The organism is Aquisalimonas asiatica (assembly GCF_900110585.1).
Classification (GTDB): domain Bacteria; phylum Pseudomonadota; class Gammaproteobacteria; order Nitrococcales; family Aquisalimonadaceae; genus Aquisalimonas; species Aquisalimonas asiatica.
The window spans coordinates 57,672-100,630 of record NZ_FOEG01000011.1; the positions used below are offsets into that span (position 1 = coordinate 57,672).

At 67.7% G+C, this 42,959-nt stretch carries 44 protein-coding genes (1 of these 44 only partly in view); 26 read left to right on the plus strand and 18 right to left on the minus strand.

The window, feature by feature from the left end:
- Positions 1-977 carry the 3' portion of a peptide chain release factor 1 gene (gene prfA, locus BMZ02_RS16560; protein WP_091645898.1) on the plus strand. It extends 118 nt beyond the left edge of the window, so only the last 977 of its 1,095 coding nucleotides appear in the window; its start codon lies beyond the left edge, outside the window; the stop codon is at positions 975-977.
- A gap of 3 nt (positions 978-980) precedes the next feature.
- Here the strand turns inward: prfA and BMZ02_RS16565 are convergent, their stop codons facing one another.
- From BMZ02_RS16565 to BMZ02_RS16590, 6 genes are all read right to left on the minus strand, one after another.
- Entirely contained in the window at positions 981-1,820 is an 840-nt protein-coding gene (locus BMZ02_RS16565; protein ID WP_216110892.1) for a metal ABC transporter permease, read from the minus strand.
- The gene (locus BMZ02_RS16570; protein ID WP_091645900.1) at positions 1,817-2,593 is read right to left on the minus strand and encodes a metal ABC transporter ATP-binding protein; all 777 of its coding nucleotides are present in this window, start codon (positions 2,591-2,593) and stop codon (positions 1,817-1,819) included. The genes BMZ02_RS16565 and BMZ02_RS16570 overlap by 4 nt, the downstream gene beginning before the upstream one ends.
- Positions 2,593-3,390, minus strand: coding sequence for a metal ABC transporter solute-binding protein, Zn/Mn family (locus BMZ02_RS16575; RefSeq protein ID WP_171909966.1), 798 nt, complete (start codon positions 3,388-3,390; stop codon positions 2,593-2,595). Before BMZ02_RS16575 ends, BMZ02_RS16570 begins: the two co-directional genes overlap by 1 nt.
- Positions 3,391-3,644: 254 nt before the next feature.
- Positions 3,645-4,076, minus strand: a complete 432-nt coding sequence (dksA, locus tag BMZ02_RS16580) for an RNA polymerase-binding protein DksA (RefSeq protein ID WP_091645903.1) — start codon at positions 4,074-4,076, stop codon at positions 3,645-3,647.
- Positions 4,077-4,267: 191 nt separating this feature from the next.
- The gene (locus BMZ02_RS16585; protein WP_091645905.1) at positions 4,268-5,356 is read right to left on the minus strand and encodes a 3-deoxy-7-phosphoheptulonate synthase; all 1,089 of its coding nucleotides are present in this window, start codon (positions 5,354-5,356) and stop codon (positions 4,268-4,270) included.
- 87 nt (positions 5,357-5,443) lie between these two features.
- Complete coding sequence (locus BMZ02_RS16590) at positions 5,444-6,625, minus strand: AAA family ATPase (RefSeq protein ID WP_171909967.1); 1,182 nt, start codon at positions 6,623-6,625, stop codon at positions 5,444-5,446.
- Between the two features lie 200 nt (positions 6,626-6,825).
- Between BMZ02_RS16590 and BMZ02_RS16595 the strand changes: the two genes are divergently transcribed.
- The 3 genes from BMZ02_RS16595 to BMZ02_RS16605 are packed head-to-tail and all read left to right on the plus strand — an operon-like array spanning position 6,826 to position 8,680.
- Entirely contained in the window at positions 6,826-7,092 is a 267-nt protein-coding gene (locus BMZ02_RS16595) for a Trm112 family protein (RefSeq protein WP_091645909.1), read from the plus strand.
- A gap of 3 nt (positions 7,093-7,095) precedes the next feature.
- Entirely contained in the window at positions 7,096-7,935 is an 840-nt protein-coding gene (gene prmC / locus BMZ02_RS16600; RefSeq protein WP_091645911.1) for a peptide chain release factor N(5)-glutamine methyltransferase, read from the plus strand.
- On the plus strand, positions 7,928-8,680 hold the full coding sequence (locus tag BMZ02_RS16605; RefSeq protein WP_091645913.1) for a HesA/MoeB/ThiF family protein: 753 nt from the start codon (positions 7,928-7,930) through the stop codon (positions 8,678-8,680). Before prmC ends, BMZ02_RS16605 begins: the two co-directional genes overlap by 8 nt.
- A 4-nt stretch (positions 8,681-8,684) precedes the next feature.
- On the opposite strand, the gene hslO is transcribed toward BMZ02_RS16605, so the two are convergent.
- The 4 genes from hslO to gatC are packed head-to-tail and all read right to left on the minus strand — an operon-like array spanning position 8,685 to position 12,806.
- On the minus strand, positions 8,685-9,575 hold the full coding sequence (hslO, locus tag BMZ02_RS16610; RefSeq protein ID WP_091645915.1) for an Hsp33 family molecular chaperone HslO: 891 nt from the start codon (positions 9,573-9,575) through the stop codon (positions 8,685-8,687).
- Positions 9,576-9,578: 3 nt separating this feature from the next.
- Positions 9,579-11,015 (minus strand): Asp-tRNA(Asn)/Glu-tRNA(Gln) amidotransferase subunit GatB, encoded by a 1,437-nt coding sequence (gene gatB / locus BMZ02_RS16615; protein ID WP_091645916.1) that lies wholly within the window; start codon positions 11,013-11,015, stop codon positions 9,579-9,581.
- Between the two features lie 15 nt (positions 11,016-11,030).
- Positions 11,031-12,491, minus strand: a complete 1,461-nt coding sequence (gene gatA / locus BMZ02_RS16620; protein WP_091645918.1) for an Asp-tRNA(Asn)/Glu-tRNA(Gln) amidotransferase subunit GatA — start codon at positions 12,489-12,491, stop codon at positions 11,031-11,033.
- 27 nt (positions 12,492-12,518) lie between these two features.
- Entirely contained in the window at positions 12,519-12,806 is a 288-nt protein-coding gene (gene gatC / locus BMZ02_RS16625) for an Asp-tRNA(Asn)/Glu-tRNA(Gln) amidotransferase subunit GatC (RefSeq protein ID WP_091645966.1), read from the minus strand.
- 268 nt (positions 12,807-13,074) lie between these two features.
- On the opposite strand from gatC, the gene BMZ02_RS16630 reads away from it, so the two are divergent.
- From BMZ02_RS16630 to BMZ02_RS16680, 11 genes are all read left to right on the plus strand, one after another.
- A complete protein-coding gene (locus BMZ02_RS16630; RefSeq protein ID WP_091645919.1) occupies positions 13,075-14,118 on the plus strand; it encodes a rod shape-determining protein in 1,044 nt (347 codons plus the stop codon).
- A gap of 179 nt (positions 14,119-14,297) precedes the next feature.
- Positions 14,298-15,215 carry a rod shape-determining protein MreC gene (gene mreC, locus BMZ02_RS16635; protein ID WP_091645921.1) on the plus strand — a complete coding sequence of 306 codons (918 nt, stop codon included), beginning with the start codon at positions 14,298-14,300 and terminating at the stop codon, positions 15,213-15,215.
- Positions 15,215-15,703, plus strand: coding sequence for a rod shape-determining protein MreD (gene mreD, locus BMZ02_RS16640; protein ID WP_091645923.1), 489 nt, complete (start codon positions 15,215-15,217; stop codon positions 15,701-15,703). The genes mreC and mreD overlap by 1 nt, the downstream gene beginning before the upstream one ends.
- Positions 15,704-15,705: 2 nt before the next feature.
- Positions 15,706-17,589: a penicillin-binding protein 2 gene (gene mrdA / locus BMZ02_RS16645; protein WP_091645925.1), complete on the plus strand. Its 1,884-nt coding sequence runs from the start codon at positions 15,706-15,708 to the stop codon at positions 17,587-17,589.
- Entirely contained in the window at positions 17,582-18,709 is a 1,128-nt protein-coding gene (gene rodA, locus BMZ02_RS16650) for a rod shape-determining protein RodA (RefSeq protein WP_091645927.1), read from the plus strand. Before mrdA ends, rodA begins: the two co-directional genes overlap by 8 nt.
- Before the next feature lie 80 nt (positions 18,710-18,789).
- Entirely contained in the window at positions 18,790-19,788 is a 999-nt protein-coding gene (mltB, locus tag BMZ02_RS16655; RefSeq protein ID WP_091645968.1) for a lytic murein transglycosylase B, read from the plus strand.
- Positions 19,788-20,723, plus strand: coding sequence for a septal ring lytic transglycosylase RlpA family protein (locus BMZ02_RS16660; RefSeq protein ID WP_091645928.1), 936 nt, complete (start codon positions 19,788-19,790; stop codon positions 20,721-20,723). The genes mltB and BMZ02_RS16660 overlap by 1 nt, the downstream gene beginning before the upstream one ends.
- Before the next feature lie 119 nt (positions 20,724-20,842).
- Entirely contained in the window at positions 20,843-21,991 is a 1,149-nt protein-coding gene (locus tag BMZ02_RS16665) for a D-alanyl-D-alanine carboxypeptidase family protein (protein WP_091645970.1), read from the plus strand.
- Positions 21,992-22,069: 78 nt separating this feature from the next.
- Positions 22,070-22,342, plus strand: coding sequence for a YbeD family protein (locus BMZ02_RS16670; RefSeq protein ID WP_091645930.1), 273 nt, complete (start codon positions 22,070-22,072; stop codon positions 22,340-22,342).
- Positions 22,343-22,413: 71 nt separating this feature from the next.
- A complete protein-coding gene (gene lipB / locus BMZ02_RS16675) occupies positions 22,414-22,980 on the plus strand; it encodes a lipoyl(octanoyl) transferase LipB (protein ID WP_245754060.1) in 567 nt (188 codons plus the stop codon).
- A gap of 92 nt (positions 22,981-23,072) precedes the next feature.
- A complete protein-coding gene (locus BMZ02_RS16680) occupies positions 23,073-23,504 on the plus strand; it encodes a PaaI family thioesterase (protein ID WP_091645934.1) in 432 nt (143 codons plus the stop codon).
- On the opposite strand, the gene murU is transcribed toward BMZ02_RS16680, so the two are convergent.
- Positions 23,501-24,169 carry an N-acetylmuramate alpha-1-phosphate uridylyltransferase MurU gene (gene murU / locus BMZ02_RS16685; protein WP_091645936.1) on the minus strand — a complete coding sequence of 223 codons (669 nt, stop codon included), beginning with the start codon at positions 24,167-24,169 and terminating at the stop codon, positions 23,501-23,503. The genes BMZ02_RS16680 and murU overlap by 4 nt on opposite strands.
- Positions 24,169-25,170 carry an aminoglycoside phosphotransferase family protein gene (locus tag BMZ02_RS16690; protein WP_091645937.1) on the minus strand — a complete coding sequence of 334 codons (1,002 nt, stop codon included), beginning with the start codon at positions 25,168-25,170 and terminating at the stop codon, positions 24,169-24,171. Before BMZ02_RS16690 ends, murU begins: the two co-directional genes overlap by 1 nt.
- Before the next feature lie 165 nt (positions 25,171-25,335).
- On the opposite strand from BMZ02_RS16690, the gene BMZ02_RS16695 reads away from it, so the two are divergent.
- From BMZ02_RS16695 to BMZ02_RS16730, 8 genes are all read left to right on the plus strand, one after another.
- Positions 25,336-27,654 carry an LPS-assembly protein LptD gene (locus tag BMZ02_RS16695; RefSeq protein WP_091645939.1) on the plus strand — a complete coding sequence of 773 codons (2,319 nt, stop codon included), beginning with the start codon at positions 25,336-25,338 and terminating at the stop codon, positions 27,652-27,654.
- An 8-nt stretch (positions 27,655-27,662) separates the two neighbouring features.
- Positions 27,663-28,976: a peptidylprolyl isomerase gene (locus BMZ02_RS16700; protein WP_091645940.1), complete on the plus strand. Its 1,314-nt coding sequence runs from the start codon at positions 27,663-27,665 to the stop codon at positions 28,974-28,976.
- Positions 28,977-28,979: 3 nt separating this feature from the next.
- Entirely contained in the window at positions 28,980-29,993 is a 1,014-nt protein-coding gene (gene pdxA, locus BMZ02_RS16705; protein ID WP_091645942.1) for a 4-hydroxythreonine-4-phosphate dehydrogenase PdxA, read from the plus strand.
- Positions 29,990-30,775 carry a 16S rRNA (adenine(1518)-N(6)/adenine(1519)-N(6))-dimethyltransferase RsmA gene (gene rsmA / locus BMZ02_RS16710; protein ID WP_091645944.1) on the plus strand — a complete coding sequence of 262 codons (786 nt, stop codon included), beginning with the start codon at positions 29,990-29,992 and terminating at the stop codon, positions 30,773-30,775. The genes pdxA and rsmA overlap by 4 nt, the downstream gene beginning before the upstream one ends.
- A 47-nt stretch (positions 30,776-30,822) precedes the next feature.
- Positions 30,823-31,254, plus strand: a complete 432-nt coding sequence (locus BMZ02_RS16715) for a universal stress protein (protein ID WP_091645946.1) — start codon at positions 30,823-30,825, stop codon at positions 31,252-31,254.
- Positions 31,255-31,657: 403 nt separating this feature from the next.
- Positions 31,658-32,761, plus strand: a complete 1,104-nt coding sequence (gene tal, locus BMZ02_RS16720; protein ID WP_091645948.1) for a transaldolase — start codon at positions 31,658-31,660, stop codon at positions 32,759-32,761.
- Positions 32,758-33,150 (plus strand): Co2+/Mg2+ efflux protein ApaG, encoded by a 393-nt coding sequence (gene apaG, locus BMZ02_RS16725; protein WP_216110896.1) that lies wholly within the window; start codon positions 32,758-32,760, stop codon positions 33,148-33,150. Before tal ends, apaG begins: the two co-directional genes overlap by 4 nt.
- Positions 33,151-33,166: 16 nt before the next feature.
- The gene (locus tag BMZ02_RS16730) at positions 33,167-34,009 is read left to right on the plus strand and encodes a symmetrical bis(5'-nucleosyl)-tetraphosphatase (protein ID WP_091645949.1); all 843 of its coding nucleotides are present in this window, start codon (positions 33,167-33,169) and stop codon (positions 34,007-34,009) included.
- A gap of 34 nt (positions 34,010-34,043) precedes the next feature.
- Here BMZ02_RS16730 and ampE read toward each other — a convergent pair whose 3' ends face one another.
- Both ampE and ampD read right to left on the minus strand, forming a co-directional pair.
- Positions 34,044-34,919, minus strand: coding sequence for a regulatory signaling modulator protein AmpE (ampE, locus tag BMZ02_RS16735; RefSeq protein WP_091645951.1), 876 nt, complete (start codon positions 34,917-34,919; stop codon positions 34,044-34,046).
- A 24-nt stretch (positions 34,920-34,943) separates the two neighbouring features.
- Entirely contained in the window at positions 34,944-35,537 is a 594-nt protein-coding gene (ampD, locus tag BMZ02_RS16740) for a 1,6-anhydro-N-acetylmuramyl-L-alanine amidase AmpD (RefSeq protein WP_091645954.1), read from the minus strand.
- Between the two features lie 92 nt (positions 35,538-35,629).
- On the opposite strand from ampD, the gene BMZ02_RS16745 reads away from it, so the two are divergent.
- Complete coding sequence (locus BMZ02_RS16745) at positions 35,630-37,675, plus strand: thioredoxin domain-containing protein (RefSeq protein ID WP_091645956.1); 2,046 nt, start codon at positions 35,630-35,632, stop codon at positions 37,673-37,675.
- 64 nt (positions 37,676-37,739) lie between these two features.
- On the plus strand, positions 37,740-38,594 hold the full coding sequence (locus BMZ02_RS16750; RefSeq protein WP_091645957.1) for an HDOD domain-containing protein: 855 nt from the start codon (positions 37,740-37,742) through the stop codon (positions 38,592-38,594).
- On the opposite strand, the gene purD is transcribed toward BMZ02_RS16750, so the two are convergent.
- The 4 genes from purD to BMZ02_RS19050 all read right to left on the minus strand — a co-directional run bounded on the left by purD (position 38,591) and on the right by BMZ02_RS19050 (position 42,603).
- On the minus strand, positions 38,591-39,880 hold the full coding sequence (gene purD, locus BMZ02_RS16755) for a phosphoribosylamine--glycine ligase (protein WP_091645959.1): 1,290 nt from the start codon (positions 39,878-39,880) through the stop codon (positions 38,591-38,593). The genes BMZ02_RS16750 and purD overlap by 4 nt on opposite strands.
- 52 nt (positions 39,881-39,932) lie before the next feature.
- Positions 39,933-41,510: a bifunctional phosphoribosylaminoimidazolecarboxamide formyltransferase/IMP cyclohydrolase gene (gene purH, locus BMZ02_RS16760; RefSeq protein WP_091645960.1), complete on the minus strand. Its 1,578-nt coding sequence runs from the start codon at positions 41,508-41,510 to the stop codon at positions 39,933-39,935.
- A 69-nt stretch (positions 41,511-41,579) separates the two neighbouring features.
- Entirely contained in the window at positions 41,580-41,870 is a 291-nt protein-coding gene (gene fis, locus BMZ02_RS16765; protein ID WP_171909968.1) for a DNA-binding transcriptional regulator Fis, read from the minus strand.
- 118 nt (positions 41,871-41,988) lie between these two features.
- Complete coding sequence (locus tag BMZ02_RS19050) at positions 41,989-42,603, minus strand: DUF3426 domain-containing protein (RefSeq protein WP_171909969.1); 615 nt, start codon at positions 42,601-42,603, stop codon at positions 41,989-41,991.
- Between the two features lie 48 nt (positions 42,604-42,651).
- Here BMZ02_RS19050 and BMZ02_RS19055 point away from each other — a divergent pair.
- On the plus strand, positions 42,652-42,959 hold a 308-nt coding region (locus BMZ02_RS19055; RefSeq protein ID WP_216110898.1), incomplete at its 3' end, for a hypothetical protein.

Here is a 42,959-nt window from a genome sequence, read left to right on the forward strand (position 1 = left end):
GGGAGTATGCGCGGCTCGAGGTGCTGGTGGAGACGTTCCGGCGATTCCACGCGGCGGAGGAGCAGCTGGCTTCCGCCGAATCCATGCGCCAGGACAGCGACGAAGACATCCGCGCCATGGCCGAAGACGAGGCGGAGGCCGCCCGTGCCGCTCTGGAGGCGCTGGAGCGCGAGCTGGAGATCCTGCTGCTGCCGCGCGACCCGAACGATGACGCCAACATCTTTCTCGAGATCCGCGCGGGCACCGGCGGCGACGAAGCGGCGCTGTTCGCCGGCGATCTCTACCGCATGTACGCGCGCTATGCCGAGGCCCAGGGATGGCGCATGGAGGTGATCAATGAAAGCCACGGCGAGCAGGGTGGCTACAAGGAGATCATCGTACGGCTCATCGGCGACGGGGCTTATTCGCGCCTGAAGTTCGAGTCCGGCGCCCACCGCGTCCAGCGGGTGCCGCAGACGGAGTCCCAGGGGCGGATCCATACCTCGGCGTGCACGGTGGCGGTGCTCCCGGAGGCGGATGAGCTGGAGGACGTGGCCATCAACAGCAACGACCTCAAGGTGGACACGTTCCGGGCCTCCGGCGCCGGTGGCCAGCACGTGAACAAGACCGACTCCGCCATCCGCATCACCCACCTGCCCACGGGCATCGTTGTGGAATGCCAGGAGGAGCGGTCACAGCACAAGAACCGCGCCAAGGCCATGTCGTTCCTGCAGGCGCGGCTCACGGATGCGCAGCGCTCCCAGCAGGAGGCGGAACAATCGGAGCAGCGACGGTCACTGGTGGGCAGCGGCGACCGCTCGGAACGGATCCGCACCTACAACTTCCCCCAGGGTCGGGTCACCGACCACCGGATCAACCTGACGCTGTACAAGCTGGAAGCAGTGATGCAGGGCGATCTGGACCCGGTGATCGGGCCGCTGATCCAGGAGCATCAGGCGGATCAGCTTGCGGCGCTGGCCCGGGGCGACAGTGCCTGAGGCTCAGCCTGCGCCACTGGCTCGCCGGCCGGCGGCCGTCACGGCCGTCCAGCCACGAACCAGAACCAGCGCGATGATGCCGAACAGCACGATTGCCGGCCCCGAGGGCAGGTCCAGCCAGTAGGACCCGGCCAACCCCCCGGTGGAGGTGATCAGCCCCGCCGCCACGGCGATGCCCAGAACCACGATGAACCGCTGCGCCAGCATCAGGGCGATCATGGGGGGGATGGTGAACAGGGCGATCAGCAGCACGATGCCCACGACCTGGATCAGCATGATCACCGACAGCGCCACCAGGACCAGCAACAGGGTCGTCATCCACTTCACCGGCGCGCCCTGAACGGCGGCAAAGGTCTCGTCGAAAGCCACCGCCACCAGCGTCCGGTAGAACAGGGCCATGACCACGATCACACCGACGGTGAGCGCCGCCAGCAGATACACGTCGGCGCGGCTGACGGTGAGGATGTCGCCGAACAGGTAGGTCATGAGGTCCGGCGTATAGCCGGGCGTGAGGTGGATGAACACGATGCCCGTGGCCATGCCACCGGCCCAGAGCACACCGATCAGCGCATCCTGGGAGCGCGCCCGGTGCTCGCCCAGCCAGCCCAGCAGCAATGCGGCCAGCACGGCCACCACCACCGCACCGGTCAGCGGGTTGCCCCCCAGCCAGTAGAAGAACCCCAGCCCAGCAAACGCCGCGTGGCTGATGCCACCGGCAATGAACACCAGGCGCTTGACCACCACGAAGGTGCCGACAGTGCCGGCGAGAACACTGGCCAGCACCGCGGCCATGAGGGCATTACGCGCAAACTCGTAATTCAGCAGCGCCAGCAGCTCGCTCATGATCCCACCGCATCCCGCGCGTGATCGTGCAGCACCCGATGGGGAACGCCGTGGGCGATCAGCTCCACCGGGCAGCCATAAGCCTCGGCCAGGTCGGCGTGGCTGAGCTGCCCGTCACCGTGGTAGAACAACTCCCGGTTGACGCAGGCGATCTGCTTGACCTGCGCGGCGAATGCCGTGATGTCGTGGGTGATCACCACCACGGGGATGTCGCGGTTGAGCTCCTCGAGCACCTGCCCGAGCACCTGCCGGGTTTCGGCGTCCACGGAGGCCGTGGGCTCGTCCAGCAGGAGAATGCGGGGCTCCCCCACCAGCGCCCGGGCAATCAGGGCGCGCTGGAGCTGGCCGCCGGAGAGGTCGGCGATGGGCGCGAAGGCCAGATGACCCAGGTGCAGCCGCTCGAGGATCGCATCCACCGCCCGATGGTCGGCACGGCCATAGCGCGCGAGCAACCCGCCCCGCCCGAGACGCCCCATGAGCACGGCGTCCCGCAGGCGCAGGGGAAAATTCTTGTCGAACGTGGAGAACTGGGGCACGAACCCGATATGACCGGGGCGGACGCCGGTCGGCCAGGTCACCTCCCCGCGCCAGGGCGTCTCCAGCCCGAGCATCAGCCGCAGCAGCGTCGTCTTGCCGCCACCGTTCGGCCCGATGATGGCGAGGAAGTCGTTGCGGCCGATGCGCAGGTCCACGTCGCGCAGCACGGGCTCACGATCGTAGCCGAACGTCAGCCCCCGGACATCGACAACAGCCTCGCTCCCGCCGGCACGCATCACGACTCAACCGCCTCGTGAATGGCGGCACCGATGGCCCGCAGATTCTCGAGCCAGTCCGCGGCCAGGGGATCGGCCACCTTGACCACCGCTCCGATCTCCCGGGCGATGGTGTTGGCGCTGCGCTCGGAGAAGCCGCGCTGGACGAAGATCACGTCCACACCCTCGCTTTGGGCGTCGCTGATGAAGCGCGCCAGTTCAGCCGGGGACGGATCCCTGCCACCGGACTCGATGGCCACCTGCTCCAGCCCGTAATCGCGCGCGAAGTAACCCCAGGCCGGGTGATTGACCACGAATCGCCTGCGCTCGAGATCGGCGAACAGGCCATTGAGCTCGTCGTCCAGGGCGTCCACGTCCTCCCGGAACCGCTCCAGCCCCTGACGGTAGTGCTCGGCGCCATCCGGATCGATCTCGATCAACGCCTCCGCCACACGCCCCGCGGCTTCGCGCATGATGCGCGGTGACACCCAGAGATGGGGGTCGGTCTCACCATGGTCATGACCGTCGTGATGGTGACCGCCCCCGTCGATGTCTAGGAAATCCTCGCCCTCGGCCAGGTCCACGACCCGTGCCCCACGCCCCTCGTCCTCCACGTGCTGGAGAAAACGCCGCTCGAAGGTGAGATCGGGATGCCCCACCTTGAAGTACAGGCGGGCGCTGTCCAGCGCCATCATCCGGCGCGGTGACAGCGAAAAGGTGTGCGGCGACTGCCCGGGCTCGATCATCACCGAGACATCCACCCGGTCGCCACCGATGGTCTCCACCAGGTAGGCCTGGGGCGGCACACTGACCGTCACGGGCACGGCTCCGAGCAGGGTAGCCGGGAAGCACAGCAGGACGGCGGCGATAACTCGTCGAATCACGGGCGGATACATGGCTGGTTGTTTCACGTCACTCTGATGGGTTAATGCAACATGATAACATTAACAAGCCACCGTGTCCCTTCCGTGCATTCCTCCCGACACCGGCGCGCGACGGGAGACGCTGAAACGGCAACGGGCCGCCACTGCCGTGACGGCCCGTTGCCGGTGTACCGACGCAGCCGCGCCGGTCAGGCGACGCGCTGTTTCTCGCGAATCTCCTCGAGGGTCTTGCAGTCGATGCACAGCGTCGCCGTGGGCCGCGCCTCCAGTCGACGCAGCCCGATCTCGACGCCGCACTGCTCGCAGAAGCCGTAGTCATCCTTGCGGATCGCTTCCAGGGTCTGGTCGATCTTGCGGATGAGTTTACGCTCCCGGTCCCGGGTGCGGAGTTCCAGCGCGAACTCTTCTTCCTGAGTCGCACGGTCGGCCGGATCCGCATAGTTGGTGGCATCATCGCGCATGTGGTGCACGGTCCGCTCCACCTCTTCCTGGAGCTGCCGCTTCCACGCCAGGAGCAGTTGCCGGAAGTGCTCCAGCTGCCCGGTGCTCATGTACTCCTCACCGTCCTGCTCCTGGTACGGCGCAATGTCCTCAACCGGCATTCTGTTCTTGTCGTTCATCGCTGACTACCTCCATCGTTCATGCCCCGCCCGGGGCATCCCGATCTACTCATCCCTGCCAGGACATCGGGACCGGGGCTGCGATCACGCACACCCCATCATCATTTCCGACCGGGATTCCCGGCCGCCCGCGCCGACCGGCCTTGCTGTCTTTATATCAGCGCGGCTGGAACGGCGCAAAACCCGTTCACTCATTCCGTACGCTCCGGGAGAGCGCCCTGCAGACGCTCCGCCATGTCACGGACCGCCTGCTCGGTGGTTTCCCAGTCGATGCATGCATCGGTGATGGAAACACCGTACTGCAGGTCGGAGACATCATCGGTGAGCTTCTGGTTCCCCCAGTTGATGTTGCTCTCGACCATCATGCCAACGAGAGACCGGTTGCCTTCCGTGATCTGATTCACGAGATTATCAAGAACCAGCGTCTGCAGCGCAGGGTCCTTGTTGCTGTTGGCATGACTGCAGTCCACGACGATGTTCGGGGGCAGCCCGGCATCCGCAAGCGCTTTCTCGCACAGCGCAACGCTGACGGAGTCGTAATTGGGCTTGCCGCCACCGCCACGCAGCACCAGGTGGCCGTAGCGGTTGCCACGGGTGCGCACGATGGAGCACTGCCCCTGGTAGTTGATCCCCAGGAAACTGTGCGGGTTGGCAACGGAGTGCAGGGCATTGATGGCCGTGGTGAGATTGCCGTCGGTGCCGTTCTTGAACCCGACCGGCGTCGACAGGCCGCTGGCCATTTCCCGGTGGGTCTGCGACTCGGTGGTGCGTGCGCCGATGGCGGTCCAGGTGATCAGATCCGAGATGTACTGCGGCGTAATGGGGTCCAGCGCTTCCGTGGCGGTCGGCAACCCCATCTCGGCGAACTCCAGCAGCAGCGCACGGGCGTTGTGCAGGCCTTCATCAATGCGGAACGAGTCGTCCATGTGCGGGTCGTTGATGAACCCCTTCCAGCCGACGGTGGTGCGCGGCTTCTCGAAGTAGACCCGCATGACGATGAAGATGGTGTCCTTGACCTCGTCGGCCAGGGCTTTCAGGCGACGGGCGTAGTCCCGCGCGGCCTCGACGTCGTGGATGGAGCACGGCCCGATCACCATGAAGATGCGCGGGTCCTTGCGATCGAGGATCTCCTCCACGCACTTGCGCCCGACGATGACCGTATCCCGGGCGGATTCGGTCAGAGGCAGGTGGCGGTGCACCTCTTCGGGGGTGGGCAGAAGCTCCTGAGAGACGACGTTGACGTCGTCGACGGAGCCATTGACGGCAACTGGATCGACCATAGGGGTTCACCTGAATTCCAAAGGCGTTACGGAACCCGGTATGGTAGCGAGCCGTGACGGGATTGGCTACGTGTCGCCATGATTCGATCAACACGCCGCCCGCTGGGCGACCTGGAGCTCGGCCCGGACCTCGCCGTCGACCACATCCACGACCACGCCCCGCGCATCCGCCCGCCCGGGCAGCTCGAACAGCACGTCCAGCATCACCCGCTCCACTTCACCGCGCAGCCCCCGCGCACCGGTCGCCCTGGCAATCGCGTTCGATGCCAGCTGGTCCTGTGCCCGCGCCGTGACCTCCAGCGCGCAGCCCTCGTCGGCCACCAGTGCCGCCATCTGCCGCAGCGGCGCATCCGGCGGCTCCACAAGCAGGCGGCGCATGGCCGGGATGTCCACTGCATCCAGCGCCGCATGAATGGGAAACCGCCCGACGAGCTCGGGAATCAGCCCCTGCCGCAACAGCCACTGCGCCGGGTCGTCGGCCACGCCAGGCGCCGACGGCCTGACGAACCCCGGCGCCGGAGCGGCCGTTTCCACCGCCTGGGTGAATGCGCCTCCGGCGACGAACAGTACGTCCCGGGTATGCATGCTGAGGCGCCCTCCGCGCGGCCCGGTCACCGGAATCCGGCGCCCCTCGAGCAACTGCAGCAGCGCCTGCTGCACGGCCACACCGTTGCCGTCCGCATCGGCCCCGCCAAGCTTGTCCACCTCGTCGATGTAGACGATACCGCGCGCGGCACAGGCCGGGTCCCAGTCGCAGTCGCGCAGCAGCCCCTGTGCGATGGCCTCGACCCCTTCCCCGACATGGCCCGCGGGCGTGAGCGTGGTGGCGTCCACCACCGTGAACGGCACATCCAGGCGATGGGCCAGGGTTCGCAGCAAGTGGGTCTTGCCGCTGCCGGTCGGCCCCGACAGCAGCACGTTGGCCTTGCCCGGAACCACCCCGGCGTCGTGCATGCCGCGCAGGGCCAGCCGCTTGTAATGATTGTGGACCTGGACCGCAAGCACACGCTTTGCCTGCTCCTGGCCCACCACGCGCTCGTCCAGCCACCCGTGGATCCGGGCCGGTGTGGGCAGATTGCGGATCCGGTCGCGTAACCAGGCCTGCCGCTGCTCCTGCACCTCATCGTGCAGCACCGCCGCACAGTCGCCGCACATTGCCGCGTCATGGCCCGCCACCAGCTCATCGACCTGCTCGGCCCCGCGCCGGCAGAATGCGCAGATCGCGTAACTGGACTCCCCCTCGACGGGGTGAAATGCGGACAGATCCATGGACCCGGCTCCCTGTTGCCTTACCCTCTTGAACGGCACCAGGCGCCGATTCTTGAGCCCATCCGCCGCGCGCGCCCGCCTGCCGCGCTTCATGCTCGTGTTGCCACCCGCCCCCGCGCTATCATGCCCCATGGCGCCGCCGGCACAGGCGCGGGGGCAACCGCACAACCGACACACGCTGATCGCTGCGAGGCAAGACCATGGCCGTCGACCGTAAACTGCTGGACATTCTCTGCTGTCCGGTCACCAAGATCCCGCTCGAGCCGCTCTCCCGCGACCGGCTTGACGCCCTGAACGCCGCCATCGAGGACGGGCGGGCGCAATACCAGGACGGCACGGCCGTGAACGGTCCGGTGACCGAGGCACTGATCACCGAGAACGGCGAGCGGATCTACCTGGTGGAGGACGGCATCCCCGTGCTGCTGGAGGAACGGGCGCTCACCGCGCGCGGGCTCGGCTGGATCTGACCCGTGGACCGCACGCCGGCCAGCCTGCTCCGCGCGGCACGCCAGCAACTGGACGGCCGCGAGGCCGACTGGTTGCTCATGCATGTCACGGGCCTGTCCGGCGCCCGGCTCCAGCTCGCCGCCGACGAACCGCTGGACGCGAGCACGGCCACCGCCTTCCGGGACCTCGTCTCGCAGCGCCGCGGCGGCACCCCCCTCGCTTACCTCATCGGCACACAACCGTTCCGGTCGCTGGAGCTGACCGTCGATCCCCGCGTACTGATCCCGCGCCCCGAGACGGAGGAGCTGGTCGAGCGCGCCCTGACGCTGGTTCCGGCCAACGGCCCGGCCTCCGTGGCTGATCTGGGGACCGGCAGCGGCGCCATCGCCCTGGCCCTGAAATCGGAACGGCCCGGGTGGCGCGTCACCGCGGTGGAGGCGAGCGCCGACGCCCTGGCCGTCGCACGGGCGAATGCCGACCGGCTCGGCCTGGACGTGGACTGGCGCCACGGATGCTGGTTCACGCCGCTGTCCGGGCAGACGTTTGATCTGATCGTGAGCAACCCGCCCTACGTCGCCGACGACGATCCGGACCTGGAGGCGGACGTCGCCACCCATGAACCGGCGGGCGCGCTGCTTGCGGGGGCCGACGGACTGGATGCGATCCGCTGCATCGTCGCGGCGGCGCCGGCCCACCTGACCGACACGGGCTGGCTGTTGCTGGAACATGGCCACCGCCAGGGCGAGGCCGTCCGCGCGATCCTGTCGGCAGCCGGCTTCAGCGCCGTTCGCACCCATCGCGACCAGCAGGGCCTGGAGCGCTGCACCGAAGGCTGTCTGCGAGGAGACGAGGACCATGGATGACGCGGGCCTGCTGCGTTACAGCCGCCAGATCATGCTGCCCGACGTGGACATGGCGGGCCAGGAGGCGCTGTCCCGGTCCAGGGTCCTGATCGTCGGGCTGGGCGGCCTCGGCTCCCCCGCCGCACTCTACCTCGCCGCTGCCGGCATCGGCACGCTGGTCCTTGCAGACGACGATCATGTGGATCTCACCAACCTGCAGCGGCAGATCCTCCACGGCACGGCGGATGTCGACCGCCCGAAGACGGCGTCGGCGCGGGACCGGCTGCACGCCCTGAACCCCGAGCCGCGAATCGAGCTGATCAATGATCGCCTGCAAGGCGACCTGTTGCATGAGGCGGCGGCCGCCGCCGATGTGGTGCTCGACGGCACCGACAACTTCGACACCCGGTTCGCGGTCAATGCCGCGTGCGTGGCCACGGGCACACCGCTGATCTCCGGCGCGGCAATCCGCCTGGAGGGGCAGCTCGGGGTATTCCGGCCGGACCTGGACGACGGCCCGTGCTACGCCTGCCTGTTCCCGCCGGACGCCGACACGCCGCACGAGACCTGCAGCGAGACGGGGGTGCTCGGGCCGGTGGTCGGTGTTGTCGGCAGCCTGCAGGCCACCGAAGCGATCCGGCTCATTACCGGTTTCGGCACTCCGGCCACGGGCCGGTTCACGCTCTGGGACGCGCGCTCGGGCGAATGGCGGAGTTTTACGGTGGCGCGGGACCCCGCGTGCCAGGTCTGCGGCACACGGGGGTGATCGCTCAGTGCTGGGTGTCGTCGGGCGGTGCGATACCGCCATCGCTGAACAACTGCTCCACGTCCACCGAATCAAAGCGGTAGGTGTGGCCGCAGAATTCGCAGGTGGCCTCGATCTCCCCCTGCTCGGCGACGATGCTCCGGGCCTCGTCGTAGCCGAACCCCTGAAGCAGCCCCGCCAGCCGTTCCCGGGAGCAATGGCAGTTGAAGCGCACGCGGCCGGGCTCGAACAGCCGGATATCCTCCTCGTGGAACAGCCGGCCGATAATCTCCCGCGGCCCCAGCTCCAGCAGCTCCTGCTCGGTGATGGTGGCGGCCAGGTGCTCGGCGCGGTTCCAGGCGTCCGCATCCTCACCGGCATCATCGGGCAGGCGCTGCATGAGCAGGCCGGCGGCCTGACTCCCGTCACAGGCGAGCCACACCCGCGTGGGTAGCTGCTCCGACTGCGAGAAGTAGCTCTCCACCGCCTCGCTCAGGCGCTCCGTCTCCAGGGGCACAATGCCCTGATAACGGTCGTCGGTGTCGTCCGGGTCAATGGTGATGGCCAGGTAACCCTGCTCACACAGGGCATTCAGCGGGGTGTCGCGCCCGGGGGCATCCACCCCCTCCGCCAGCCGCGCGATGCCGCGCAGGTCCTGCTCGTGGGAGGCGCTGGCCACCAGCATGGGCAGTGCGCCCTGTCCCTGCAGCTGCAGGATCAGCGAGCCCTTGAACTTGAGAATGGACGACAGCAGCCCCGACGCCGCCAGCGCCTCGCCCAGCAGACGGGTCACCGCATCGGGATACTGCCGCCGCGCCAGCACGTCCTGGAACGTCCGATCCAGGTGGATGAGCTCGCCACGCACGTTGGCGTGCTCGAACACGAACCGGTGTAACTGATCCGGGGTAGCGCTCATGCCTCAGCCATCCAGCTTCTTCTTGAGCAGGTCATTGACCTGTCCCGGGTTGGCCTTGCCCTTGGAGGCCTTCATCACCTGGCCCACGAAGAACCCGAGCAGCTTGTCCTTGCCGCCCTTGTACTGCGCCACCTGATCCGGGTTGGCGGCGATCACCTCGTCGATCATGGCCTCGATGGCACCGGTGTCGGTGACCTGCTTCAGACCATGCGCCTCGATGACCGTATCGGCGTCGCCCTCGCCGTTCCACATGGCCTCGAAGACCTGCTTGGCGATCTTGCCGGAGATGGTTTCGTCGGTGATGCGCTGAAGCATGCCGCCAAGCATGGCGGGCGACACGGGGCTCTCGGTGATGTCCAGGCCGGCCTTGTTGAGCGCGCCCGAGAGCTCGCCCATGACCCAGTTCGCCGCCAGCTTGCCCTCGCCGCCCGCGGCATCGGCCACGGCCTCGAAATAGTCGGCCAGCTCGCGGCTGGCGGTGAGCACGGAGGCATCGTAGGCGGTCAGCCCGTACTGCTCCATGAACCGCTGCTTCTTGGCGTCGGGCAGCTCCGGCAACTCGCTGCGGGCCTCGTCCACCAGGGCATCGTCCACCTCCAGCGGCAGCAGGTCCGGGTCGGGGAAGTAGCGATAATCGTTGGCCTCTTCCTTGGTGCGCATGGAGCGCGTCTCACCCTTGACCGCGTCGAACAGGCGCGTCTCCTGCACCACTTCGCCGCCGGACTCGATCAGGTCGATCTGGCGCTCGACCTCGTGGTCGATGGCCTGCTGCACGAAGCGGAAGGAGTTGACGTTCTTGATCTCGGCGCGGGTACCGAATGCGCTGCTGCCCCTGGGCCGCACGGAGACATTGGCGTCACAACGGAACGAGCCTTCCTGCATGTTGCCGTCGCAGATGCCCAGGTAGCGCACCAGCGAGTGCAGCTTCTTCATGTAGGCCACGGCTTCTTCCGAGGAGCGGATATCCGGCTCGGAGACGATCTCCAGCAGCGGCGTGCCGGCGCGGTTCAGGTCGATGCCGGTCACCCCCTCGAAGCCCTCGTGCAGGGACTTGCCGGCGTCTTCCTCCAGGTGCGCACGGGTGACGCCGATACGCTTGGTGGTGCCGTCTTCCAGCTCGATGTGGAGCTCGCCGTCATGGACGATCGGCAGCTCGTACTGGCTGATCTGGTAGCCCTTGGGCAGATCGGGGTAGAAGTAGTTCTTGCGCGCGAACACCGACCGCGGCGCAACGGTGCAGCCGGTGGCCAGCCCCAGCTTCACCGCCATTTTCACCGCGCCCTTGTTCAGCACCGGCAGCACCCCCGGCAGCCCCAGGTCCACGGCGCAGGCCTGGGTGTTGGGCTCGGCGCCGTAGGCGGTGGAGGCGCCGGAGAAGATCTTGCTGCGGGTAGCGAGCTGGGCATGGATCTCCAGCCCGATGACCGTTTCCCATTCCATCGTCGTCAAACCCTCTTACGCGAACGCCTCGGGAGCGCGGGTGTGCCAGTCGGTGACCTGCTGGTACCGATGGGCGGCGTTCAGCAGCCGGCCCTCGTCGAAGTAGTTGCCGATGAGCTGCAGCCCCACGGGCCGGCCATGGCTGAAGCCGGCCGGCACGGAAATGCCCGGCAGCCCGGCCAGGTTCACCGCGATGGTGTAGATGTCCGACAGGTACATCTTCACCGGGTCGTCGGCGCGCTCGCCGATGTTGAACGCCACCGTGGGCGAGGTGGGCCCCAGGATCAGGTCCACCTCGTCGAAGGCGCGCATGAAATCGTCCTTGATCAGCCGGCGCATCTTCTGCGCCTTGAGGTAGTAGGCGTCAAAGTAGCCGGCGGACAGGGCGTAGGTGCCGACCATGATGCGGCGCTTCACCTCGGGGCCGAAGCCCTCACCGCGGGAGCGCTTGTAGAGGTCTTCCAGGTCCTGTGGTGCTTCGCAGCGGTACCCGAAGCGCACGCCGTCGAAGCGCGACAGGTTCGAGGAACACTCGGCCGGCGCGATCACGTAATAGGCCGGCACCGCCAGCTCGGTGTTGGCCAGGCTGATCTCGCGGAACTCGACGCCCAGCTTGCGGTACTCGGCGATGGCTTCGTCGATGACGCGGGCCACGTCGCCGTCCAGGCCGTCACCGAAATACTCCTTCGGCAGGCCGACCTTCAGGCCGGTCAGATCCCCGTTCAACGCCTCACTGTATCGCGGCACCGGGCTTTCCACGGACGTGGAGTCGCGTGTATCGAAACCGGCCATGGCCTCCAGCAGCAGGGCGCAGTCCTCGGCGGTGCGCGCCATGGGCCCGCCCTGATCCAGGCTGGAGGCGAAGGCGATCATGCCGTAGCGGGACACCCGCCCGTAGGTGGGCTTGAGGCCGGTAATGCCACACAGGGCTGCCGGCTGGCGGATGGAGCCACCGGTGTCGGTACCGGTGGCCGCCGGCACCAGCCCCGCGGCCACGGCGGCGGCGGACCCGCCCGAGGAGCCGCCGGGCACGGCCGCCGTATCCCAGGGATTCTTCACCGGGCCGTAGAAGCTGGTCTCGTTGGACGACCCCATGGCGAATTCGTCCATGTTGGTCTTGCCCAGGCAGACCAGCCCGGCGTCGTTGAACCGCTCCACCACGTGGGCGTCGTACGGCGCCTCGAAGTTGTCCAGCATGCGCGAGCCGCAACTGGTGCGCACGCCGCGGGTGCAGAAGATGTCCTTGTGCGCCATGGGCACGCCGGTCAGTGGCCCGGCGTCACCGGCCTGGCGGCGCTGGTCGGCGGCACGGGCGGCAGCCAGCGCCTGCTCGTCGGTCACGGTGACGAAGGCGTTGAGCTCGGCACCGGCGCCGCGGATACGCGCCAGGCGGTCACGGGTCAGCTCTTCGCTGGAGTAGTCGCCGGCCTTCAGGCCGGCTGCCAGTTCGGCAACAGTCTTGCTCGTTTCGGACACGATGACGGCCCCGTAGTCGGTGGGAGATTATTCGATCACGCGCGGCACCAGATACAGGCCTGCTTCCACCTGCGGTGCAACGGCCTGGAACTGCTCGCGCTGATTCTCTTCCGTGACCGCATCCTCGCGGAGGCGCTGCGGCATCTCCAGCGGGTGGGCCAGCGGCTCCACGCTGTCGGTCTCCATGGCGTTCATGGCTTCCACGAAAGAGAGAATGTCGGAGAGATTGCGCGCATACTCCGGCAGATCGGCCTCATCGACCTGCAGCCGGGCCAGATGCGCGATCTCGTTGACCTGCTCATTGCTCAGGGACATGGCTTCCTCGAAGCGGTTTTCGGGAAAACCGGAATTGTCGGCCAATCGCCGCCCGATCGCAAACGTGAACACGTCCACAAACGCCGAAATCCGCGGGTTTCGGGCCACCTGTCGGCTTGCCGCCGCCTGGGCACACTGATAGATTAGCGGCCTTCTTGCGCTTGACATCGCGGGGATTTCGCGGCCTGTGAAGAAACACGGCCGGACAGCAACGAAATTCCGACGCGAATCGGGCGTTTTCATCGGGACAGGATACCGGGACCCAGCAATGTTCAAGGGCGTTCGTGGACTCTTCTCTAATGACCTCTCCATCGACCTCGGCACGGCGAACACGCTGATTTACCTGCGTGGCCAGGGCATCGTGCTCAACGAGCCGTCGGTGGTTGCCATCCGTCAGGATCGTGACGGCGGCCCCAAGAGCATCGCCGCCGTGGGCATCGAGGCGAAGCACATGCTCGGGCGCACGCCGGGCAACATCCGCGCCATCCGGCCCCTGAAGGACGGTGTCATCGCCGATTTCACGGTGACCGAGAAGATGCTCCAGCACTTCATCAAGAAGGTGCATGAGGCGCGCTTCTTCAAGCCCAGCCCGCGGGTGCTGGTCTGCGTGCCCTGCGGCTCGACCCAGGTTGAGCGCCGCGCCATCAAGGAATCGGCCGTGGGTGCCGGCGCCCGGGAGACCTATCTCATCGAGGAACCGCGGGCGGCCGCCATCGGCGCCAACATGCCGGTGGACGAAGCGCGCGGCTCCATGGTGCTCGACATCGGTGGCGGCACATCCGAAGTGGCGGTGCTGTCCCTGAACGGCATCGTGTACTCCGCATCCGTGCGGATCGGTGGTGACCGCTTCGACGAGGCGATCATCAACTACGTGCGCCGCAACTACGGCATTCTCATCGGTGAATCCACCGCCGAGCGGATCAAGCACGAGATCGGTACCGCCTTCCCCGGCACCGAAGTGCGCGAGATCGACGTCAAGGGCCGCAACCTGGCCCAGGGCGTGCCGCGCAGCTTCACCATGAACAGCAACGAGATCCTGGAAGCCCTGCAGGAGCCCCTGTCCGGCATCGTCGGCGCCGTGAAGACGGCGCTGGAACAGACGCCCCCGGAGCTGGGGGCGGACGTCGCCGATCGCGGCATCGTGATCACCGGTGGCGGGGCATTGCTGCGTAACCTGGATCGGCTCATTATGGAAGAAACCGGGCTGCCGGTCGTGGTCGCGGACGATCCGCTGACCTGTGTGGCCCGGGGCGGCGGCCGTGCGCTGGAACTCATGGATGAACAGGGCCTGGACCTGTTCACCGTCGAGTAACCGGCTGCCGCGCCAACGGCCCGAGAGACGACTGCCGGAGCGCTCGACCTCGTACTAGTGAACTGATTCACGGACGATTTCCTCGTGACAGTGCGAATCTGTTGGCACTGGCCGGTCGGCGGCAGAAGCCGTCTCGGGTGCGGGTGTATGACAGCTTCTACTGACGGACGGGCAGCACCATCAAACCACTATTCGCTCAGGGCCCATCGGCGACGACGCGACTGATCCTGCTGGTATTGCTCTCAGCCGGATTGATGTCGCTCGACCACCGTCAGCACCTGACGGAACCCGTCCGTTCGGCCATCCAGACCACGGTCCACCCCTTCCACTACGCCGTCAATGTGCCATTCGACCTGTTCAGCTTCGCGTCAGAGCGGCTTGCAAGCCGCTCCGCGCTGATCGAGGAGAACGCCCGACTGCGTGACCAGCAACTGCTCAACGAAGCGCGCCTGCAGCGGCTGGACCAGCTCGAGCGCGAGAACATCCGGCTGCAGGGGCTGCTCGGTTCGGCTTACGAGGTGGAGGAGTCGGTTCTCATTGCCGAACTCATGCGGGTGGATCTCGACCCCTACCGGCACCTGCTCCGGGTGGACAAGGGCACCCGGAGCGGCGCCCGTACCGGGCAGGCAGTCATCGATGCCAACGGCATCATGGGCCAGGTGGACAGTGTCAGCCGCTCCAGCGCCGTCGTGCGCCTGATTACCGATCCGAGCCATGCCATTCCGGTGGAGGTGAACCGGAACGGCCTGCGGTCCATCGCCGTGGGCAGCGGCAACCTCCAGGAGCTGGATCTGCCCCATTTGCCCAACAACGCCGACATCGAGGAAGGCGATCTGCTGATCACCTCCGGCCTTGCCGGGCGGTTCCCGCGCGGCTACCCGGTGGCCGAGGTCACGGAAGTGGAGCGGCAGCCCGGCGAAGCCTTCGCCCGGGTGACCGCCCGCCCGCTGGCCCAGCTGGACCGCAGCCGTGAGATGCTGCTGGTGCGCACGCGTGAGCGCCAGGACCCGGACGAGGACCTGGATCCGCTGGATGACCTGGACCAACTGGAGGAACTCCAGGAACTCGAGGATCTGGCTCGGGAGGAGGCGCGCTGATGGCGTTCGCAGGCCGGCAGGGCGGTGGCGTGATTTTCGTCAGCATCATCGTGGCCTATGCGCTCACGATCATGCCGCTGCCGGAATGGGCACAGCCCGCCCGGCCGGCGTGGGCGGCCCTGGTGCTGATCTACTGGTGCATGGCAGTGCCACACCGGGTGGGCGTGGTGTTCGCCTGGCTGGTCGGCCTGGGACAGGATGCCCTGCAGGCCACCCTGCTGGGTCAGCACGCCCTCGCCTATGCCCTGATGGCGTACCTGGTCCTGCATCTGCACCAGCGCATCCGCGTCTACCCGCTGCCGCAGCAGGCCGCCATCGTGCTCCTTCTGCTGCTGCTGGTGCACGTGGTGCAGGCCTGGATCAGCGGCCTGGTCGACCGCCCCGCGCCGGGGCTCGTGTACTGGCTGCCGCCGCTGGTGGGCACGCTGCTGTGGCCCTGGGTGTTTGTCGTCATGCGCGGCGTGCGGCGCCGCTTCAGTGTGCAGTAATCATGGCCAGCAACGGAAACGGCGACCAGAACCAGCTTCACGACAAGGGTCAGGAGAAGCGCCAGTTCACCCGGCGGTCGTTCATCGCCGGCGCCGGGGTGCTCATCCTCATGGGCCTGATCGGTGGACGCATGGGGCAGCTGCAGGTCGCAGGCCACCAGCGCTACGCGACCCTCTCCCAGGCCAATCGCGTCAAGCTCGTCCCCATTCCGCCCAACCGGGGGCTCATCTACGACCGCAATGGCGTACTGCTGGCGGAGAACCGCCCCAACTTCCAGCTGCTGGTCACCCCGGAACAGGTCCAGGACATGGAGGAGATGCTCGGGCGCCTGCGCCAGACCATCGACGTCTCCGACACGGAAATCGACCGCTTCCGCCAGCTCCGCGGGCGATCCCGCAACTTCGAGGCGCTGCCGCTCAAGGTCCGCCTCACGGAAAGGGAGGTGGCAGCCTTCGCTGCCAACCGGCACCGCTTCCCCGGCGTCGAGGTGGAGGCGCGACTCAGCCGGCATTACCCGCACGGTGAGCACGCCGCTCACGCCATCGGCTATGTCGGCCGCATCAACGAGCGCGAGCTGGCGCGTGTCGATTCCAGACGCTACGGGGGCAGCAGCCACATCGGCAAGAGTGGCACCGAGCTTCAGTTCGAGGAGCGGCTGCACGGCCACGCCGGCCTGGAGCGCGTGGAGACCAACGCCCTGGGCCGCGTCATCAAGCCCCTGGGCAGGCGCGCGCCCGACCCGGGCGACGACATGGTCCTGACACTGGACTCGCACCTGCAGCGCGCCGCCGAAGAGGCCCTGGGCGAGGAGTCCGGCTCGGTGGTGGTGATGGACGTGCGCAACAGCGACGTTCTGGCCCTGGTCAGCCAGCCATCGTTCGACCCCAACATCTTCGTCAACGGTGTGGACCGTGCGACCTATGCCGCGCTGCAGGAAGACCCGGACCGGCCGCTGTTCAACCGCGCCGTGCGCGGTCAGTATCCGCCCGGCTCCACGATCAAGCCGTTCGTCGGCCTTGCCGGTCTGGAAGCCGGGATCTTCGACCCCGACGACACGATATTCTGCCCCGGCCATTACTCCATCGACGCTGTCGACCACCGCTGGCGCTGCTGGCGCCGGCAGGGTCACGGCGAGATGGACTTCGCCGATGCCATGAGCCAGTCCTGCGACGTGTACTACTACAAGCTGGGCTATGACCTCGGCATCGACAGGATGTCCGCGTTCCTGGAGCGGTTCGGCTTCGGCAAGCGCACCGGCGCAGGCATCCCGGGCGAGCGCACGGGCATTCTGCCGTCACGGGAGTGGAAGCGCGCCGCCCGCGGAGAGGGCTGGTTCCACGGGGAGACCATCATCACCTCCATCGGTCAGGGCTACTTCCTGAGCACACCACTGCAACTCGCCCACGCCATGACCGTTCTCGCCAACCGGGGTCATGCCGCACCGCCACGGGTTCTGCGCGCGGTCCACAGCGCGAGCACCGGCGAGACCTACGAGACCGAGATCCCGGAGCGGGAGCAGTTCATCGCGCTGGCGCGGGAAGAGCTCTGGGATGTGGTGCACGAGTCGCTGGTGGACGTGGTGCATTCCAGCCGCGGCACCGGACGCGGCATCGGCACCAACATCAACTACCGGATTGCCGGCAAGACGGGTACGTCCCAGGTCTTCAGCCTCGGCCAGGATCAGGAGTACGACGAAGAGGAGGTTCAGCGGCGGCTGCGCAACCACGCCCTGTTCACTGCCTATGCCCCGGCTGATGATCCGCGCATCGCCGTCAGCGTGCTGGTGGAGCACGGCGGTGGCGGCGGCGCAGTAGCGGCTCCCGTGGCGCGCAGGGTCATCGACGCCTACCTTCGCAACGCAGCATCGGAGGCCGACGATGTCTGAACTGGCGAGCCAGGTCAGTACACGGGGCAGGCAGTCCATCATGCAGCGCTTCCTGCATCTCGATGTGCCGCTGGTCACCGCGCTGCTGCTGCTGTCCCTCGCCGGCCTGGCAACGCTGTACAGCGCCACGAACCAGTCCATGGATGCGGTGCATAACCAGCTCATCCGCATGACCCTGGCGTTCACCGCCATGGTGGTGATGGCCCAGGTCCCGCTGAACACCCTGCGGCGCTGGACGCCCTGGGTGTTTCTCGGTGGCCTGGTGATGCTGGTACTCGTGCTACTGATCGGCACAACCGGCCAGGGCGCTCAGCGCTGGCTGAACCTCGGCCTGTTCCGCTTCCAGCCTGCGGAGCTCATGAAACTGGCGATCCCCATGGCGGTGGCCTGGTACCTGAGCATGCGGGCGCTACCGCCGACGCTGCCGCAGGTGCTGCTGGCCACCGTTGCCATTGTTGTGCCGACCGCGCTGATCGTGCTGCAGCCCGACCTGGGGACGTCGCTGCTGGTGAGCGCCTCGGGGTTCTTCGTCCTGTTTCTCGCCGGACTGCGCTGGCGGCTCATGCTCACAGTGCTCGTGGCCATCGTGGCACTGGTGCCAGTGTTCTGGATGTTCCTGATGCGGGAGTACCAGAAACAGCGGGTGCTGACCCTCTTCGACCCGGAGCGCGACCCCCTGGGCACCGGCTACCACATCATCCAGTCCACCATTGCCATCGGTTCCGGGGGAATCTATGGGCGCGGCTGGCTCAACGGCACCCAGTCCCAGCTCGAGTTTCTGCCCGAGCGCCATACCGACTTCATCTTTGCGGTGTTCGCCGAGGAGTTCGGCCTGCTGGGCGTGGCGCTGCTGCTGGCGCTGTACCTGTTCATCATCGGCCGCGGCATGTACATCGCCATCAATGCCCAGGACACCTTCAGTCGGTTGGTGGCGGGGAGCCTGACCCTGACCTTCTTCGTCTACGTGTTCGTCAACATGGGCATGGTCTCCGGCCTGATGCCCGTGGTGGGCCTGCCCCTGCCGCTGGTATCCTACGGCGGCACATCCATGGTGACGATGATGGCCGGCTTCGGTATTCTCATGTCGATACACACCCACCGGAAGATGTGGGCGTCCTGAGCGGGGGCATTCCGTCGCCGCAGAACGACGGTCACCCGGTGGTCTGCGCCACCGATCACACTGGAAGTCACGTGGACCTCATGCACAGACTCGCTACCCGCGTCACCCTGATGCTGGCCGCCCTGGCCGTCAGCCCCGTCACCGCAAGCGACACACCCAACACGGTCGATCCCACCGCCGTTCAGGCGTTCGTGGACGACATCACCAGCGAACACGGGCTGGAGCGGACGGACGTGGAGTCCCTTCTCGGGGATGCCCGCCACCAGCAGGACATCATCGACGCCATCCGCTCGCCGGCGGAGGCGCTGCCCTGGTATCGCTACCAGCGGATCTTCCTGCAGGACGACCGGATCGAGGAAGGGGTCGCGTTCTGGAACGAGAACAGCGCCATACTCGACCGCGTCCACGACGAATTCGGTGTCGACCCGGCCGTGGTTGTTGCCATCGTCGGCGTGGAGACGCGCTACGGCGAGCACCCCGGCCAGCACCGGGTGCTGGACGCCCTGTACACCCTGGCGTTCGACTACCCGCCCCGTTCCAGCTTTTTCCGCAGCGAACTGGCGCACTTCCTGCTTCTGGTCGAGGAGGAAGGGCTGGACCCGCACGAGATCCGCGGCTCCTACGCGGGCGCCATGGGCATGCCCCAGTTCATCTCCAGCAGCTACCGCCATTACGCGGTGGATGGCAGCGGCAGCGGGCAACGCGACCTGATGAACGATACCGAGGACGCCCTGGCCAGCGTCGGCAACTATTTCCGGGAGCATCGCTGGAGGCCGGGCGAGCCGGTTGCCTCACCGGCCCACGTGGCAGATGGCGTGGATACGGAGCCCTTCCTGGGTGACGGTCAGCGTCCGACCACGACCATCGGCGAGCTGCGTGCCGCTGGCGTCACGCCGGAAGCCGACTACGCTGATGATGCAGAGGCGGTGCTGCTGGAGCTTGACGGCCCGGAGGGCACTGAACACTGGGTGGGGCTCTACAACTTCTACGTCATCACCCGCTATAACCACAGCCCGCTCTACGCCCTGGCCGCATTCCAGCTCGCCGAGGCCATCCGTGACCAACGAGGGACCGACTGATGCCACGCCTGCTTGTGATCGCCGCACTCGGCCTGTTCCTCACCGCGTGTGCCACCGCTCCCAGGGACGAGCCCGATGACGATGCAGACTACGGCCCGGACACACCGCCCGACCTGAGCGGCCTCGAAGAGCCCGAGCCCCAGGATGAACCGCTCAGCCGCTACGGCAATCCGGCGACGTACGAGGTGTTCGGCAAACAGTATCAGGTGATGACCTCCGAGGACGCCCGGGGCTTTACCGAGGAGGGTGTCGCGTCCTGGTACGGGAAGAAATTCCACGGCCGGCGTACGTCAAGCGGCGAGCCGTACGACATGTACACGCTGACCGCGGCCCACACGCAGCTGCCTTTGCCGACGTATGTGCGCGTCACCAACCAGAACAACGGCAAGTCGGTGATCGTTCGGGTCAACGACCGGGGTCCGTTCGCCGACAACCGGATCATCGATCTCTCCTACGCGGCCGCCGACAGGATCGACATGGTCGACGACGGCACCGCGCCCGTGCGGATCGAGACGCTCAGCAATACCTTCGACCCGGACAATCCGCCCGCTACCGCAGAGGACGACGGCGGTGACCAGCAACAGGCGGAATCCGAGCCCCCGGAACCTTCCTCCGAATCGGTTGTCACTGCTTCGACACGAAACGTCCCCGATCGCCCGACGGCGGAGGACGACGACCCCGAGTCCGGTGCGCAGGCCAACGGCGCCACCGACGCCGGCTACCTGCTCCAGGTGGGCGCCTTTTCCGAGCGGGGGAACGCGGAGGCGCTGAAGGAACGCTTGACGGCGGACGGCATCAGTCCGGTGGCGGTCTCGGAAAGCGGTGGCGTTCACCGGGTGCGCGTCGGCCCGATGAACAGTCGCGAGGCGCTGGACGACACGGCCAATGCATTAGAGAATGCCGGCTTCGGTGACAGCCACGTCATCACCGACTGATTCTTGCGTCGTCATCGGGTTACACTGCGGCGGAGACAGCCTGTCGTGCTACCCTGCCGCGCCTTGTTAGCTGCCGCCTCCGGCGGATGGCCAGATATTCTCAATCGGATGAAATGAACATGCGCCAGCGCCTGTTAGCCCTGTTGCTGCTCCTGCCTTTCCTGGCGGCCTCCTCTGCCCTGGCCGACCGCCCCTCCGTGCCGACGCCGGCGCCGCCGTCCATCGACGCGCCAAGCTACATCCTGATGGACAAGGACAGCGGGCACATCCTGTCAGAACGCGACCCGGACGAGCAGCGCGAGCCGGCCAGCCTGGTCAAGCTCATGACCGCCTACGTGGTGTTCAGCGAGATCAGTGAGGGGCAGCTCGACCTGGAAGAAGAAGTCCAGATCAGCGAACAGGCCTGGCGCATGGGCGGCTCGCGGATGTTCGTGGAAGTTGGCCGCCGCGTGGCCGTGGAAGACCTCCTCCGGGGCATGATCATCCAGTCCGGGAACGATGCCAGCGTGGCCCTCGCAGAACACGTCGCCGGCAACGAGGACACCTTCGCCCAGCTCATGAACCAGTACGCCGAGCAACTGGGCATGGAGAACACCAACTTCACCAACGCCACCGGCTGGCCCGACCCGGACCAGCTCACCACGGCCAGGGATATTGCGCTCCTGGCGCGGGCGATGATCGACGACTTCCCCGAGTTCTACCAGTTCTACTCGGAGCGCGAGTTCACGTACAACGACATCACCCAGAGCAACCGCAACTCCCTCCTGTGGCGGGATGACAGCGTCGATGGCCTGAAGACGGGCCACACGCAACGCGCCGGCTACAACCTGGTGAGCTCAGCGGAGCGCGACGGCATGCGGCTGATTTCGGTGGTCATGGGAACCGACAGCGCGCGGGATCGCATGCAACAGACGCAATCCCTGTTCGGCTACGGGTTCCGGTTCTTCGGCACCTACCGCCTCTACGATCACGACACCGCACTGGCCGAACCGAAGCTCTGGCGCGGCGCCAACGACACCATTGCCGTGGGCCTGCTCGAGCCGCTGTACGTGACCATTCCCCGGCGGGAGTACGACAACATGGAAGCCACCATGCACCTGCGCTCCAACGTTATCGCGCCGGTGGCCCAGGGTGACGACATGGGCACCCTGGAAGTCAGGGTCGGCGATGCCATCATCGCCGAGGTCCCGCTGGTCGCGCTTGAGGACGGTGAGGAAGGCGGCTTCTTCGGCCGGATCATCGACGACATCATGCTGCGCTTCCAGTAGATCCAGCCGACCCCGGTCTGCCAGCGCCCACCGGCGCTGGTAGACTGAGGGGCAGCACACGCAAGACAGGCCCTTCCCATGCACACCCAGGACGACGACACCCTGCTCGAATTCCCGTGCGAGTTCCCCATCAAGGCCATGGGTCCCGCGGACCCGGAGTTTGTACTGCACGTGCTGGAACTGGTGCGGGCGCACGTCCCCGACGTGGACGACAACCAGGTCACCACGGCCTCCAGCAGCCGTGGCACGTATGTCTCGGTGACCGTGACGGTCACCGCCACCAGCAAGAGCCAGCTGGACGCCGTCTACCAGAGCCTGAACGCCGATGAACAGGTGGTCATGACGCTGTGAGACCGCCGCCGCCAGTCCAGATCCACCGGCGGGAGCTTGGCCGGGTCCCCTATGAGCCGACCTGGCGGGCCATGCAGCAGTTCACGGAGGAGCGCACGCCGTCGACGGCGGACGAGCTGTGGCTACTGGAGCATCCCCCGGTATTCACCCAGGGCCTGAACGGGCGCGCGGAACACCTCATCAACCCCGGAGACATCCCCGTGGTCCCGGTGGACCGCGGTGGCCAGGTCACCTATCACGGGCCGGGCCAGGCCGTGGTCTACGTGCTCGTGGACGTGCGGCGGCGCGGGCTGGGCATTCGCCGCCTGGTCTCCGTCCTGGAGAGCGCCGTGGTGGCAGTGCTCGGCGGCCATGACGTCGACGCCTATCCGCGCGCCGATGCGCCCGGTGTCTACGTCGACGGCGCCAAGATCGCTTCCGTGGGATTACGGGTTCGCCGCGGGGCGAGCTATCACGGCCTGGCCCTGAACGTGGACATGGACCTCGCCCCCTTCTCGCTGATCAACCCGTGCGGGTACGCCGATCTGCCGGTGACCTGCATGCGCGATCTCGGCATCGACCGCTCGCCCACCGACGCGGCCCGGGCGGTGGCGGACGAGCTGGAAGGCGCGCTCTCCGCCTACCCGTGCACCCGCTGAACAAGTGATTGGCAATCCGGTGGCGGATCGGGCTAACCTGTGTCCGGAACAACCAATAACACTGTCATGGGCAACATGGAAGGGCGGGCCTGATGCCGAAACTCAATGCCACGGAACTGGAACAGCTGCTGCACGAGTCGTTTCCCGAAATGCGCCAGGACACCTGGCGGGTGGAGCACGTGGAGGACGGCTTCGTACGCATTCGCATGCCGTTTCACAAGTCGAACCTGCGGCCGGGCAATACCATCTCCGGGCCGGCCCTCATGACCCTGGCGGACACCACCATGTACGTGGCCATCCTGGCGGTGATCGGGCCGGTCATGATGGCGGTGACCACCGCACTGAACATCAATTTCATGCGCAAGCCCGGCGCGGGCGACATCATCGCCGAATGCCGGTTGCTCAAGCTCGGTAGCCGGCTTGCCGTGGGCGACGTGGCCATGTATGCCGACGGCGACGACGAAATGGCGGCCCACGCCACCTGCACCTATTCCATTCCGCCCCGCGATCAGCGTCCCGACTAGATTGAGCCACTCAGCCGCGCATTGAGGGCCTCCAGGCGCTCGGGTGTGCCCACGTCACACCACAGCCCATCGTGGCGGGTCCCCGAGACCCGCCCCTGCTCTGCCGCTTCGCGGAGCAGGGGGGCGAGCCGGAATGCGCCGCCGGGATGGCCATCGAACAGCGCCGGGGCGTAGACGCCGATACCACTGAAGGTGAGCCGTTCCCCGCCGCCAGTGACCACGCGGCCCCGGACCAGACCAAAGTCGCCCTCGGGGTTGTGCGCCGGATTCGGCACCAGCACCAGGTGCGCCAATCCGTCCATGGGCTGCAGCAACGGCGCGGGATCGTAATCGCACCAGACATCCCCGTTGACCACCAGGAAGGGGGCGTTGCCCAGCCAGGGCAGGGCCCGCGCAATCCCGCCGCCGGTCTCCAGCGCCGCGTCACCCTCGCGGGAGTAGCGCACGCGCAGCCCCCAGCGACTGCCGTCGCCCACGTGCTCCGCGATCTGCTCACCCAGCCAGGCCAGGTTGATCACCACCTCGCTGACACCGGCGTCCGCGAGCCGCTGCAGGTGCCAGTCGATCAGCGGCCGGCCCGCCACGGGGAGCAGCGGTTTGGGTGTGTGGTCCGTCAGGGGCCGCATCCGCTCACCGCGACCGGCCGCCAGAATCATCGCTCGCATCACCCACCCTCCGGGGCACGCGCGTGCCAGGCGTCGATCAGGTCCACCAGCTCCATCAGCGCCGGCTCGTCAGCCGCCGCCCGGTGCAGGTAGTCGCGGAAACGGGGTGCGTCCTCCAGGTAGCGCGGCTTGCCGTCGCGATACCGGATACGGGCGAAGATCCCCATGACTTTCAGGTGCCGCTGCACGCCCATCCAGGTGCAGTCGGACCAGAACGCCGCGAGGGACCGCGGCACCGGCACGCCCGCGGCCAGGGCCTGCTCGTGGTAGTAGGCCAGCCACGCCTGCTCCCGCTCCGGCGGCCAGGACAGAAACGCGTCCCTGAACAGACAGATGACGTCGTAGCTCACCGGCCCCTCCACCGCATCCTGGAAATCCAGAATGCCGGGCGACGGCTCCCCGGGCATGAGATTGCGCGGCATGTAGTCCCGGTGGACCCACACGCGGGTCTGCGCCAGGGCGCGATCCACCAGCGCCTGGAAGCATCGCTCCATGGACCGGCGCTCGGCGCCCGTGGGCACCACCTGGAGGTGTTCTGCCAGATACCAATCCGGAAACAGGCGCAGCTCGCGCTCCAGCAACGCGGCGTCATAGGCTGGCAGCACCCCGGTCCGACTCGCGGACTGCCACGCCACCAGCGCGTCCAGTGCCGCCCGCATGAGCGCATCGGCATTGTCGGGGTTCAACACATCCAGATAGGTCCGCGTGCCGAGATCAGAGAGCAGCAGGAACCCCTGCTCCAGATCCTGGGCCAGCACGCGCGGCGCGTTGAGGCCGGCTTCGTGCAGCAGCGCCGCCACCTTCACGAACGGCCGGCAGTCCTCGTGCCGGGGCGGCGCGTCCATGACCACCCGGGACAGGCCGTCGGCCTGCAGCCGGAAGTAGCGGCGGAAGCTGGCGTCGGATGATGCCGACTCAAGCGGCCCTGCGGGCAGCCCCTGGGACCGGAGCCACTGCTGCAGTTGCGGCAGCCTCGTATCCGCGTCGGCGGTGTTGTCCATGGCGGGGTATCCTTGCTGAGATAGTGAGCGGGAATTGTGCCCCAGCACGCCCCCGGGTGCGAACAGGTTTGCCGCGACGGCACTTGTGTGCGAGCTTATACGGCCCCGGTCGGGCAGAGCAGGCGCCCCGACCCGAGAAGACGCCGACCCAGGGATACCGCACGCGTGCCACTCGCGACACCTGCCATCAGGAACGGCCTCGTTGCCGCAGCGCTGGTCACGGCGCTCGGCATTCACCCCCTGGGCGCCGATTCCGGGGACGACGACACCCAGTGGCCGCTGCTCAGCGGTGACAACGGGCGCTGGGCCGGCTGCATCGCGCCCATGGACGGCGCCCGGATCGATACAGCGCGATCCGCCCCCTCCCGCGAGGGAGCGGAAGCGACCGTCGACGCGGACACCCTGGACTACGACGGCGGCATCTACAGCCTGCGCGGCGACGTGGAGCTGGAGCGGGCCGATCAGCAACTGCGGGCCGACGCCATGCGCTTCGACGAGCGCGAACAGCGGGCCGACGCCCTGGGCGACCTCCGCTATCGCGAGACCGGACTGCTCCTCGGCGCCTCGCAGGGCTTTCTCCTGCTGGATGAGGATACCGGCGAGATGGATCAGGTCCGATACCTGCTGCCGGAGACCCTGACCCAGGGCGAAGCGGGCCGCATCCAGTTGCTGGACGCCGGCGTCTCCATGGCCCATGACACCACCTACTCCACCTGCGAGCCCGGCAACGAAGCGTGGATGCTGCGTGCCGATCGCGTGCGCCTGGACCGCGACAGCGGCACCGGCGAGGCGTGGCACGCCCGGCTCACGGTGCGCGATTTCCCGGTTGCCTACTCGCCCTACGTCAACTTCCCCATCGACGACCGGCGCAAGAGCGGCCTGCTTCCCGCGACACTGCGGCAGTCGGACCGCAGCGGCACGGACATCACCGTGCCCTACTACTGGAACATCGCCCCGAACTACGACGCCACCCTGGCCCCGCGCTACCTGAGCCGGCGCGGGTTCATGCTGGGTGGCGAGTTCCGTTACCTGCAACCGTCGTTCTCAGGGGAAGTGGACGGCAGCTACCTGCCGGAGGACGACCGCACCGGGGAGGACCGCTGGCAGCTCGGGCTGGACCACCGCCACCGATTCAGCCCCAACGTCCGCGGTGACCTGCAACTGGCCAGGGTCAGTGACGACCAGTACTTCCGGGACTTCGGCGACAGCCTGCGCACCTCGACCACGCGGCACCTGCGCTCCCGCGGCCGCCTGCGCTACGACACCTACAGCCTCTCCGGCGTGGCCTCGGCGGAAATCTACCAGACCGTGGACCCGACCCTCGGCCGCAGCGACCGCCCCTACGAGCGCCTGCCCCGGCTGCAGCTGGATCACCGCCCGGGCGACGGCCCCCTCGGGCTGCGCCTGGAGACCGACAGCGAACTGGTCCGCTTCGACCATCCGACGCCGGACGAGCGCATTACCGGCGTACGGGCCGACATCGCGCCGCGGCTGTCGCGCCCCTTCGTCGGGCTGGCCGGGTTCTTCACGCCGGCGGTGACGCTGCGCCATACCCAGTACGACCTGGACAGCGCCACGAACCCGGCGACCCCCGACATCGATGCCACCGACAACGAGAACCCGAGCCGCACGGTGCCCATTGCCAGCCTGGACACCGGGCTGGTGTTCGAGCGCCACTTCAACGCCTTCGACCGCTCCCTGCGGCAGACGCTGGAGCCACGGCTGTTCTACCTGTACGTGCCCGAGCGCGACCAGTCGGACCTGCCGCTGTTCGACACCGGCGAGGCCGTTCCGGGACTGTTCCAGTTCTTCTCCGAGAACCGCTTCAGCGGCCGTGACCGCGTCGGCGACGCCAACCAGGTCACCGGCGGCCTGACCAGTCGTTTCCTGAGCCGCGAGACCGGCCAGGAATTCCTGCGCCTGGGCGTCGCCCAGGTACGCTACTTCGACGACCGCCAGGTCATGCTGGAAGGCGATCCCGGCGCGGCGGAGGAGCGGGACTACTCCGACGTCATCGCCGAGGCCCGGGCCACGCTGCCGAACAACCTGCGCGCCAGCACCGAGATCCAGTGGAACCCGGACACCGAGCGCACCTCCCTGAGCGGGGTGCGGCTCAGCTACCAGCCGCGGCCGGACAGCATCATCACCACCAGCTACCGGGCACGCCGGGACGTCAACGATGACCTGGAACTGGAGCAGCGCGACATCAACATCGCCTGGCCGGTGCATCCGCGCTGGCACGTGCTGGGCGGATGGCGTTACTCGATGCTTGAGGATCGAACACTGGAGAGCTTTGGCGGTCTACAATATCGCGATTGTTGCTGGAGTGTCAGACTGCTCGGCCGCTACTACCGCGAGGAGCCGACAGAAGAACCGGAGCGCTCGATCATGCTGCAGTTCGAGCTGCGCGGCCTCGGCTCGGTGGGTGACGACATCCAGGGCTTTCTGGAAGACTCCATGTTCGGATACGGCAGGCGGAGGTAAGAGTTTTGATGGACCGGCACAACACGCTTCGACCAACGGGCCTGGGGCTGGCGGCCCTGCTGCTGGCCGCGTGGCTCTTCACCGGAACCACACCGGTCGTGGCGCAGACCCTGGACCGGATCGTGGCAGTGGTGAACGAGGACGTCATCCTGCAATCCGAGCTGGAGGCCGAAATCGCCACCGTACATCAGCGCATGCAGGCCCAGAACCAGCAGCCCCCCCCGCAGGATGCCCTGATCGACCAGGTCATGGAGCAGCTGATCATGGAGCGCCTGCAGCTCGCCCAGGCGAACCGCATGGGCATCGGTGTCGACGACAACACGCTGAATGCCGCCGTGCAGCGGATCGCCCAGCAGAACAACATGAACCTGCAGCAGTTCCGCCAGGCCGTGGCCCGGGAAGGCATGGACTTCGCCCAGTTCCGGGAAGATCTGCGCACGGACATCAAACTGCAGCGCCTGCACCAGCAGCAGGTCCAGCGCCAGATCGAAGTCACCTCCCGGGACATCGAGGAGTTCCTGGAGAGCAGCGCGGGCGGCGCCGACGACATGGAATTCCGCGTCGCTCACATTCTCCTGAGCGTACCTGAAGGGGCCGACCCGGAGGCCGCCGAGGAGGCGGAAGCACGGGCGGAAGAGTTGCTGACGCGCCTGCGCGATGACGGGGAGGACTTCGCCACCGTCGCTGCCGAAGCCTCGGATGCCCAGGACGCCCTCGAGGGCGGTGACCTGGGCTGGCGCCAGGCCGGCGAATTGCCGAGCATGTTCCAGGATGAAGTCATGAGCCTGAGCAACGGCGAGATCGCCGGCCCGATTCGTAGCTCCAGCGGCGTACACATCGTCAAACTGGTGGACAGCCGGTCCTCGGACCAGGAAATCGTCGAGCAGACCCGCGCCCGGCATATCCTCATCCAGCCCAGCGAAGTGGTGAGCCGCGAGGACGCGCGCACGCGCCTGGAGAGCCTGCGGGACCGCATCGAGCAGGGTGAGTCGTTCGGCGACCTCGCCCGCGCCCACTCCGATGACCAGGGCTCGGCATCCCGGGGCGGTGACCTCGACTGGGTCAGCCCCGGACAATTGGTGCCGGAGTTTGAAGAGACCATGGACAGCCTGGAGCCGGGCGAAATCAGTGAACCGTTCGAAACCCAGTTCGGCTGGCACATCGTGCAGGTGGCGGAGCGACGGGAGCACGACAGCACCCAGGAGCGTCGGCGTGCGCAGGCCGTGCAGCAGATCCGTGAGCGCCGCAGCGAGGAGACCCTGGAGAACTGGCTCCGGGAACTGCGTGACGACGCTTACGTGGAAGTCCGCCTGGACAACTGAGCCATGACCCAGCGCCCCCCGGTCATCGCACTGACGGTCGGCGAACCGGCCGGCATCGGCCCCGACCTGGTCGTCACACTGGCGGCCCGGGGCGAGCTGGGGGACGTGGTGGCGGTTGGCGACCCGGATGTGCTCCGGGAGCGGGCCGGGTCGCTCGGCATCGGCCCGATCGACATCCACCTCCTGCCGACACCCGACACCCCCCTGCGACCGGGGGCACTGAACGTCCTGCCGGTGCCGGTCGCCAACCCGGTAACACCCGGCACCCTTGACCCGGCCAACGGCGCAAGCGTTGTGGAGATGCTGAGACTGGCCGGAACCGGCGCGCATCGGGGCGACTTTGCCGCGGTGGTGACGGCGCCGGTGCAGAAGAGCGTCATCAACGCCGCCGGCCTTCCCTTCTCCGGACACACGGAGTATTTCGCCGAGCTGACCGGCGCACCGATGCCGGTCATGATGCTCGCCGCCGGCGATCTGCGCGTCGCCCTGGTCACCACCCACCTGCCCCTGCGCGATGTGGCCGACGCGATCACGGCCGACCGCCTGCGCACGATCTGCACGATTCTGGACCACGACCTGCGCCAGGTGTTCGGGCTGTCCACCCCGCGCATCCTGGTCTGCGGCCTGAACCCGCACGCCGGCGAGGATGGCCATCTTGGCCGCGAGGAGATCGAGATCATCACCCCGACGCTGGACGCACTGCGCCACCAGGGCATCGATCTGCACGGACCACTGCCCGCGGATACCCTGTTCACGCCCGAGCACCTGACCGGGGCGGACGCCGTGCTCGCCATGTACCACGATCAGGGGTTGCCGGTCCTCAAGCACGCCGGCTTTGGCGAAGCGGTCAACATCACCCTGGGCCTGCCCATTATCCGCACCTCCGTGGACCACGGCACGGCACTGCCCCTGGCAGGCTCCGGGCGCGCGCGCACCGGCAGTCTCAGCGCCGCGCTGGACAGCGCCCGCGACATGGTTCGCCGCGCGCGGCACGCCGCCGACCGGACACTGGCATGAGCGCCGGCCACCGTCCACGGAAGCGCTTCGGCCAGAACTTCCTCCACGATCGCCACACGATTGATCGCATCGTCGCCGCCATCGCCCCCAGGCCCGGTGACGCCATGGTCGAGATCGGGCCGGGTCGCGGCGCCCTCACAGTGCCACTACTGCGCGCCTGCGGCGAGCTCGAGGCGGTGGAGATGGATCGGGACCTGATCGCCACGCTGCAGGAGACCTGCGCCCCGCACGGCACGCTGCGGCTGCATCAGGCGGACGCCCTGACCTTCGACGTGACCAGCTGCCACCACGGCGCCGATCTGCGCCTGGTGGGCAACCTGCCCTACAACATCTCGACCCCGCTGATCTTCCACCTGCTCGACACGGCCCACGCGATCCGGGACATGCACTTCATGCTGCAACGGGAAGTCGTGGACCGCATGACCGCCGGGCCGGGCAGCCGGATCTACGGGCGCCTGTCGGTCATGACCCAGTACCATTGCCGGGTGGAGCGCCTGTTCACCGTGGCCCCGGGCGCCTTTCACCCGGTACCGGCGGTGGAATCGGCCATTGTTCGCCTCACGCCCCATCCGCCCGGAGAAACCTCCGCCGAGGAGGCGGAGCAGCTCGCCCGCGTGGTCGCCACCGCGTTTGCCCAGCGGCGCAAGACGGTCCGCAAGACGCTGCGCGGCCTCCTGGACGAGGCCGCGCTGGAGCGCTGCGGCGTAAATCCCGGCAGTCGGCCGGAAGCGCTGGGGCTGGAGGCGTTCCGGCGTCTGGCGGCGGAAGCCTCGCATCCATAGCCCCACGGCCCCTATACTGACGGCGTACCCCAGGCAGGGAGACCACGGTGACGCCGTACAACACCATTCTTCTGGCCGTCGATTTCACGCCGGACGCCAGCCGCATTGCCGCCAGGGCGCGTCAGCTGGCCTACGCCAGCGAGGCCTCTCTCCACCTGATTCACGTCGTGGAGCACATCCCCATCGATGCGGCCGGGGAATTTCTCGGGCCGCCGCAGGCGGAACTGCACCAGGAAATGGTCACCACCGCGGAGGAGCGCCTGCTGGAATATGCACGCGCCGAAGGCCTGGAGACAGCGCAGCGGACCGTTGCCGCAGGCTATACCAAGCAGGAAATCCTCGAGCATGCGGAAACCATTGCCGCCGACCTGATCGTGGTCGGCAGCCATGGCCGGCATGGCCTCGCGTTGCTACTGGGGTCAACGGCAAACGCCGTGCTGCACGGCGCCCCCTGCGACGTGCTCGCGGTACGCCTGTAGGCCGCCGCGCGATGGCCCGTCAGAGCACCACCAGGAGCACACCCACGGCGACGGCAACGGCCAGCATCAGCAACGGATCGGGTTTTCTGAATTGATTGTTTTTCATCGGCTTGACTTGCTTTCTCGTCTGCCCTGTCCGGAGCCTGTTCCGGTCACGGGTTCTATTCTTGTATCGGCAACGAACCGCCCGGCTTGAGCCCCCTGTCCGGCGACCGGGTCTGTCCATTGCGGATTCACTGCCTGTGAACAGCGTTTCAGTCTCCCAGATCCGCGTGGGCGTGACCACCCCCGTCGCAACCACCCTTTTTGGGGCGCACTCAAACCGTTAGACTACACAGTCCAGGTTACCGGTGGCGCTCGCCGCCGGTCCGTCACGACACGCAGGTTGAGGCCTTTTCGCCCCATGAGCACGAATCCCCTGAAACAGCTGGGCACGCTGGGACAGAGCGTCTGGTACGACAACATCCACCGGGACATGCTGACCTCGGGCGAGCTCGCCCGCCTGGTCGAAACCGATGATCTCCGCGGGGTGACGTCCAATCCGACCATCTTCGACAAGGCCATCTCCGGTGGCGACACCTACGACGACGCCATTGCGGGCGCGCTGCGCGACGAGCCGGAGCTGTCGGCCGGCGAGCTGTTCAATCACGTGGCCGTCGCCGACATCCGCGATGCAGCCGATGTGCTGCGGCCGGTCCACGACCGCACGGGCGGGACGGACGGCATGGTCAGCATGGAAGTCTCGCCGGCGCTGGCCCATGACACCGATGGCACCGTGGCAGAGGCGCGCCGCCTGTGGGCCTGGCTCGACCGCCCCAACGTCATGGTCAAGGTGCCCGCAACCGCGGCCGGCGTCCCGGCCATCGAGACCCTGATCAACGACGGCATCAACGTCAACGTGACGCTGCTGTTCTCGCTGCAGCGCTACGCCGAAGTGGTGGATGCCTACCTGGCCGGTCTGCAGCAGCGGGCCCGCCGGGGCGAGCCCGTGGCTCACGTGCGCTCCGTGGCGAGCTTCTTCGTCAGCCGCGTGGACACCGCGGTGGATCCGCAGCTCGGCGGCGACAACACCGCGCTCCAGGGCAAGGCGGCCATCGCCAATGCCCAGTGCGCCTACGCGCACTTCGAGTCGGTTTTCGACGGTGACCGGTTCGCCGACCTGCGCGCACTTGGCGCGCAGGAACAGCGACTGCTGTGGGCAAGCACCGGCACCAAGAACCCGGACTACAGCGACATCAAGTACGTGGAGGCACTGATCGGCGACCGCACCGTGAACACGCTGCCGCCGGCCACCTACGACGCCTACAAGGATCATGGCGCCCCCCGGGCGCGCATCCACGACGGCATTGACGAGGCGCCGGATACGCTGGCGCAGCTCGAGGCCGCCGGCATCGACCTGCGGGCCGTGACCGACGCCCTGGAAGTGGATGGGGTCCAGGCGTTTCTGGACTCCTACAACAACCTCCTGCGCACCCTGAACGACAAAGCGGGGACGCTGGCCGCATGACCATGGACATGAGCGAACAGCGCTATCATATCGAGGTCGACGTGGAGCCCGCCTACCTGGACGACGAATCGGAACCCGAAGAGGACCGGTTCGTGTTCAGCTACACGGTGACGATCCGCAACATGGGCGACATCCCGGCACGGCTTATAAGCCGCCACTGGATCATCACCGACGCCAATGGCGAAGAGCGGGAGGTCCGCGGCGAGGGCGTGGTCGGCGAGCAGCCCCACCTGGAACCGGGCCGCGGATTCCGCTATACCAGCGGCGCCATGCTGGAGACGCCCGTGGGCAGCATGCACGGCACCTACGAACTTCTTGCGGACGACGGCGTTACGTTCACGGCGGAGATTCCGCCGTTCACCCTCGCCGGCCCGCGCACGTTGCACTAGGGGCCTGATCACAACCGTGGCCGTTTACTGTATCGGGGACATCCAGGGCTGTAACAGCGAGCTGCAACGGCTACTGGAACAACTGCAGTTCGATCCGCAGCGGGATCTGATCTGGTTCGTGGGCGACATCGTCAACCGCGGCCCGGAGTCCCTTGAGGCCCTGCGCTTCGTCCACTCCCTGGGTAACAGCGCGGTCACCATTCTCGGCAACCATGACATCCACCTGCTCGCCGCCTGGCGGGGCCATGCCAGCCTGAAGCCAGCCGACACCCTGCAGGACGTGCTGGATGCACCGGACGCGGACGAGCTGCTGCACTGGCTCCGGCGCCAGCCGCTGATGGTCGAGGACAGCCGACTGGGCTACGCCATGCTGCACGCCGGCCTGTACCCGCGGTGGACGCTCACCGAAGCGCGCGAATACGCCCGCGAGGCGGAAGCCGCACTGGCCGCCCCGGAGCCGGAGTTCGACGCCTTCATGGCCAACCTCTACGGGGACCGCCCCGATCGCTGGTCGCCCACGCTGACGGGCTGGGATCGGCTGCGCTTCATCATCAACGCGTTCACCAGAATGCGCTACTGTGATGCCGAGGGCCGCCTGCTCATGGACTACAAGGGCGCACCGGAGACCCGGCCGCACGGCTACGTCCCCTGGTTCGAGGTGCCCGGACGCCGCCCCGTCGGTGAACCACTGACGGTGGTCAGCGGCCACTGGTCCACCCTGGGGTTCGAGGAAGGCACCGGATTCGTCGCCATCGACACCGGCTGCCTCTGGGGCGGCACACTCACCGCCATCCGCCTGGACGGCACCCGCGAGCGGACCGCTTACCAGTGCCCCGGGGCACGGCGTCCCGGCGGTTGATGGCGACGCAGGGCCGTCTTCTCAGCCCGCCCCCTCAGCCAACCCAGCCTGCCAGGCTGAGCAGGGCAACCACCGCCAGCCAGATGACCAGCGTGCGGAACAGCAGGCTTCGCCCTTCACGAAGCCAGTAAGCCGGATCGTCCAGCGCCGGCTCGCGCTCGGGAAACCGCAACGCGCCGAACCCGGCCCCCTGCAGTGCGGCGCGGTGGCCGTCACCGTCGCCGGAACGGGCCAGTTGCCAGCCCCGCCAGGCGTCTCCCAGGCTACCCGCCAGCCCCAGGGACAGGGCGGTCAGCCGCGAAGGCAGCCACGCCAGCAACAGGAACAGCCCCTCGGCACTGCGGCGGAAGCGCGGCCCCGGGTTCGCCGACCGGGCACAATACCGCCAGGCAAGATAACTGACGCGGAACAGTACAACCCCCACCGGCCCCAGCACCAGAAACCAGAAGATCGGCGCGAACACGGTGTCTCCGGCGCGCTGAAAGGCGCCAGCCAGGGCGTTGCGCGTCTGCGGCGTGGGATCGTCGGCCACCACCGTTCCGGGCGCGAGCTGCCCCGCCTCCCTGGCCGCGTCTTCATGCTGCCCCGCCGCCAGCGCCCGCGCCATCCGTTTCAACGCGGCGTCGATACGCCCCTCGCCAAAGGCCCAGAGGAGCAACCCCAACCCCAGCACGAGCTCCACCAGACCAAGAAGCGCACCGCCCAGCCACAGCTGGACCGCACCAACGATCAGCACCGGCGGCAGCACCACGATGGCGAGCCCGACGGCGCCGTCCCAGACGCGCCACTCCTCGATCCGCTCCTGCATGCCCCCGAGCGCACGCAGTTGGCGTTGTTCGTCCCGCCAGGGCAGATGGCCGTCAACACGCCCATGCAGCCACAGCGCGACAATGATGGCGATCAGGTGCATAGCCTGTGATCCCTTATCGTTGTGTCATGTCGGTTGCCCCCGCTCTCCGGCGACACGATCGATCTCCCGCGCGAGCCGGCGCCAGTCGAATGCCGCCCCCGGGTCCGTCTTGCGCCCCGGGGCGATGTCGCTGTGCCCCACGATCCGCTCCCGGGTCATCGCCGGGCAGGCACGCAGGATGGCGCCACACAACGGCCCGAGCACGGCGTACTGGGCGTCGTCGTATGGCACGTCATCACAGCCCTCGACCTCGATGCCGACGGAGTAGTCGTTGCATTCGTCACGGCCACACCAGCTCGACCGTCCCGCGTGCCAGGCGCGGCGGTGGAGCGGGACGTACTGGTACAGGGTGCCATCACGCCGCAGAAACAAATGGGCACTGACTCGCAGATCGGCGATCCCGGCGTAGTACGGATGCGCGGCGGGATCCAGCGCATTGGTAAAGAGCTGATGAACCCCGTCACCGCCGAACTCGCCGGGAGGCAGACTGATTCCGTGGATCACGAGCAGATCCGGGGTTACGCCGGCGGGCCGCGCGTTGTGATTGGGCGACCAGGCCTGCACGGCCCCCGTGACCAGCCCCGTTTCCGGGTTCACCACCGGATCATGCAACGCCATCCACAGCCTCCAGGGGTCGGGTGCTTCTGCCCGCGATGGTATCATTCCCCTGGCAGCCTTGATGCAGCCACCCCCATACTGCCGGAGACTCCATGGAGACCACGCAACGCAACCGGCTTGAGGGCGCCACCAGCCCGTACCTGCAACAGCACGCCACCAACCCGGTGGCCTGGTACCCGTGGTGTGACGAAGCCCTGGAGCTGGCTCGGCGCGAAGACCGCCCGATCCTGTTGTCCATCGGTTACGCGGCCTGTCACTGGTGCCACGTGATGGCGCACGAGTCCTTCGAGGACCCCGACACCGCGGCCGTGATGAACCGGCTGTTCGTCAACATCAAGGTGGACCGGGAGCAGCGCCCGGACCTGGACCGCATCCATCAGATCGCCCATCAGCTGCTGACGCGGCGTCCGGGCGGCTGGCCGCTGACGGTCTTTCTCACCCCCGACGGCCGTGTTCCGTTCTTCGCCGGCACCTATTTCCCCCGCGAGCCCCGGCACGGCATGCCCGGTTTTACGGAGCTGCTGGAACGGGTCGCCGCCCTGTACCGTGATCGCCGCGACGCGCTGGAGGAGCAGAGTGCCGAGGTGGTGGCGGCATTCACGACCATCAATGCTGCGCCCGGCGATGCCGATACCCCGCTGGACCCGTCGCTTCCGGATCAGGCCCGGGACGCGCTGACACGGGAATTCGACACGACCCACGGCGGGTTCGGCAAGGCGCCGAAATTCCCCCAGGCGCCCCTCATCGACCGGCTGCTGCGGGATTATGCCGCGGCGCCGGAGCGCCGCCGCGACTCGCTGCACATGGCGTGCACCACCCTGCGCCGCATGGCGCTGGGCGGCATCAATGACCAGATCGGCGGCGGCTTCGCCCGCTACGCGGTGGACGATTACTGGATGATCCCCCACTTCGAGAAGATGCTCAGCGACAACGGCCTGCTGCTCGCTCTCTATACCGATGCCTGGCAGGCAACCGGGGACCACCTGTTCAGCCGGATCGCCGAGGAGACGGCGCAGTGGATGCTGGGCGAGATGCAGGCCCCGGAAGGAGGCTTCTACTCCGCCCTGGATGCGGACTCCGAGGGCGAAGAGGGTCGCTTCTACCTGTGGACGCCGAAGGCAGTACAGGCGCTGCTCGCCGACGCGGACTACCCGCTGTTCGCGGCGCGGTTCGGCCTCGACGATCCGCCCAATTTCGAGGGGCGCTGGCACCTGCACGTGCAGGCCTCCCTCTCCGAGCTGGCCAAGCGCTTCCACCGGCCAACGGAGCAGATCCGGGAGCAGCTCGATGCCGCGCGCGCCCTGCTCTACCAGGAACGCAGCCGCCGCGTGTGGCCCATGCGTGACGAGAAGATCCTGACCAGCTGGAACGCGCTGGCCATTCGCGGGCTCGCTCGGGCCGGCCGCCTGCTTGAGCGGCCGGACTTCATCGACGCCGCAGAACAGGCGATGGACTTCGTGCGTCAATCGCTCTGGCGGGACGGCCGCCTCCTGGCCAGCTGGCGGCGCGGCACCGCGGAACTCCCCGCCTACCTGGACGACCACGCCTTTCTCCTGGATGCCGTCCTGGAACTGCTGCAGTGCCGCTGGGACGATGCCACCGCCGGCTTCGGCGATACACTGGCCGAGCGGCTGCTGGCCGGCTTCGAGGACACGGAGCATGGCGGCTTCCTCTTCACCGCGCACGACCATGAAGCGCTCATCACACGCAGCCGGCCGTTGACCGATGACGCCCTGCCGTCGGGCAATGGCGTGGCAGCCCGCGCCCTGATGGAGTTCGGCACCCTGCGTGGCGAGCCGCGGTATCTTGCCGCGGGCGAACGCGCCGTGCGCAGTGCCGCCCCGGCGATGGCCAGGGCGCCGCATGCACACGCCACGCTACTGGGCGCAATGGACCGGGTCCTGCAACCCCCGCGCGTGGTCACACTGTCCGGCGACGCCGCGGATGCGACTACATGGCAGCGTGACGTGGAACGCTACTACGCCCCGGGCAGGCTGGTGTTCCTGCCGGCCCATGAGCCCGGGGCGCCGGTGCGGGCGACGGTGTGCGAGGGAACGGTCTGCCGGGCGGCGCCCGGGTCCGTGCATGACCTGCGAGCCTGGCTGCACGCACCGCGCCAGCAGGCGGTGAACAACTGATCGACCGCACCCCGCCGATCTATACTGGCAGGCTACGGTCGCCACCCGACGCGAGGACGCCCCCATGACGCCGGACACCATGATCTCCAGGCTACGGAGCCTGGACTCACTGCCCGACGCCTATTACCGGGTCGAGACCCTGATTGCCGACCCCTACGCCACGGTCACCGCCATTGCCGATACACTGCGTGGCGACCCGGCCATGGCCAGTCGCGTCCTCGGCGTGGTCAACAGCGCCTTCTACGGCTTTCCGACGCGGGTGGATACCATCCCCATGGCGATCACCATCATCGGCACGCGCGGGCTGCGCGACCTCATGCTCGGCATGTCGGTGACCCGCGCGTTCCGGGGCATTGGCACCCAGCTGGTCAGCATGGAGCGCTTCTGGGAGCACGCGATCTACTGCGGCCTGATGGCACGGGCCCTGGGCAGGGAAAACGGCCAGCGGGATGCGGAGCAACTGTTTCTCGCCGGTCTGTTCCACGACCTTGGCAAGCTGGTGATCTATCACGTCATGCCGAACGAGGCTGCAGCGCTGTTGCGCGAGTTCGCCACCAGCGACCGCCCTCTGCCAGAGCTGGAGCAACGCCACCTGGGCTGCGATCACGGCGAAGTGGGGCAGGCGCTGTTACGCCGGTGGTACCTGCCGGAGCTGTTCCAGGAAGCTGCCGCCTGTCACCACAACCCGGAGCAGGCCACCCTCCACCCGGACACCACGGCCCTGGTCCATGCGGCCGATGCCCTGACCCGGAAGGTGGAACCGGGCTACGGCTTTCAGCCGGTGGACCGTGAGCCGCCCATCCATCCGGACGTGCGCCCCCTGATCCCGCAGGACCCGGAAACCATCCAGCGCCTGCGGCTGACCGTGGACACGGAAACGGTGGAACTCTACGAGCTGCTGTTCACGGAACCCTACTAACCACCATCGCGACCGATGGCACGGTGACCGATATCGCGGCGGCAGTAGACGCCGTCCCAGTGGATGGTATCGGCCAGCGCGTAGGCGCGGGCCTGGGCATCGGCGGTGGTGTCACCCAGGGCGCAGGCGCACAGCACACGCCCGCCGCTGGTGACCACGTTGCCGAGGTCGTCGCGGGACGTGCCGGCGTGGAACACCTTCGCGCCCGGCGTGTCCTGCTCCGGCAGACCGCCGATGATATCGCCCTTGCGGTAGCTCCCGGGATAGCCGCCTGCCGCGAGCACCACGCCCAGCCCCACCTGCGGCGACCACTCAGGTGTTACCTGATTCAGCCGCCCGTCGATGGCCGCATCGCACAGGTCGGTCAGGTCCGATTCCAGCCGCAGCAGCAGCGGCTGCGCTTCAGGATCACCGAGCCGGCAGTTGAACTCCAGTACCCGCGGCTCGCCGTCGGGCGAGACCATCAGCCCCGCGTAGAGAAAACCGGTGTAGGGCATCCCCTCCGCCGCCATGCCGCGCACGGTGGGCTCGATGACCTGCCGCATGACCCGGTCATGGACGCTGGCGGTCACCACGGGCGCCGGCGAATAGGCCCCCATACCACCGGTATTGGGGCCGGTGTCGCCATCGTCGCGCGCCTTGTGGTCCTGGGATGTGGCCAGCGGCAGGATGTGTTCGCCGTCCACCATGACAATGAAGCTCGCTTCCTCGCCTTCCAGGAAGTCCTCCACCACCACACGGGCACCCGCATCCCCGAAGGCATTGGCCTCCAGCATGTCGTTGGCCGCCGCCAGCGCTTCATCCACGGTCTGCGCCACGACCACCCCCTTGCCCGCGGCCAGGCCGTCCGCCTTCACCACCAGCGGCGCACCGCGCTCGGTGATGTAATGGTAGGCCTCGGTGCTGTCGGTGAAGGTGGCGAAACCGGCCGTGGGAATACCGTGCCGGTCCAGGAACGCCTTGCTGAACGCCTTCGACCCTTCCAGCTGCGCCGCGTCGGCGGTGGGGCCGAAGCAGCGCAGACCGGCATCGCGGAATGCGTCCACGACACCCATCACCAGCGGGGCCTCCGGACCGACGATGGTCAGGCCGATGTCGTAGTCGCGCGCCAGCGATACCAGCGCCGGCACGTCGCCCGCGCCCACCTGCACGTTGGTGCACTTCGGCTCCAGCGCCGTGCCCGCATTGCCCGGCGCCACGTAGACGCGCTCGACACGATCGGACCGCGCCGCCGCCCACGCCAGGGCGTGCTCACGACCGCCGCCGCCAATGATGAGTACGTTCATGGTGTCAATGCGCTCCGCGTTGTGTGGGTTCGCTGTCAGTGGCCCCTGCCGGTCAGTGCCGGAAGTGGCGCATGCCGGTGAAGACCATGGCAATGCCGTGCTCGTCCGCAGCGGCGATCACTTCGTCGTCACGCACGGAACCGCCAGGCTGGATCACCGCCCGGATACCGGCTTCCGCGGCCTGATCGATTCCGTCACGGAACGGAAAGAACGCGTCGGAGGCCATGACCGCACCCTGCACCTCCAGCCCCGCGTCCAGCGCCTTGTCCCGCGCCAGGCGGGCACTCCAGACCCGCGACATCTGGCCGGCGCCGATGCCCACAGTCTGACCGTCCCGGCCGTAGACGATGGCGTTCGACTTCACGAACCGCGCCACCTCCCAGACGAAACGCAGGTCCGCCAGCGTGGCGCCATCCGGCTGCACCTGCGAGACCACCTCGAGATCCGCATCCGGCACCACCGCGATGTCACTGTCCTGGACCAGCAGACCACCGGTTACCCGCTTGTAGTCCTGCTGCCCGTGCCGCTCCGCCAGCCACTGGCCACAGACCAGCAGGCGCACGTTCTTGCGCGCGGCGACCACGTCGGCAACACCGTCGGCCACCTCCGGTGCAATGATCACCTCCACGAACTGGCGCTCGACGATCAGGCGGGCCGTATCCGTATCCAGCGGCCGGTTGAATGCGATGATGCCGCCAAACGCCGAGGTCGGGTCGCAGGCAAAGGCCCGCTCGTAGGCGGTGCGCAGGTCACCGGACGTCGCCACGCCGCAGGGGTTGGCGTGCTTGACGATGACGCAGGCGGGCTCGGAGAACCGCTTGACGCACTCCAGCGCCGCGTCGGTATCCGCCACGTTATTGAACGACAGCGCCTTGCCCTGGAGCTGTCGTGCAGTGGCCACGCAGGGTTCCACGGGGGCGCGCTCACGGTAGAACGCCGCCGACTGATGGGGGTTCTCGCCGTAGCGCATTGCCTGCACCCGGTGGAACTGCAGATTGAGGGTACGCGAGTGACCCTCCGGCTCAAGGCGCTCGTTGAGGCGCCCCAGGTAAGAGGCAATGGCGCCGTCGTAGCCGGCGGTATGTTCGAAGGCCTTCACCGCCAGGTCGAAACGCAGCCCGAAGTCCAGGGCTTCCTGCTCCCGAAGCATGTTCAGCACCCGGTCGTAGTCGGCCGGATCGGTCACCACGGCGACGCCGTCGTGGTTCTTCGCCGCCGCCCGCACCATGGCCGGTCCACCGATGTCGATGTTCTCCACCGCATCGGCAAATGTACAGTCCGGTTGCGCCACGGCCGCCTCGAATGGATACAGGTTGACCACCAGCAGGTCGATGGGCGCGATACCGTGCTCGTCCATGACCGGTTCGTCGGTGCCGCGCCGCCCGAGCAGCCCCCCGTGCACGCTCGGGTGCAGCGTCTTCACGCGCCCGGCCATGATCTCCGGAAAGCCGGTCACGTCGGAGACGTCCTGCACATCCAGGCCGTCTTCACGCAGTGCACGCGCCGTGCCCCCGGTGGAGACCAGCTCCACGCCCCGCTCTGCGAGGGCCCGGGCGAACGCGATGATACCGGTCTTGTCGGAGACGCTGATCAGTGCACGGCGAACGGGGCGGAGACTGGAATCAGTCATGATGCGCGGTAACCTCGCGGATTTGGGGTGAAAGCGGGGCGCTAGTATAACGAATCGGGCCGCATGGGCTCAGGTCTGGATGTCGTACTGGAGCAGCTTCTTGCGCAGGGTACCGCGATTGACACCCAGCAGCCTGGCAGCGCGCGTCTGGTTGCCCTGACAGTGATCGAGCACGGCGCGCAGCAGGGGTGGCTCCACCTCCGCAAGCACCAGGGCATGGATGTCCGTGCAGTCGTGACCGTCCAGCTGGCGCAGGTAGTCGCGCACTGCCGTATCCACGCAGGCCCGTATCGGACCGACTCCGGCGTCCTCCTCGGCGTGGGTGTCGGTCTGCTGCAATCGACTGACCTGCTCGCTCATTGCGTCCTTATCCTGGATTCTGTGCCGCGACCAGCCGGGCGCGCCCGGTGACAAGAGGGACAGCATGATACCCCAAACCCCCCAACCGAGAAATGCCGGATGGCCCACGGGGCGGGAGTCAGCGGAGTTGGAACAAGTACTGCCGTGCGCCGCTGCCCGGGTCTTCCAGGACCAGCCTGACACGGACCGGGATGTCCGGTGGCATCCCCTCCTGCCACCGGTCGGCGTACTCCGCATCGCCGAGATAGTCGCTCGGGTGGAACCACCGCTCCCCGGCGACATCCTGATTATCATTCAACAAGGATAGCTGGAGCAAAGGAAAGGGCTGCCGGAAATCCGCTTCATTGACCAGCGACGCGGTGACCACCAGGGCACCATCACGCTCGGGATGGTCGCTGACCTGCCCGCGAACGAGACGCAGGCTGTCCCGGTCCCGGGGCAGCGGCAACTCACACCGGGCGACGGTGCACAGGGCCTCCACGGCGGGTCGCCAGCGGGGGTCGGCCGCCAGCGTGTCACGCTGCACGTAGGCCGCCTGCAGGCCGAGCACGAGGCCAAGCAGGGCGATGCCGGCCAGCCACAGCCCCCGGGAGCGCCGGCGGCGCGAGGCATCGTCCGCGGCGGCTTCGAGCTCGAGACGGGCGAGTTCCTGCCAGTCATCGGCCAGGCGTGCGGCCGCGTGCGGATCCAGCTGAAGGGAGGAGCGCCCGTCACGGCCGGGGACAACCGCCACGGGCCCGGACACCCAGTCGATCTGACGACGGGGCCGGAAAACGGGCCGTTGCGAAACCGGCTCGGGTTCCGGCTCGGGTTCCGGCTCGGGTTCCGGCTCGGGTTCCGGCTCGGGTTCCGGCTCGGGTTCCGGCTCGGGTTCCGGCTCGGGTTCCGGTTCCGGTTCCGGTTCCGGTTCCGGTTCCGGTTCCGGTTCCGGTTCCGGTTCCGGTTCCGGTTCCGGTTCCGGTTCCGGTTCCGGTTCGGGCTCGGGCTCGGGCTCGGGCTCGGGCATGGCATCAGCGAGCCTGTCGGGGAGGTCCATGGCAAGGCGGCGGCGGGCATCGAAGGTCTGCAGGCAATACCCGCACTGCACCA

Bases quoted from the DNA above. Each gene is read 5' to 3' on its own strand.
- purD (WP_091645959.1), bottom strand. From the start codon at position 39,880: ATGAACGTACTCATCATTGGCGGCGGCGGTCGTGAGCACGCCCTGGCG.
- BMZ02_RS16665 (WP_091645970.1), top strand. From the start codon at position 20,843: ATGCGCCAGCGCCTGTTAGCCCTGTTGCTGCTCCTGCCTTTCCTGGCG.
- BMZ02_RS16660 (WP_091645928.1), top strand. From the start codon at position 19,788: ATGCCACGCCTGCTTGTGATCGCCGCACTCGGCCTGTTCCTCACCGCG.
- ampE (WP_091645951.1), bottom strand. From the start codon at position 34,919: ATGCACCTGATCGCCATCATTGTCGCGCTGTGGCTGCATGGGCGTGTT.
- lipB (WP_245754060.1), top strand. From the start codon at position 22,414: ATGCAGCAGTTCACGGAGGAGCGCACGCCGTCGACGGCGGACGAGCTG.
- hslO (WP_091645915.1), bottom strand. From the start codon at position 9,575: ATGAGCGCTACCCCGGATCAGTTACACCGGTTCGTGTTCGAGCACGCC.
- apaG (WP_216110896.1), top strand. From the start codon at position 32,758: ATGACCATGGACATGAGCGAACAGCGCTATCATATCGAGGTCGACGTG.
- BMZ02_RS16700 (WP_091645940.1), top strand. From the start codon at position 27,663: ATGGACCGGCACAACACGCTTCGACCAACGGGCCTGGGGCTGGCGGCC.
- BMZ02_RS16570 (WP_091645900.1), bottom strand. From the start codon at position 2,593: ATGCGTGCCGGCGGGAGCGAGGCTGTTGTCGATGTCCGGGGGCTGACG.
- BMZ02_RS16680 (WP_091645934.1), top strand. From the start codon at position 23,073: ATGCCGAAACTCAATGCCACGGAACTGGAACAGCTGCTGCACGAGTCG.
- BMZ02_RS16750 (WP_091645957.1), top strand. From the start codon at position 37,740: ATGACGCCGGACACCATGATCTCCAGGCTACGGAGCCTGGACTCACTG.
- BMZ02_RS16745 (WP_091645956.1), top strand. From the start codon at position 35,630: ATGGAGACCACGCAACGCAACCGGCTTGAGGGCGCCACCAGCCCGTAC.
- purH (WP_091645960.1), bottom strand. From the start codon at position 41,510: ATGACTGATTCCAGTCTCCGCCCCGTTCGCCGTGCACTGATCAGCGTC.
- mltB (WP_091645968.1), top strand. From the start codon at position 18,790: ATGCACAGACTCGCTACCCGCGTCACCCTGATGCTGGCCGCCCTGGCC.
- ampD (WP_091645954.1), bottom strand. From the start codon at position 35,537: ATGGCGTTGCATGATCCGGTGGTGAACCCGGAAACGGGGCTGGTCACG.
- pdxA (WP_091645942.1), top strand. From the start codon at position 28,980: ATGACCCAGCGCCCCCCGGTCATCGCACTGACGGTCGGCGAACCGGCC.
- fis (WP_171909968.1), bottom strand. From the start codon at position 41,870: ATGAGCGAGCAGGTCAGTCGATTGCAGCAGACCGACACCCACGCCGAG.
- BMZ02_RS16585 (WP_091645905.1), bottom strand. From the start codon at position 5,356: ATGGTCGATCCAGTTGCCGTCAATGGCTCCGTCGACGACGTCAACGTC.
- rsmA (WP_091645944.1), top strand. From the start codon at position 29,990: ATGAGCGCCGGCCACCGTCCACGGAAGCGCTTCGGCCAGAACTTCCTC.
- BMZ02_RS16565 (WP_216110892.1), bottom strand. From the start codon at position 1,820: ATGAGCGAGCTGCTGGCGCTGCTGAATTACGAGTTTGCGCGTAATGCC.
- gatB (WP_091645916.1), bottom strand. From the start codon at position 11,015: ATGGAATGGGAAACGGTCATCGGGCTGGAGATCCATGCCCAGCTCGCT.
- tal (WP_091645948.1), top strand. From the start codon at position 31,658: ATGAGCACGAATCCCCTGAAACAGCTGGGCACGCTGGGACAGAGCGTC.
- BMZ02_RS16690 (WP_091645937.1), bottom strand. From the start codon at position 25,170: ATGGACAACACCGCCGACGCGGATACGAGGCTGCCGCAACTGCAGCAG.
- dksA (WP_091645903.1), bottom strand. From the start codon at position 4,076: ATGAACGACAAGAACAGAATGCCGGTTGAGGACATTGCGCCGTACCAG.
- rodA (WP_091645927.1), top strand. From the start codon at position 17,582: ATGTCTGAACTGGCGAGCCAGGTCAGTACACGGGGCAGGCAGTCCATC.
- murU (WP_091645936.1), bottom strand. From the start codon at position 24,169: ATGCGAGCGATGATTCTGGCGGCCGGTCGCGGTGAGCGGATGCGGCCC.
- mreD (WP_091645923.1), top strand. From the start codon at position 15,215: ATGGCGTTCGCAGGCCGGCAGGGCGGTGGCGTGATTTTCGTCAGCATC.
- BMZ02_RS16595 (WP_091645909.1), top strand. From the start codon at position 6,826: ATGGCCGTCGACCGTAAACTGCTGGACATTCTCTGCTGTCCGGTCACC.
- BMZ02_RS16605 (WP_091645913.1), top strand. From the start codon at position 7,928: ATGGATGACGCGGGCCTGCTGCGTTACAGCCGCCAGATCATGCTGCCC.
- BMZ02_RS16590 (WP_171909967.1), bottom strand. From the start codon at position 6,625: ATGGATCTGTCCGCATTTCACCCCGTCGAGGGGGAGTCCAGTTACGCG.
- mrdA (WP_091645925.1), top strand. From the start codon at position 15,706: ATGGCCAGCAACGGAAACGGCGACCAGAACCAGCTTCACGACAAGGGT.
- BMZ02_RS16630 (WP_091645919.1), top strand. From the start codon at position 13,075: ATGTTCAAGGGCGTTCGTGGACTCTTCTCTAATGACCTCTCCATCGAC.
- BMZ02_RS16670 (WP_091645930.1), top strand. From the start codon at position 22,070: ATGCACACCCAGGACGACGACACCCTGCTCGAATTCCCGTGCGAGTTC.
- gatC (WP_091645966.1), bottom strand. From the start codon at position 12,806: ATGTCCCTGAGCAATGAGCAGGTCAACGAGATCGCGCATCTGGCCCGG.